Source organism: Holophaga foetida DSM 6591 (assembly GCF_000242615.2).
GTDB lineage: Bacteria > Acidobacteriota > Holophagae > Holophagales > Holophagaceae > Holophaga > Holophaga foetida.
This window is the reverse complement of sequence record NZ_KI912269.1, coordinates 172,392-224,266: the sequence shown is the minus strand read 5'-3', so window position 1 is coordinate 224,266 and position 51,875 is coordinate 172,392. Positions and strand designations below refer to the sequence as shown.

The following is a 51,875-nucleotide window of genomic DNA, read 5'->3' as shown; positions in this document are numbered from 1 at the left end:
CCATCACCTGCACCACGACCTCCACCACGGCGGGACGGCGAAGCCCTGCTATGACGCCAACTCGGTCCAAGCCCCTGCCGGGACTGTCGGGCTCAGCAGTCAGCAATCCCTGGGCGACAGGGGACCTGGCGTCCCCAAAAGTGGATCAGCAGGCGCGATTTCCCCATAGCCCTCGCCCAACTCCCCCGCCGCTCCGGGCTTGTTCAACACCGCATTTCATCGGTGGGGGCTCCGTCTACCTGAGGCAGCCTCGCCCACGCCCCACCGACGAAATGCTCACTGTTTTTTTCCAGGGGGTGATGGGCTCTGGAAGGCCCCTGGTAGCCGGTTACGCCCACCAATGCCCTTTGGCGGCATCATGGTCCTCGGTAACAATTTTCAATGCACAGCCAACCATCCAGCCCTGTTGGAGCAGGGTGAGGAGGATCGCCAGAAGGACGCAACCTGGCGCAATCTCCTTGCCTTCTTGGCTACTCTTGGGATCGATCCGGGAAGGTGCTTCTTTACTAACGCTCATATAGGGTTAGTAGAAGGTTCCGATGCCACACGCACTGTCCCGGCCATGTCCGACCCCGGCTACATTGGGCGGTGCCGGGCCTTTCTTCTCCACCAAATCGCGATCCTGCGTCCCCGCCTGATCCTAGCGATGGGGACCAAGGTCCCATCCTTCCTTGCTCCCCTCAGCCCCCAAACTGCCAGCTGGAACAAAACCAAGACCTGGGCCGAGATCGACGCTGAAGAAGGTTGCTTGGTTGAGGCGGCGGAGTTCCCTGGACTTCCAGGGGCCGTCACCATTGTCTGTATCCTCCACCCGAGTTTCCGAGGCCCAAATCTCCGGAGACGCAGCTTTGCCGGGCTCATCGGTTCAGCAGCGGAGGAGGCCCTCGTCAGGAAGGGGTTGCGATGCTCAGAGATCTCCGCACTACCAGACGGCCCCGCCCATGACTGAAGCCCAGGTCGCCTTCATGAAGGACATTGAGCACCGCTACCAAGAGGTCAGCGGCCTCCAGGACCGGTCGGCCTGCAAAATATTCTATGGGCCTGTGCGGCCAGCACCCGTGATGGTGTTGGGTATCAACCCTGGCGGTGACCCAGCGGAGGTAGTTGCCGATAGCCTCCACCGCAGAATGGGATGGACTCCGCAGCCTCTATTGGTTTCTACGAGCATGACGAGTGCGACCTGACGTCGCCTCATACGACGAGTTTCGGGCATCGGAGGACGATCTTCTTTCCCCGGAAGAGGTTGACGTTCACCGTGGTGAGGTTCGGGCAGTCGACGAGGGACGTCCCCCCGCACATGCGGGTCTTCGACGTCGGCCGTCCGATGACCCGGAGGCTCTCACAACGTCGCACCGTCAACGCTGGAGGTGGTAGGGCATCCCGGGGGAATACCGCGTCGATGCTTTCGAGGCCGGGGCAATCCTCGACCTCCAGACTCGCCGTGAGCTTGCCTTGGATCCTGGTGAGCTGCGGACACTGGGAGATCCGAATCGCCGTGGCCGCAGGCAGCTCGATCCTCTCAAGGCCACTGCAAGCCTGGATGGTCAAGGTCCGCCTGGGGCAGCTAAGTCCATCGAGGGGCCTCACCCCATCCACCCCACGGATGGAGACGTCACCCCAGACCTCAAGGTGCTTGGGGAGCAGGAGCCCAGGCCGGGGACCCTCTACCGTGAGGGAGCAGGCCAACCTGCAGGGTAGCCAGGTGAGGTCGACGAGAGCTGACCCAGGACCGATGTGGAGGCCCTCGGGACGGAGGATCTTCCGGAGGCTTTCAGGAATGCGTATGAGGTCTGCGTCATCCAGCCAGGCACTGGGGGGCCACCTCGTCAGGAGGTAGGCCACCATGTCCTCGGACCTCGTACCCAGATGCTCCAGGACCCGCCACCCATCCTTGAGAACGACCAAGGTCCATAGCCCCACCTGGGGGTTGTCCGGGGAGAGGTCCTTACGCTCCCTGATTCCGGCACCCAGCCTCAGGAAATACGGGAAGAGCATATGGAAGCCATCCATGACAGCATTTGCGAGGTCCTCGACGGGAAGCCCCTGAGCCTCCAGAGCCCGCAGGTCCGCCTCGACGGCCTCCTTCGAGGTCGCATTCGAAAATGGGAAGGTGAAGCCGAAGCCTCGCCCTTGGGCCGCAAAGCCAACCCTGAAGGTTGAGGCTGGGTGGATGAGACGGTCGACGCCCATGTGGGCTCCTTTGGAATGCGACAGAACGACGGGGGTGCCGTTTGTGAGGCGGCCTAGACTAGATGGCCTCGGAGACATATCCGCGACTGCGTCTACGGCTCTCCTGCCAGCTTCAGGGCCTTCAGAGCGGCGTGGATCTGCTTACGCCGGTAGTAGTTCCCCATCCCCACTCGCTCACCCCTGGCGTCCTCCTTGATTCGAGTCGCGTTGATGGAGAGCGTCGCGAGGTGGGGGATCGTCTTGTCGTTTCGAGGAACCTCGGCGGTGGTGAAGGGGTTCACCACGCTGGACTCCATCCCCTCGTCCTCGAAGGCTTCGTTGTCCTCGTTGGTGCTCCGCTCCGTGTTGTAGCTCTCGTCAAAGAAGGGGATGAGGAACGTGCGGCCTTTGACCTCGGAGTAGAAGTCACCCGAAGCCTCGTCGTTCATGTCGAGAACAACGATGTGCTCCGCCTGTGTCCCATCCATGTCCACGAGCTTGAACGTGGTCGTGGACATACCGCCTTCCCGGTGCTCAATCTCTCCGGTGATCACGCTCTCCTGGTCGTAGATCTCCATCAGCTTCAACATGTCCCTGGGGGGGATGTTCATGATGAAGAACGCCTGCTCCACCGTGCCGTAGTGACCCTTGTGCGTGACGTAGCCGAAGCCCATGTGGTCCAAGGATTTCTTCAGATTGACCCGGGCGATGTTGTTCTGCTCAGGGGAGACGGTCTTCCCCTGGGGGTTGTCCGGCGACATGATCCCGAAGGTGTGGATCTGGGGGACCATGCCCTTCATGATCATCATCAGCCTGGGGAGGTCAAAGCCCATTTGGGATGTTGAATTTGGGTAGACAAGACGATCAATGCCCATGCGGGCTCCTTAGAAGCCGATCGATCGGCGGGGGATGCCACCCTTGAGGCGACACTCTTCCGTGAGGCGCCCGACGAGGTCCGCGCCGGTCGTGATGGGATCGAACCTTCCCTGACGCAAGACCACTGCGAAGTCCCCAGGGGTCAGACGAGGCATGCGACTTACACTCTCAAGGTTCTTCGATGTGGGCGTGATGCCGAGGCCCTCACAGGCGTCCATGAACATCGCCACGCGCTGAGTCGGTTCCAGGAAGTCGAAGCGGATCTTCGCGTCAAAGCGTCGCAACGCCGCAGGGTCCTGGTTGTCCATGAGGTTGGTCGAGGCGACGAAGACACCCTTGTAGGTCTCAAGTTGGGTCAGCATCTCGTTGACTTGGGAGACCTCCCAGCCCTGGGAGGCCAGGGAGCGGTTCCGCAGGAAGCTGTCGGCCTCGTCCAGGAGGAGCACAGCCCCCTCGTTCTCGGCCTGACGGAACATCCGGGCCATGGCCGCTTCGGTCTGACCGACGTACGCGCCCAGCAAGTCGGAGGCCCGGTGTAGGTGCAGTGGACGGTCGGTCACTCTCGCGAGGTGATGCCCGAAGGCTGTCTTGCCCGTGCCGGGCGGCCCGAAGAGGCAGAGTCTTGCCGCCCCCGACTCCTTCACACCCCGGCAGATGACCTCCAGGTCACGGTCCGCGTTGAGAAGCTCCAGACGGTATTGAGTGGGGCTGTCGACGGAGGCTCGGGACCGGCGGGGGACTCCCATGGCTTCCAGGGTATTGCCTACGAGGCACTCCATGACTGCCTCGGCGTTGGGTCCCTCGGGCGTCTTCGTAACCACGTGGGCGACCTTGGCGGCTCGTTCGATGCCCGCTGGGGTGAGTGCTTGGTGATCTGACATTCGCCTGAGCCAAGCCGGGGACACTGCGAGATCAGCGGTGTGGTTCTGGAGGATAGTCTCCCGAACGCTCCGAGGAGGCACCCCGACCTCAATCACCATGTCGAAGCGTCGAAGGAAGGCGAGGTCTATGACGGAAAGGGAGTTCGTCACCCAGAAGGTTGGGGTCGGGTTCTCCTCCAGGAGCCGGTTGACCCAAGCCTTCTTACCGCCGCCATTGGCGTTTGATCCGCGACGGATATCGTCGTCCGCCGGGCGGAACACATCCTCGATTTCGTCAAAGAGCACCAGAGGCTTGGGGTCGCCCCCAAGAACCCCTTGGGCAAGCTGGTAGGCGCCAAAGCGAGCTTCAGGTCGGTGGGCCTCACCGTAGCGGTCCTCAGAGGCGACCTCGAAGAGGGAGGCCTTGAGTTCAGCAGCCACAGCCCGGGCGAGTTCGGTCTTCCCGGTCCCAGGCTGCCCGTGGAGCAGGATATTCACCCCTTTGCGGCCTGTACGAAGCACCTCCTCCATGTAGGGGATGAGGATCTGGAGGTTCTCCCGTAGGTGGGGATATGCGTTGATCTTCAGCTTGGCGGGGTGACTCCTGAGGAAGTTCGAAAGGAAGACTTCCGAGGGATCGTCATGGTGGAGGGTCAGCTGGTCAGGCAATCCTTGCAGGAGGCCGATCTTGGAATCAAACCCCCACTTGTTCCTCAGCTCGGACCAGACGAGCCCTGAGTGAATAAGCTTGGCGGTGTGGAGCAGGGCGGAGGTGATCTCTTCGACAGGACGCCTGGTGGCCGCAGCGATCAGGGCGTGAACCTCGTGCGTCCGCAGGGGGCCGAACTTATCCAGGAGCGTTCCGAGCAGGGTTGAGTGGTGAGCAAGGCCCAGGAAGATGAGGATGTCCCGCTCCACCGGGTTGAGGGCGAGGGTCTTCACCAACCACTCGAGGTTGCAGGTGAGGGGTTCTGCCCCAGGGAGCTTGGGGGCGAGGATGTTCAAGGTCTTGAGGCGACGGTTGAGAAAGCGAAGGAAGCCCGGTGACCGAGCTAAGGGAGGAGCCCCCTCGGTTTCCAGCCCCATGAGGCGAACAATCCACCGGTCAGGAAACCCCCGGGCGTCCACAGCGACTCGGATGCCGTCTAGGTCCACAAGCAGCCGGAGGAGCATCAGGGTGGTCACCTGGTCGAATCCAACGGGAAGACCCTGGAAGGGCCTTCTTGATACTCGTGCCATTGGCGCCTCCACCCTAGTACTAGGGCCGAAGATCTCCGATTTGCACTCCTTCGGGGGAGATGCCCCCAAACCCTCCCTAGTAATAGATGGGGATTACAGGAGCCACAGGCTGTCGGTCACGGGACCTCAGCACGGCTCTGGAGGGCCAATGAACGACGATCAGAGTGGGGCCGTGGTCATCACGGTGGACTACCAGTACGACATCCACAGCATTCGGCTATCGGGCCGGACCTATGCCCGGATCAAGGCCGGGAAGCCCGTGACCATTCGAGGGCAGGGATTCTTCAATGAAGAACGCTGGGAGGTAGATCGCTGGCGTTTCAATCACGGTGATCAGGGGACGGTGTGTGTATTCACCGACGAAGGTCGGGACATCTTCGAGGGGTATCTCGACGCTGGGGATGTGTGGGTCGACAGCCCCGAACTCTGATTCAAACCAGTGAGATTGCTTCAGTCCCTGGCTTGAACCCGAGTTCACTACTCGCCTATTTCGGCACCTTCACATTCGGGGTGGAGGCAACGCGGCAAGCTTCTTGGAAGGAACGCCTCTTCGAGACCCCTTTACCCATGCAAATCTTCGACAGGAGTCAGGCATCTTGCGATGATAAGTTGATCAAATAGGTATGCCATGACTCCAGAAGCTCAAGCACTTGTTCAGATTGACGCCCTCCTCGTGAAGGCTGGGCGAGTGATCCAGGAGGCCAGGATATGACCCATCCCGGTACCGATGCCTCGTGGCTTTCCCTGGACGAGACTAAAACCCTTGAATTCAAACGGATCAAGGGTGCAGAACTCAAAAAGATCCTCCAGACCCTGACAGCCTTCGCCAACACAGACGGAGGTTTCCTGGTCATCGGCATGGAGGATCTGAGCAAGGCTCAGGGCAAGGATCGTCTTTACGGGATCGAGGAAAACGAGCCCGCTGTGGACGACCTGCGGCGGGAGCTGAGGACCCGGGTGATTCCGAACATCGGCGGAGAACTGGGGCCAGAGCCCCTTTTTCAACGGATCCCATGCACTCTCCGAGATGGGACCCCAGGGCACCTGCTGGCCATCGAGGTTAGGCCCAGCAAGGATCTCCACTCCATCACGGGAGGCGGTACATGGGAGCGCTTGGACAAGGGCAACCGCCAGCTCTCTGCCCAGGAGGTCACGGATCGACGCTTCCGCCTGGGGGCCATTAGCGTGGTAGACCAGCCTGTTGATGTGCCTTTTGAACTTCTGGATACGCCCTTATGGCACGAGTACCGCACGACTCGGGGCAGTACGGCCCCCTTTCCAGAGGTATTGGGTCATATGGGGCTCTCCAAGCCCCTTCCCGGTGGGGCATGGAAGCCCACGCGCCTAGCCGTACTGCTCTTCGCCCACTACCCCAGCGAGGTCCTGGGGGAGAAGTGCGCCATCCGCCTCTTCCACTACCAAGGGGACGAGATCAAGCAAGCGGGCAACACCTACAATTTCCTGCGCCCCCCCAAAACCATTGGCGGCCCCCTACTGACCCAGATTCGGGAAGCCCTCAAGAGCGTGGTAGAAGCCATCTCAAAGGGGGTTCAAATGGGTCCCCTCGGTATGGAGATCGTGCAGAGCTACCCTCTGCGTGTACTCCAGGAGGCCATCACCAATGCTGTGCTACACCGGGATTACCGCCTGCCCACCGATATTCATATCCGGATCTTCGCCAACCGAGTTGAGGTGGAAAGCCCTGGCGTTCTACCCCACCGACTCCGGGTGGACGAACTGGGGAAGGTGGGAAGCAAGCCGAGGAACCCCAGCCTGACGGGACACCTCCGAGACTTCCAGGACGCACCCAACTTCGAGCTGGGCGAAGGCATCCGCATGATGAACACCCTCATGCGTGAAGCCGAACTCTTCCCACCGGTCTTCCAAAGCAGCCCGGATCGCGAATCTTTCACGGTCATCCTGCGGAACCAAGCCCGCCCATCCGTGTGGAACCAAGTCGAGAGCTACTTGGAGACCCATGCCACCATCGGCAATGCTGAAGTTCGCCAGTTGCTTCGCACGGATGATCCTATCAAGGCCAGTCGTCAGCTCCGGTCCTGGTTGGATGCGGGTCTACTCACCCTCGCCGACCCGACGGCATCCCGCAGTCAGCGACGCTACAAGCTTCCGGGAAGGGACACCCAAGTCGATCTTTTTGACTCAGCCTGGGGCTCTGTGGGCAAGGAGGAGACTGAATTGGAGTAGGCCTCCTCCCCCCTTTTTTCTTTTGCATTACCGTCCTGCAAATGAATTTCGACTTTTCATCAAGCCCAATCAAATCAGTCGGTTTTGGGAACCCCCTATTGCACAAGAGGCATACTAAAGGTATGTGGCTACTCATTATTCATTGTGTATGAGATAGGTCGAACTCAGGATCAAGCCTATTGCAAAGGCGAATAGAAAACGAACTGATGCTGGTGTCTAACCTAGATTGATATCAACAATAGCAATACCGTCCTATTGCGTTGCGACTTCCGGACGTCCACCCCTGTGACCCATGCTTCACGCTCCACCCTCCAAGGCTTTCTTGAGCATGAAGGGGCCTCACCAATCTCATATTCCCTGGTTGCAGATCCCCAAAATGGTCCACAATGACAGCACCACCATGAGCGAGCTGAAAATCCGTATAGAGCTGAATAAGGGGGGCGTGGGTATGCCCCTTGAGAAGCTTGTTGTTCGAGCAGATCACCTAGTTCGGTTTCTCAATGCGGTGGTCGCAGACCTTGGATTACAGAAGGGGCAGGCAGCCTGGCTCGCAGAGGATTTCGCTAACGGTTCCGTCGACTTCGATTGCCGTCTCTCTGGGGAAATAAGCCCTCAGGTCGTCGATGACACCCGCTCCCTACTCGACTCGTTTTTTGGAAACAAGCCTCCAGAACCACTACTGGCCCTTAAGGTCACACCCGGAACCAAGGGTCAGTTCAGGCGCCTCACCAGTAATCTGGATCCCAATGAGTTGATCCGCGTCTCCCTCTACCAACCAAGCAATGGAGAGCTTGGCCCCTGGCTGCTCGTTAGTGACTCCAGTTCGAGTTTGTTGGACGAGGAACCCCGCCTAGGCAGGACTTACTATGGTGAGGTCCAGGGAACTGTGGCAGCCCTGTTCAAGGAGGGGAAGTTACATCTATGGGTGCGCGATCTATCCACGGATCGTCGGGTCCGTTGTTCCTTTGCTCCCGATCTTTATCCGGAGGCAGTAAGGGCATTGAACGATCCAGGGGCGGTCGTTTTTATTGACGGCCAGGTCACAGAGGACCCGGACACAGGAGACACCGTTGAGATCCAAGCGGAGCATATACGGCCCGCGCCACAATTCTCCTTAGATCTGTTTAACAGCATGCTTGGGGCAATTCCGGACTACACCGACCCAATGACCACACTAGAACACACAGAGGTCTTCCGTGACCGCTAAACCTCGGATCTACATCGATTCCAACCCCATCATCGACTTGGTGAAGTATGAGGTCAGGGGCAACGTTCAGAACGAGATTACTGAACATGCGTGGCACACCCAGCAGCTGATTCGTGCCGCTCAAGATGGTCTCGTGGATTTGTACACCTGCACGCTCAGTATTGCGGAATGCACCCATGTGAGTGACCACAAGAAAGAGGAACTCGCGAGGCCCTTTTTCCTTGGTCTTCTGGCATCGGGTAGAGGTGGTTTCAAGCTCATCCAGCCAACCATGGTGATTATGGAGCTCGCAAGAAGTCTCCGCTGGGTACACAACTGTACATTTAAGGGCGTTGACTCAGTTCATGCCGCAGCAGCAGCGCACTTTCACTGTCAAGAGCTGCTTACCAATGATCAAAAAATGTTGAGCAACGCATCTCTTCTCCAGCAAACCCACAGGCTCCGAATCTGTCGTCCCTCTGGAACGAGGTTGCTACCCGATGACTATCGGAAACAGTCCCTATTTACTGATGAGGACACCGAAGCTACGGGGGCCTGACTCAATATTCGTGGTGGGGACCACCCATTCACGCCTGAGAGCGAAACGACAACATACACATCCTTGGTCGCCCGCACATGGCCAATGTCCGTTGTGATGGCCGACCAAAGTGACGCATGGTGACTACTCATGAACGTGAAGAATGACTTGTGTGTCAAATGCCTAGCCGGATCTCATCCGTGATTGTTGTTGAGTCTTCCGAATGAACTTCGCCCCTCCTATATGACGACCCGAATTTCTCGGGTTGCAAAAGGAGGTCGAAATGAAAACTCTCACCACCCACATGGGCACCATGGTCAACATGATCCCGGCCCCTGAGGCGGCTCGCCTCACCAGTCGCAGCCCCCAGACCCTGCGCCGCATGAGTAAGGCCGGTGACCTCCCGGTCTTCCGGGTCAAGCGTTGCCTCTACTATCGGCTCTCTGATCTGGAGGCCCTTTTTCAGGTTGTCGAGATCGAAGGGGGTGTGTAGTGAGCCGGGACCCCAAGCTGAATTCCAATCAATTCCCTGACGAGGTGTTGGCTTACTTCGGCGTTGTCGGAATTCCCAAGACTGAGGCGGGCAAGGAAGAGGTCGCTGCTCATTTCCGGGAGGGGGCCGCGGCGCTTCAGGCAATGAGCGATGCCTTCGAGAAGGGGGCTCAGTTTCTGGGAATGGACGCTCACGGTCTGGGGGACCAGGTCCAGGTGTTCATGGAGCGTGCCTTGAGCGGGAAGGCGAATTACCCTGGCGAGGGCATCTCCTTCAAGCGGACTGCTTGGGAGGTTAGCGGGATCAGTACGCTCATTCCGGATGTCGAAGGGGTTCAGTGCCTCCCCAGCACCGAGGGCCAGCTGCGGATCGAAGTCGGGGAGATGGAGTGCCGTCTGATTTTGGATGACCCATGTATGAAGCATGGGGGAACTGGCCTCAGGCTGAGCCCCAACACGCCTAGAGAGGCGTGGAAAATGGCGTCTCTATTCCAACGGCTGGCGAATTCGCTTCGGACCATAGGAGACCGGGCATCCTACCGGGCTCGAGTTCCGAAAGGTGCTCTCTGCCAGGCTTGTCAGGAAAACACCGTGATCCCGGCAAGCGGGCTGGATGAGTCTGCGATTGCCAATCATCGGAGTGAGCAGTTCTGCTGTTTGTGCGACCCCGTGATTCGGCAAGGGCGCGCCATGTATAAGTCTGCCGTAACCGTGTGGAACGGTCGCCAAATCCGCTTCGCCGGGGTGACAGAGGAGGTGCTTCAGGCTGTCATGGAAAGTCTTTAGCTGGGATGTTCTGGGGCCACCCTGAGTATTACTGCTTAGGTGGCCCCTGCCACCATCGCCTTGGGGCATGCAATGGTGGCAGGGGCACCTCGTCACAGGAGATTCCCAGAGCCGTCAGTCAGTCCACTGGCCGCAGGTAATGGTAGAGGGTCTCTCGACTGACACCGAACTCACGGGCTAGCTGGGCCTTCTTCTCCCCGGCGGCAGCACGCTGCCGCAACTCGGCCGCACGTTCAGGTGACAATGCCCTCTTTCGACCTCGGTAGGCTCCACGTTGCTTCGCTAACGCGATGCCTTCGCGCTGGCGCTCACGGATGAGGGCACGCTCGAACTCTGCGAATGCACCCATGACGGAGAGCATGAGGTTCGCCATCGGGGAGTCCATGCCTGTAAAGGTCAGGTGCTCCTTGACGAACTCGACGCACACGCCACGCTGGGTAAGTCCCTGCACCAAGCGGCGCAGGTCATCCAGATTGCGGGCCAGGCGGTCCATGCTATGCGCCACCACCGTGTCTCCCTCCCGCACAAAGGAGAGCAGAGCATCAAGCTGGGGACGCTGTGTGTCCTTGCCTGACGCCTTGTCGGTGAACACCTTGTCCACCTGAACGTTCTCGAGCTGGCGTTCAGGGTTCTGGTCCAGGCTGCTGACGCGGATATAGCCGATGCGATGTACTTGCAAGTTGCCTCCGGCTGGAAGTGTCAACTTGAAGTCTATAACCCTGACGGGGATGTGTCAATAAACGGTGATACCGACTCCATCCTGACACTCTGGGGAGGGGCTCCTGACGTCCATTTAGGGTATACCCCAAATGGGCAGCTTTGAAGTCGCAGTGCTCCCGTGCCACCTCAACGACGTCGGGTGTTCCCCATGGCGACGTAGATGATGCGCGTCGGAGCCGGTTCTGGCGGGATCACGGGCATCCTCATGACTGCAAGGCAGCATTCGCGGCATAGTTGAACAGTTCCCCAGGTTGTGTGTCGCACGCTCTCCAGCTGGTCCGAATAGCGTGAGCATTGATGGCAATTGCCTGTGCCACCTGGTGAGGAGGCACCCGTTCGAGTTGTGGGCCTCAGGAGGCACTCGTAGGAATGAGGTGCTGGAAGTGCTGAATGTTCGATGATTGGCTGCGGCCTTTGCTCGAGTGCTTTCTTTGTCAGCGGCTTGGGTCCCCTGCTTCGCATCGGTAGCACCCTGCGTTCCCAGTCTTCCGCATATGCCAAGCCTTCAGATAGGCAGTATCGTCCTCCACTCGTGCGACTTACTTCTCCGGCCCTTATCATTTCCTTCAAAAAGTGCTCGAGTAATCCCTGGGAGAAGGTAATCCTTTTTTTTGATAATGATTTCCTGATTTCTTCAAGCCTGCGAGGTGCTCCATTCGCAAGGAATGCTTTGATTGCGTAGCGGATTGCTTTTTCGCGATTAGGACTGATCATGCGAACGGCTCTGGCTTGGTGGTTGTAGATATTGGTATATGCGATTGTATCCAGTAGTGGTGTCAATCTGTGTGGCGTCATGCATCTGTGGCTCGCTGCTAATGGCGATTTATTGCTGATCTATTTGGCCCCTCCCGTTCTGGACATTGCGTGTGTAGCGGCATCGCGGGTAGTTGCTGCACCCGAAAAAAGGCCCAAAACGCCCATTCCGCTCCCGCAGGGCCCCCCCGCAGACCGGACAGCGTTCGGGTGCCTCCCCGTCGACCTCCTGGGGCTCTGGAGTCCTTTCCTGGGCTTTCGGCTCGGGAAAGATGGCCTGGTAGAAGCGCTTGATGGCGGGGTCACACTTCACGTCACCAAGTTGGATGGGGCGCACCAGGGTGATATCGGAGAGTGAGCGGCAGCGGCTCAAGGCCACGTAGACCTGGCCGGGGGCGAAGGCGCCGGTGCCCAGGTCCACCCTGACCCGTTCCAGGGTCTTGCCCTGGGCCTTGTGGATGGTGACGGCCCAGGCCAAGGTTAGCGGGAACTGAACGTAGAAGCCTGTCGACTGGGGGACGATTCGATCCTTGGTGTAGTCGTAGGTGTAGCGGAAGGACTCCCATCGCTCCTGGGTGACCTCGTGAATGGCGCCGGGGTGGTCGGTTAACAGTTCTACCTGGATGGACTTCTCCAGGATGGCGTGCACCCGACCGATGGTGCCATTGACCCACCGACGGCTGGAGTCGTTTTTGGTAAACATCACCTGGGCCCCAGGCTTCAGGGCAAGGTTCAGCGGGGCCGGGAGCCGCTCCTCCTCGACGGCGAACTTTCCTGAGACAACCCCCTCGAAGATGCTGGGTTCACCAGGGAGCGCATCGAGGGCCTCTCGGTTTTCCCGGTCCGCGGCGGCATTGGTGGTGGTCAGGGCCACTAGATGGCGCTCCTGCCCCTCGGTGTTGGCACACGCAGCGTTGATGGATGGGATCACCTCTTCCAGGGACTCCGCTTCCCGGACCTTGCTGAGCATCTCCATGAAAGCCGTATCCCGCTGCCGGAAGATGCGCCCCAGTTCGACGGGGAGCAGTTGCCCCTCCTGGAGGGCCTTGGCGCTGAAAAAGTAGGGGCTTTCGTAATGCCGCCCGAAGAGGACGGTCTCCTCGCCTCGGGTCACCACCGGGGGGAGCTGGAGGAGGTCGCCCACCAGCAGCAGCTGGACGCCCCCGAAGGGGCGGTCTCGATGCCGCCCGTTGATGCGCAGAAACAGGTCCATGGCATCGATGAGGTCAGCCCGCACCATGGAGACCTCGTCGACGATCAACAAGTCCAGCTTGGTGTAAAGGCGGCGGTCCTTGACCTCCTTGATGTCCTCCTCAACCACGATCCGGGGCGGTAGACGGAAAAAGGAGTGGATGGTGGCCCCACCCACGTTCAGGGCCGCCACGCCCGTCGGGGCCACCACCACAACCTGCTTCTTGAGCGAGTGCCGGATGTAGTGGATCAGGGTCGACTTGCCCGTGCCCGCCTTGCCACTGACGAAAACAATGGGGGCGCCCGCCTCGATGAGCTTCGCCACCTTGCGGTATTCCTCCGTGACCTCGATGCCTTCCAACGGATTGGGGGGCTGGGGTGTGGTCCGGCGCTGGACCGGGTCATGGGTGGCCACCCGGTTCAGCTCGGCGATGCTGACCGGCTTGATGCCCAGGATGGCTTTCAGTTCGCCCAGGAAGCTCATGGCGCGTCACCGGGCCCGGATGGGGCGAGGGTGGATGGCTGCCATCACCTTTGCCTCTTAATGGCTTCTGCCATGGCATCGTAGGCGAAAAGGATGGTCTCCTTGGTTTGAAAGGTGCCGTAGGCTGCTTCGTCCTTCCGCTTCACGATGGGGAAGGTGCCCATCACGTAGGCCACGTCCTCACGGGAGATGCCGTAGAGGTGGAAGAATGCGGCGTCCAACTCACAGCGAAGCAAGAATCGGCGTTCTTCATTCCAGCAAAAAGCAGGACCTGTCGAACCACATTCACAACCAAGCGCCTGCATATCTCTGGCTGTATAGGCGAGTTCGAGTGCCCTGGTGCTGATCCACTTTTCCAAGCTCTCCCCTGGGGACCAAGCACAAGGAGTCGCATAGGCATCAGGGGGCAGGACCGCCAACTGGAATAGGTAGCCGTAGGTGAGATGTGTCCCACCGATCTTCTGGCGGGCCAAGTAGTCCAACACAAAAGCCGTCAGGTTGGCCTGGAAGCATAGCCGCAGTGTGGCTCCAAGCCTGGAGCGGAAGAGGGGGCTCGTGTGTCCCACCCCTGCCCTCGGCAGTGCACTCGCAATGACCGTGCGTTCATTGGTAGCGTTGGTGATATCGCGCCAGCCCATGAACCATCGGGGGGTGCGGTGTTCTAGGAAGGTCTCGGCCACCCGCTCGGGGGGCTGTACGACGCTGAGGACCGCTTCGTCCTGGGGGGTCCAGCCACAGGTGGTCGCTGCCTCCAGGGCCCTGTCCAGGGCCAGGTTGCTCAGGTTCACGTGATCAAGGCAGGGCGTCTGGGCCCTGCGGGTGCGCCATAGGTCCTGCGCGGCCACCGCCAGCTGGGGCCCTTCGCCCACGCTTGCCTCTACGAGATCAGCCCCCAGGGCCCACTCGCCCAGGGCGTTGGCCATCGCATTGCTGTCCCCGGCCGTCAGCGCCCGGCGCAGACCCTTTGGGATGTCCGCAGCGCGGAGTTTGACCTCGCGCTCGGGCACCCAGTAGCGGGGCATGACCTGGGTAGAATGATCCGCCTTTTCCGATGCCTCGAAGTCCCGCGTGTCGGTGTCGTTGGCGTAGGTCGCAAAGCGGTGGTCGAAGTGGTGGAGCATCTTCGCTTCGTAGAGGGGCAGGTAAGCATCCTGGTCCTTGCGAAAGCTGTTGCCATCCAGGGTCCAGCCATCGCTGGACAGATCCCCCCGGGTCTTGAAGAGTCCGGAGTCGCTGGCCATGTTGAAAAGCCCCTGGCTGAAGCTAAGCCGCCATGGGTTCACCTCGGGCATGGGCGGGTCGGCCTCCTCGTCCGCCTCCTGGATCAGCACGGGCACCCGACGATAGATGGCCTTGGTCAGCTCGGCATCAGTCTTGGAGCGGAAGGTGGCGCAGGTCCCGGTGTTGGGGCTCAGTAGCGCCAGATCTTCGGCCGTTAGGGTGAAGTGCTTGTCCGGGTCCTCCAGGTCCTCCACCTGGAGCAGGAAGAACGCGAAGTCCGTGCCCTGGCTTGCCCTGCATTCCGCCCCACCCATTGTGACTAGGGAGAATTTGATTCGGCTGTCAACAGCAGGAAAGATCTTCTCCCGGTTTTCGAAGTCGTAGAGGCGCTGCAGGGCTCCGCTCTGCATCAGGTCCTGGAAGAAGAACTTGGTGGTGTCGTCCGTGGCGATGCCTGAGGGCACGACGATGCCTGCCTGTCCCCGGGGGAGGAGGAGGTTGCGCATTGTTTCTGCGAAGATGCTGTATGTATTGATCTTGCCTACCGCGCAGAGCGGGAATTGCCCCGATTCTCGGATGAGCTGTCGGGTGCCCTGCGCGATGCGCAGATCTGTTTTGAACGCGGCCAGGAGTCCAGGGTTGTTTTCTGCAAGAGCCGCGATGCGCCTTGTCCGCTCGGCCGCAGTCGGGGCAGAGGCCACATGCTCGTCCCTTGCCGCGAACCATTCCTCCTCCTTCATCTCCAGGGTCTCCCAGGGCGGGTTCCCCAGGACAACATCGAATCCCCCCACCCATCCCAGGGACCCGTTTCCCGGCTGGAAGACCTGGGGGAAGGCCAGATGCCAGTGGTGGAAGGCATAGGTCTCCGCCAAGGATCGGATCCTTTCGACGGCCCTTGCGGGCAGGCGATCCGGGGAGAGCAGCAGCTGCTCGAAGCCCCCCTGGGTCAGGGGGGCGGCCCCTCCCACATCACCTGCGGTCTGGGTGGTCTTCTCCCAGACGAAGGCGGCACACCAGGCATCAGCCTGGAGCTTGGCCTCGGCCCATTCGGCGGAGTCCCTAAGGGCGCGGAAACGGGCCTCCTTGGCGTGGATTCCCTGGATATCACTATCCCCCGTCCCCTCCAGCTCGGTCATCCCCGAATGGAGGGCCGCCAAGGTCCCTCCCCGGGAGCGCCCCAAGGTGCTGAAGAGTTCGGTGTGGCTATCGTGCCCCTTGCCGCGACGGGCGTGGGTCCTGCGCTCATCCCTGTTGCGACGCTTCAGAGCCGTCACCACTGTCCGCTCATCCCCCTCCAGGGGGGAGAAGGCTTCATCGGGGATTCCCTGCGCCATGAGAGCAGGCGTCGTGCCCAGCAGGCTGTTGCCGCACTGGATATGGGCATCGAGGAAGGAGAGCGGCTTGCCGGGTTCCAGGGCCTCCAGCCAGAGGTTGACCTTGCACAGCTCCACGGCCATGGGATTGAGGTCCACCCCGTAGAGGCAGCGGCCGATGACATCCCGCAGGGCGTGCCGGATGCTTTCGGGGCTGGGGGCTTCCTCGCCGGTGCGGACCGAGGCCAGCTTCCGGGCGATTCGGTGGGCGGCGGCGATGAGGAAGTGGCCACTGCCGCAGGCTGGCTCGCAGACCTTGAGGGCCATGATGGCCTGCTCGGGGTCGGGCTTGTCGCCAGCTTCGGCCAGCACCGGATCCAGGGCAGACTCGAGCAGGCACTGGATCAGGCTCTCGGGGGTGTAGTAGCTCCCGGTGGTCCTGCGTTCATTGCCACCAACAACCTGGAGGGTGAAGACCCCCGCCTCCAATTCCATGGTGGGGCTCAGCTCCAACAGGCTCTCGTAGATGCTGCCCAGTTCCTCGCTGCCGAGGTTACGGTAGTCGACCAGGCGCCACCCGCTGTTGTCCTTCACCAAGCCCAGGTGACGGATCGCCTGGAGGAAGTGGTCGTTGCCCAGCTCTGCGGCATCCAGATCCGCGAGAGCCTGGGCATCGAAGAGGAAGCCCCCCAGGGCCGGGAGGCCCAGCTCGGGGCAGCCGTGATCATCTCCCAGCTTGGCGAAGACGAGCCGGAGTCCCACCCATAGGTCGCTATGGCGCCCTCCGCGGCTGCGCTCGGCCAAGCGGCGGAGGTGCTGACCGCTGTAGAAGCGGGCATAGCGTGAGCGGGCTTCTTCGGTGGCACCGGGTCCGTGGAGCAGGTTCCGGTCCTCGGCCACGAAGAGGAAGATCAGGCGATAGACCAGGCGCAGGAGCTGACGATAGAACTCCTCCTTGCGCAGCTCACCGGCCTGGAGGCGCTGACGGAGATCCTGGTTGGCGGGATGGGCGATGAATCCGGTTCCCAGGGACTCCAGGGCGAGCTGCACACCGTCCCGGAGCTGGTCCAGGGCACGGCGGCCTTCGTTCTGGGCCTGGCGGGACCAGACCTCCAGCCAGCAGGTCTCGGGACGATCGGCGGCGCTGCCCTCCAGCCGGGACTGGTGGCAGAGCATCCAGAGGAGGCGGAGTAAGCGTTCAGCCCCCGCAGGGGGATGGACGCTTACAAATTCAGTCCATATGAGCCATTAGGTTGTACTTTTCGTTCAGGGTGGCCATGCTCATGGAATGAGCGAGAACGAGCGTCAGCTGATCTCTGAAAACCAGGCCCTAAAGGCAATGGTGGAACAGCTTTTGGGGCGCGTGGCGGATCTGGAGGCGCGCATCACCCAGAACTCCGGCAACAGCTCCAAGCCCCCCAGTTCGGACATGGGTAGGAAGCGCAAGCCACCGGTAGATCCGAGTGGACGGAAGCGCGGCGGTCAGCCGGGTCACGCCGGAAAGACCCGGGAGCAGGTTCCGCCCGAGGAGGTGGATGAGGTGAAGGACGCCGATCCCGAGGCCTGCGAGCGTTGCGGGGAATCCCTGGAGCAGGCCCCCCGGCGGGATGCCATCATCCGGCAGTTCTGCGAGTCGCCAGCGTTCCGGGCCTTCATCACGGAGCTGAGGCAGTGGTCCAAAGCTTGCCCCCGGTGCGGGCATGTCACCCGCGCGGCTGCGCCGGTGGGGACCCCAAAGGGTGCTTTCGGCCCCCGTCTCCAGGCGCTCACCGGGGTGCTCTCGGGGCGCTTCCGGCTGACCAAGCGGGAGATCATGGTGATGCACCGATCCGTCTTTGGCGTGCGGATGTCCCTGGGTTCCGTGGCGGCCTGCTGCAAGTCGGTGAGCGAGGCTGTGGCCCCGACTGCCAGAGCGATCCACGAAGAGGTGAAGGCCTCCCCAGTGGTGCACGCCGATGAAACGGGGTTCGGTCGCTGCGGAGAGGATCGGATGTGGCTCTGGGTCGCCGCAACGGCGGAGGCCGAAGCCTTCCGACTTCTGCCAGGACGGGGCCAAGCGCAGGCCAAGGACATCCTCGGCGAGGACTACCCGGGCATCATCCAGCGCGACCGATGGAAGCCCTACGAGAAGTTCCTCAAGGCCAAGCACCAGCTCTGCCACAGCCACATTCGACGTGACGTGCAGGGGATGTTGGAGAGCAAGGGTGAGACGGGAACCCAGGGCTGCATGCTGAAGCTGGCCAGCGACAAGGCTTTCCATCTGTGGCACCAGTGTGAGCAAGAGGAAATCAGTCGGGAGGAACTGGCCAAGGGGACACAGTCGATCCAGGCGGAGATGCGGGAGCGGTTCGAGATCCTGGCGAAGCACCCCGATACCACCAAGAAAGCACGGGGGACAGCCAACGATCTGCTCCGGCAATGGGATCGACTCTGGACCTACCTGACCCATGAAGGGGTGGTGCCGACCAACAATGAAGCCGAGAGGGCGATCCGCAAGGCGGTGCTGTGGCGGAAGGTGAGCCTGGGGGTGGAGAGCGAGCATGGCGCCCGCTTTGTGGAGCGCATGCTGACCCTGGCAGGCACGGCCCGGAAGCGCGGCGTGGACCTGCTGGAGTGGCTGACTCAGGCCATGAAGGCCAGCCTCGTCGGAATCGCCGCACCGGATTTCACAGCCTGATGCGGTCCCCGTGGAATCAGAAACCCCCTCCATGCGGAGGGGGCTGAACGGCTACAAGGCGACAAAGTCTTCCGGCATCTCGAAGGTCGGGGTCTGGACGCGGGCTTTCAAGGCTGCCTGGACCGCAGGGTCCGCTAGGTCGACGGGCGTGGTGATGCGCCGAAGGCTCTCGCCGATGACATGTTCGGGCTTGACGGGGGCGCCGAACAGGCGGGAAGCCACGTCGGCGACATCCTCCCTGATCTCGGCGATGGTGGCCCCGCTTCCCATGGTGGCGGATGTCCCTACGCAGATGACGTCCTTCGCCTTCAGGGTCTCCCGCAAGCGCCGCACCAGCATGGACACGTCCGCGCCCTGCCTGCCGCGGTAGGTGTGAAGCTCGTCCAGGACGAGGAATTTCAACCCCTCCGCCGCCTTGACTAGATGGTTGCGCTCCTTGGGGCGGGTAAGGATGAGTTCCAGCATCACGTAGTTGGTCAGCAGGACATCCGGCGGGTTATTCAGGATCTCGTCACGCTCCTGGTCCTGTCCGGTGTAGCGGGCGAAACGAACAGGGGGCTGGTCCGCTGGGAATCCGTGCCCCAGGAACTTCTGCATCTCGCCGAGCTGGCTGTTGGCCAGGGCGTTCATGGGATACACCACGATGGCCTGGATACCCTTGCCACTGCCGGTCTTGAGGACATGGTCGACGATGGGGAGGATATAGGTCAGGCTCTTGCCGGATCCGGTCCCGGTGGTCAGGACGTAGTTGACCCCCTCCTCAGCGCAGCGGAGGGCTGCCTCCTGGTGGCAGTGCAAGGTGAGGGTCTGTCCGGTGGGACTTTCGACCGTCTTGCCCCGCTGGAAGATCTGGGCGCAGACCGGGTCGAGTCGTCCATCCTTGACGAGCTGCTCGATCGTGGGGCCGGGGAGGAAGGCGGGATTCAACTGGACCAGGGGATCCGGCCAGAGGAAGCCCCCGTCTAGTCGCGTGTTGATGAACTTCTCTACGTCGGCGTCCTGGACCTCAAGGAAACCCTTGACGTACGAGGCATAGTCGCCGAGCAGGTTGTCGCGGTATTGGAAGATGTCCATGGGCGTCCCGAGGTCGATTTTTCATGAGTATGGCACCCATGCTAATGGGTGAAAAGTTGATTTATGACAGCGATTGCACACTTGTGATGGCTGTCGCCTGGCCCATCATTTCCCGCGAGACTGAGTGATAGCCCTCAAGAAATGCTCAAGATCCATGGTTCCTGATGCCTCGTTGGCAAGGGGGTTCGTATGGGGGCATCTTCCCGTTCCGGTCGGCGAGCAACCGTGTGATGTCGCAGGTTGCGGAGCATCTGTCCTGGTCTGTTGGAGGGCGGTCATTCTGTCAGTAGCTCTACGAGAAGAGTGGCCTCATCTGCCTGCTGTTGTGATTTGTTTGGAGCTGCTGAACAAGTTTGATCTCCGCTGGGTATCATCCATGGGTAAGGCGCACATGACGTGTTTTTGAGACAACTCGTAAATTCGAGTCGCTAGACGTGCGTCTGTGTTTCGGATGGTCTATGCCATCCAATTGATGACAACGATTGGTGCATCTACTAGAAGAGTGGCCTCATCCACCTGTTGTTGTGATTTGTTTGGAGCTGCTGAACAAGTTTGATCTCCGCTGGGTATCATCCATGGGTAAGGCGCACATGACGTGTTTTTGAGACAACTCGTAAATTCGAGTCGCTAGACGTGCGTCTGTGTTTCGGATGGTCTATGCCAGCCAATTGATGACAAGGAGTAGGGCATCTATGAGAAGACGCAACAACATGACAGTCACAGGAGAATCCAGTTCTGGGTGGACGAAAGTTCCCAACAAGGACATGGACGACATGATCCGGAGGATGGCGTCCGGGAGGGGGCTCCAGTTCGGGGGTGTGAAGCTGCTCCTCCTCAGGCACATGGGCACTCACGACAGCGTTACACATCGCAACGGATGGGCGTGTCATGAAGACCTTACGACCGAGTCCATCGCCCGGAGATTGGGATGTGGGGCGGGATCGGCCAGCACGACCCGGCGGCGCGTAGCCCAGGCAATGGGCCTCGATGTGATCGCAGACGGACTGTTGTGTGTTGCCGACGCGAAGGTCCCTGTGAAGATTCCGGAGGTGTGGGGGAAGGTCGTTGCCGGGGGCTTGCCGATGCTCTGTCGACGACTTGCCGAAAAGAATCCCCATACAGGGATAGGGGATGCAGAAGGGGCTGCTGACGACTTGCCAACGACTTGTCGACGAGTTGCTGGCGAGAGTGATGATAACGCAATTGGTAACAGTTGTTTAACGCTTGTCCAATCCTATCCACCCTTTCAACCCTCAGAAATGATGGATGGAGTGGATGGAGGCGACCCTGACGGGTATACCTCCACCTTCGCTAACGCTCAGGCTTATGGGGCTGCGCCCCAAACCCCCGTCAGGGACTTCGTCCCCGACACCCCTACAGGGGACTTCGTCCCCGACGGGACTACAGTCACAGCTGACGCTGTGCCCCGTCCCGTCTCCCCTGTGTGTGGGAGGGGCCTAGTCAACGGGAATGACCCTACTGACGTAGAGCCATTCCCGTCTGCCCAGGCCCCTCAGGGCCAGAACCCCTCCCAACCCTGCGGGCCCGCCACCGACCCCGACGGCCTTAGGCGCCAGGCTATCATCAGGTCAATCGTTACCCCATACATCCACCTCCTCGATCAGTGGCCCGACCTTCGTAAGCAGGAGGAGGATGTCGTTAGCTCGGAGGAGAACTGGATACGCCTTGCCATGTCGCGGGACTCTCCAGCCCTCAGGAACGTCGTTGCGATTCTGGGTCATATGTCAGGTGACCACAAGCATGGGGCTTTCCTCCGGGGAGGGGGACGCCGTGGGGAGGCCTACACCCTTTCCCGCCTGCTGGATCCCAGGCGGACTGGTGATGACGTTCTGCACAACCTAGCCCACCCAGCGTCGGGGTTGCTCCGCTCGGCTACCGCCAAACCCACGCCCAAGACATCCCGCAAATCCACTACCCGAAATAGCACCGCCAACACGTCCGGCGACTTGTGCCGCACCTACGACGTCGATAGAGCTGCCGACGCCAACACGGCCCGTATCGCAAAACTCATGGGCTCCAGGCCCACCACTGAACCTAAGGAGACAAAGTGAACCCATACAGCTGCCCTAACTGTCGGATCGACATCCGCCAGAGCGTTGCCAAGTCCGACATCGCTCGCGTCAAGTCTATGACCGACGATACCAATCCCTCGTTGCGCCAGGTGTCCCCGGAGCCCTGCGCCCTCTGTGCATGCCTCATCGGTCAGGTGTGCAAGTCGCACGGTCTCACCCCGGACTCTCCCAGGGTCGCGGATCTGATATGCACGCGCGTAGAGCATTATCGTAAGGCCATCAACGCGGAAAGCGGGGGACTCAGTAGCATCCCGCCCCGCCTTCTGGCGGCGAACCTGGATGGCATTCCGGAGCCGATCCGCAACATCCTGGACAAGATGGACTTTGTGAAGCGGCTCCGTAGGGAATTCGGGATCCCTGCATTGGGACTGGGCCTCAGCGCCAAGGCCCGGAGTGGCAAGTCCTCCGCACTGGCGGCACTGGCAGTCTACCGGTGTAGGTCTGCGGCCATGCATCATGCAGTCAGGAATACCGTAGGTGACGATAGGACTCGTATCGTTTGGCTGGACTGGCCTGGTGTAGCCCTCAAGGTCAATGCTGATCGGACGTGTGGTGAGGTGGAGCACTTGCTGGAGTGGGCGGGTAAAGCCCAACTCTTGATCTTGGATGACATTGGACTTGAGGGCGGGGTGAACTGGCCGAATGGTGACCCCAAGACGTCTACACTCCTCTTGCAGTCCCTCATCCGTCTGAGGCACGACCATGGGGCTCCGACGTGGTGGACGACCAACGGAACCGCTAAGGAGATCATCGCCCGGTATGGCGACGCTGTCGCAGATCGCCTCATGGCTCTCGCACCGTTACACAAGCTGGACCTGCCTCCCCACCCGGGCAACGAGATCTGAGCGTCGCTCTCAACCTTCTCCATGGAACTGTGTCTCACATGACGAATGAACTGCACCTGACTCCTGAGGAACTTTCCGCTCGCTGGAAGGGTGCGATCACTCCCGGCACCCTCAAGAACTGGCGGTACAGGAGGGAGGGGCCTCTGTTTATAAAGCTTGGTCGCAGGGTGATTTACCCGCTCTCCGCGGTCATGGATTATGAGGCGGCTCAACTCCGCAGTGCACCAAACATTGCCGCCCGGACCGGTTCTGTATGAGTGACATCACACGCCCCCGCCTGGGGGCGTTTCTTTTGCTTCCATTGTGCTACCAGTTGGCCCTGGCCGCCTTTGATGGTGTCAGGCATGCTTACCCGACACTCTTCCCCTGGGGGGTGTGGGTAATCGTCTACGGGTATGTATCGGTGCGCCCCTTGCCGACAGGGATGTGCATGTCAGGTGTGGCGATTCCTGTATCCCGGCTGCTACCAATATGCTACCAGTGCCTTTTTGAGTCATCGGATGTATGCCGTAAAATAACAAGCCCCATCCTTGTGGGATGGGGCGATCTTCTGGAGCCAACTACAGGACTTGAACCTGCGACCTGCTGATTACGAATCAGCTGCTCTACCAACTGAGCTAAGTTGGCCCGCTCTCTTGGAATCTAGCAGGGATGAGGGCTTTGGGCAAGCTGAGAGAGTCCGTGGACATCTCCTGCGCTGAGTTTGAGGGTTCCTCCGGGGACCCGGACCTCCAGGCGGCCGTCTTCCAGCCATTGGGTGCAGCGGCCCTGGCCCTCTTCCCAGGTGATGGTGTCTCCGGGGCTAGGCCAGAGGAAGGCGGGGTGGGGGGAGCGGTTCCATCGGCTCCATGCCTTCATGATCTTTTGGGCCAGTGCGAGGGGGAGAGGGGCTTCCAGGCCGAGACCGGCAAGGCTGGCCGGGGGGATGGGGCGGTTTGGGATCCGGGGGGCTGAGAGGAGGTTCACGCCCAGTCCCAGGATCATCCGATCCCCCTGCAGTTCGCCCAGGATGCCGCCGAGCTTGACCAGTCGCCCTTCGTGCCAGGCCACTAGGTCGTTAGGCCACTTGAGTCCCAGAGGCCGTTCCTTGGTCTGGAGGAGCTCCGCTACGGCTCCCATGGCCCGCTGGAGCACTAGGCCGGGGGGCAGGGCAGGGGGGGGGAGGGCCACGGAGAGCCAGAGTCCTGCTCCGACAGCGCTTTCCCATGTGTTCTCGCCCCGGCCGCGGCCTGCAGTCTGGGTGTCAGCCAGTACGCCGCAGGTGCCAAGTTCGGGATGCCGCTGGAGGAATGCCTGGGTGGAATCCAGTTCCCGGAAGTGCACTAGTGGGATTGCGCTCATTTCCGATTCTTCATCCAGAGGAGCCTCAGGCCCTCCAGGGTGAGGTCAGAGTCGCAGGTGTGGATGTGCTTGCTGGCGGCGGCAATGGTCTTGGCCAAGCCTCCAGTGGCCACGACCTTGGCGTTGGGATACTCGGCGAGGAGCCGTTCCAGGATGCCGTCTACCTGTCCCACGTAGCCATAGAAGAGGCCAGACTGCATGGCCTGGACGGTATTGCGCCCCACCAGGCGTTCCGGTTCGGCGATCTCCACCCTCGGCAGCCGGGAGGCCCTCTGGAAGAGGGCCTCGGCACCGATCTTCAGGCCCGGGAGGATGAGGCCGCCCAGATACTCACGCCTGGCGTTCACCACATCGAAGGTGGTGGCGGTGCCGAAATCAATGACGACGAGAGGGACGCCGAATCGTTCGATGCCTGCGACGCAGTTCACAATGCGGTCCGCGCCCAGTTCCGATGGGTTCTCCAGCATCACCTTGAGGCCGGTCTTGACGCCCGGGCCGATCCAGATTGGGTCCACGTTGAAATAGGACTGGATCCAGGCATCCAGGACCGGGTGCAGGGGAGGCACCACGCTGGAGATGATCACATCGGTGATCTGGGATGGTTCGATCCCGCGGTGGCTCAGAAGGGCCAGGCTGGCGAGTCCGTATTCGTCAGGTGTCCGTTCCCGGCTGGTGGAAATCCGCCAGGACTGGACGACGGGTTCTTCCCTGCTCTGCGAGAGATCGAAGAGCCCCAGGACGATATTCGTGTTGCCTACATCAATGGCGAGAAGGAGGCCCATCCGCTTTTCTCCAGAAGCCCGAAGAACCAATGTGGCAGCCCCGGGCCGCTTTTCAAAGCCCCATGGGTAATGCTGTGCGCTTGGGGGGAGCAGCTGGGTTAGAGTGGAGGGGTCGGCCAGGGAACACGTATGATGAAGGACGAGTTTGCAAAAAACAGGGTTGACTGGACCGAAAGCGTGACTGAATCCGATCTCATCATCACCCAGGAGCGGGGACAGTTGGTGCGGCATCTCCGGGCCATTGTGGAGCGGACCAGGGGGCCGGAGGGGTGGGCCAAGCTGTTGGCATCGGTTTCCGAACCCTGCCGTCTGGCCTTTGATGGGAGCATCGGCGTCTTTGAATGGGTGGATGCGCGGTTGGCGACCGAATTGAGCATGGCCTTCAATGAGGGCTCCGGGGAGGCCCTCACTGCTGACCGTGGGCGGGAAGCGGCCCGGGAGCAGCTCACGACCGTCAATCGCTGGATGCTACGCTTTCTCAGCCCGAGCTTTTTGCTGTCGAATTTCTCCCAGTTCTTCCGCTTCTACTTCATGGGCGGTCGGATCCAGGTGGAGCACGAGGGGGGGGATACGGCCCTGATCCACATCTGGGCCATCGGGCTCTATCCTGATTTCTGGGCGTCCGGTGCGCCGGGCTGGCTGGAGGAGGCCCTGAGGATGACCGGGTGCCAGGAGGTTGAGGTCCGCTATGAAGCCCCCTCGGGGCGGGGCCCAGAGGCTTGCCACCACCGCTATCACCTGATCTGGCGGTAAAATCATCGGGATGCGCCGTCTCATTGCCCCATGCACCTTCCGATTCCGGGAAAAGGCCTCCGTGTTCCTCACGGAGCTTCACCCGGCCTGCACGGCGGAGGAGCGCGCAGCCATCCTGGGCCGGATCCGCAAGCGGGATTTCGATGCGACCCACCACTGCAGTGCTTGGCGGAGCGGCTGCCCCGTCCAGGGCTTCGGGTCGGATGATGATGGCGAGCCCTCGGGAACCGCAGGCCCCCCCATGCTGAGGGTGCTGGAGGGAGAGGATTTGACGGATCTCCTGGTCGTTTCCATCCGATGGTTCGGGGGGACGAAGCTCGGGACCGGCGGGCTGGTGCGGGCCTATACCGAGGGGGTCCAGGGTGCGATCCGGGAGGCCGAGACCCAGGGACTCCTGGAGGAGGTGCGCGTCCTGGTGCGGGGTGCCATCGAGGTTCCAGCCGAAGCGGCCCACCTACCGTACGCGGTCTTGGGGGCCTTTCCCGAGGTGGAGATCCAGGGGCAGGACTTCAGCGGATCCAGCGCCACCATCCACTTCGCCATGCCCCCGGGCCGGGAGCAGGCCCTGGAGGCGGCGTGGCGGGAGCGCAGTCGGGGTGGTGAGATTTTCTGGCTGGTTAAGTTGTGATTTTATAAAAAAATTATAACAGTGCCGCAGGCTGGATGTGTGCATTTGTTGCAATACAAAATGCTTAATATGTTGTATTTGCCCGCCGAGATGCCGTTTTTTGGGGTTGTATGTCCATGTGTGGGTCAACCATTGCTTGTGTTATCGCCCTTTTGCTGGATTGTATTTTTAATATTTATTAACCAATCCTTCGTGGTAGCCTGCGGGTTGATTTCTGGCGTCCCATCTGATCCATGAATGGACAGTGGCATGCCGGGGTCACTGTCGTCCCGTGGAGTAAGGCGTGTCCCGATCAAACCTGCGTCACCAGCTCAGGCTCACAGTCCTCGTGAGCCTTGTCATGGTCTTCACATGTCTATCTGCACCTGCACGTGCGGCAGCGGCCCTGCGTTCCGGAGCACTGGCCACCTGGGAGATGCAGCTTGTCGGCCTGTCGATGCAGCTTCCTTCTACGCCGATCCAGCTTCCCCAGGGGAGCCCCTTCCGCATCCCCGTGACCTTCCAGCTGGGAGGGCGCAGCGCCACCTCGGCTGAACTGCAGAACATGCTGCCCGCCGAGGCGGAACTGATCGGCACCTTTTCCGGGCCGGGGCTTCCAGCCACGACCGTCAAAGGGTCCATCGCTACCGGACTTTCCATGCCTGCCATGCCTCAGGAGGGCAGCTATACCGTCTCCAGTGTGCGTCTGATGGCGGGTGATAGGATCCTCCTGGAGGCCAAGCCTCTGGTCATGACCATCTCCAGTCTGGGTGAGATTCTGATCAGCAGCGTCACCTCGACACCCATGACCGGCGAGGAGATTCGGGATGCGGGCCTCCAACTGGGAGCGGGGAGCTACGAGGCTCGGCGTTTCACCATGGCCCTCAGCATCGGCAGCCGCCAGATCAACCTGAGCCTTCCCGTGGCGACCCCCCTCTATAACGGTGTGGAAGACCCCAGGGGCGGGGGCATCCTCGGTCGGCTCGAAATCCAGGGCGCCGGGGCAAGCGGAGATATTCCGGATCTCAGCGTGGTGGCCGCCGAAATCATGCCTGAGAAGGATCCCTTCCTGCTCAGCCGCCCCGCCGTGTCCCACGCCATGCGCCACAGCTTCAGGGCCCTACTGGTGATTCCGGGAAGCATCGGCTACCTCCACCAGCACTACCGCGTGAGTGTGGTGGTATTGAACACCCTCCAGGCGGGGTCTCCCTTCAAGGTCACCCATCTGACCGCTACCTATTCGCCACCCACGGCCGGGGATGGGGTCGGCGCCCTGAAGCTTGTGCCCAAGCAGGGCGAAGGGATCGACGATACCGCGCGCAAGGCCGTGCTCGGAAATGACGCCGAGGGCAATCCCGGCAAGGGCGAGGATAGTCTGGCGGCTGGCGAGAGCGGCATGGCCAACTTCTACGTAGAGGGCCTCAAGGAGGGCAGCCATCCGGCCAACTTCCTCATCCAGGGCCAGTTCGAGGGGCCCGGATTGGATGAAGCTGTGCCCCTGCGCGGGACCGCCTCCGGCAGGCTCCTGGTCAAGAATCCCACCTTCAATCTCCTGCTGGTCCACCCCGATGTGGTGCGCAAGGGGGAGGTCTACACCCTGGAGGCCCGCCTCACGAACACCTCCGGCACCTTTGCCACGGGCATCTCCCTGTCCATCGACCAGGCCCGCCTGGGCAATGCCAAGCTGGTGAGCGCTCCGGTCCTCAAGCTGGAGGAGGTGGCCACCAACGAGAACGGCTCTCCCAAGCACACCCTCAATCCCGGGGAGACCGCCTCCTTCAAGTTCCAACTCCGGGCCATGAAGACCGGCGAGGTCCAGAGCTCATACCTCTACATTGAGGACGGCACCGTGGGCTTCCAACTCTCCAGCGGCATCGGGGAGCGCAACATCCGCCTGAATCCCGATACGCTCTGCATCCCCCAGACCCTGGAGGGCCGGGACGGGCTGCCAGAGCGCCTCCGGGAGGCCATGCTCCGGGTGCTCGGCCAAGCCTACTCCGTGGCCACCACCAAGGGGGCCCTGCCGGTGGGGGTGCTTCCCATCGCCCGGGGGACCGTGACGGACAGGATGGCCCAGACCCTCAGTGAGCAGGGCGTCTTCCTCAAGATGGGCACGGATCGCGCCCGGATCTGGTGGGAACTCTGGAGCGCCTTCACCCGGAACACCGACGAGGGTTTCGACCAGCTGGTGCGCACCACCGAGGCCGGGGCCGAGCTGCGCGCCGCCTTCCTGGCGGCCTGGAGGACCTGGGCTGACAGCTCCCGGACCCCGGCCGAGCGCCTCAAGGAGATGGCCAGCTATGGCTATGGCGTCTCCGGCACCGCAGTGGTGGCCCTTAAGGGGGCCGAGGAGGGGCTCTCCATCGGGATGACCGATGGCACCGGACAAGTGCTCCAGAATGTTTCGCCCCTCCCCGCGCTCGGGGCCAAGGGAGCCGCCTGGGGCGGCGAGGGCGGGAACCACCTGCTCCAGTTCCCCTTCCCGGCAGGGACCACCGGCACCCTGAGCCTAGCCAACCAGGGAAGCGACCACATGGATCTCGATCTGGCGCTCCTGGTCCCCACCACCGGGGAGACCCAGCCCATCCACAGCCGCCTGGCCTTCCGTCTGGGAACGGGTCAGACGGCCTCTGTCTCCCTGGGGGCCCAGCGCGAGCTCCAGGTCAAGGTCACCGATTCCACCGGGACCCTGACCCACCAGGGGACCGCCGAGTCGGTGGAGGCCCTCGCGCCGGAGCCCTTCCAGGTCCTGGCGGTCCATCGCTACGATCTGGACCTCTTCCCGGACGCCACCCCCTACGGCACCCATGTGATGGTGCTCTTCAACCGGCCCAACACGCCCCTGAGCATCGGAACGGGCGACGAAGGCTTCCAGCAGGCCCAGGCCCTGGTCCAGGTGGAGGGCAACGCCTTCTGGCGGAAGGTCATGGGCAACGCCACCAAGCCTGACGGGACCCTGGAGCTGGACGGGAACGGGCAGCCCAAGAAGATGCCCTCGCCTCCGGCGCTGCTCCAGGCCTATCCGCGCGTGATCTCCCTCTACCTCGAAAAGCCCGTGGGGCCATACATCCAGCGCCAGATCACCCTGGCGGATTCTTGGACGGACGCCCAGGGCAACCCCCTTTCGAACACCAGGACCTGGCCCATCCAGAGCGGTCTGGTGCCCGGCGGGGCCGTCGTCAAGGGCCATGCCCGCAAGCTGGACGGCACGGGGCTCCAGGCCACCCTGACCTATTGGTACTACACCAAGGTCCACAGCAATGAACTGGATCTGGCCACCGGTGAGCTTTTCGTGAAGGAGGACATCCAGGAATACTACGCCCTGGTCACCAACAACGTAGCCACCGAACCCGACGGCTCCTACCAGCTCGACTATGTGCCGGAGCCGGTCTCCTACGCCATCGGCCCCTTCCTCCTCCAGGGGGACATGCCCGGGGGCCGGGCCTTCGCCCAGGCCAGCGTCCTTGGCAACGGGCAGGTCATCCAGATGGACCTCGTGCTGGAAGGGAAGGGGAGCCTCGAAGGCTACACCCTGGACGCCCAGGGCAACCCTGTGCCCGGAGTCCAGGTCCAGGCCGTCCAGGAGCAACCCACCTATGGGCTCAATGTGGGGACCGGCGGCGGGAGCTTCGCCGTGAGCGGCAGTTCGGACGCCAACGGGTACTACCGCCTGGATGGCCTCAAGACCGGTGTCTTCTCTATCCGGGCCCTCAAGGGCCTCTTCGGCGTCGCCGGGAGCGGCGAGATCGCCCGGGATGGTGAGGTGGTCCGCAAGGATCTGGTCCTCAAGGGCAAGGTGGGCCAGATCAAGGTGCGCCTGCTCGATCTCCTGGGCCAGCCCCAGATGAAGGAATGGATCCGCATGGGCTTCCCGGCGGGGATCCTTCGCAGCGGTTCCGGCACGGTCACCTATGTCTATCCCGAGCAGGCCACCGCAGAGGCCGATGGATGGGTGCGCTTCAAGGATGTGCCCTCCGGGGACATCCACCTCCTCGCCCCCTTCCTGGCCAAAGGCAGCGTCACGGAATTCCATGGCTTCCTGGAACCGGGCGCGGAACTTGTGGCGGAGCTGCGCCAGCTTCCCCCCCAGGAGCGGGCCCATGCCCGGGTACTGGTGGCGGACAGCGCCGGTAACCCTGTGGCCAACGCCTACGTGGGCTATGCGAACGACTCCGCGTACAACCTGAGCACCGATGGAGAGGGCCTCACGCCCTCCTTCGAACTGGCCCCCGGCCAGACCATCACGGTCCGGGCCTACCACCCGGCCTGGGTGGGGGTCACCCAGGGGGATTCCCTCACGCCCGAGGCGGGAGAGAGCTACACCCTGCGCGTGGTCATGCCCGCCAAGGCGGGCCTGAAGGGCACCGTGAAGCGGCCCGACGGCAGCCCGGTGAAGGGCGCCTACGTGGCCATCCCGCCCGTCTGCGACGATATGAAGAAGAACCGCCTGGCCATCACGGACGCCAGTGGAGCCTTCCAGATCCCCGATGTGCCCGTGGGCGGCCAGTTCCGCCTGGCGGCGGTGGGGCCCGAGCTCCGCACCGCCATCACGCCCCTCTTCATCCAGCTCTCCGATGGCGAGACCCGTGAACTGAGCCTCGTCCTCCCCGCCGTCGGCAACAACACCCTCCAGGGCACGGTTTACCAGCCCCAGGAGGGGGCCCAGAAGATCCCCGCCATGGCCCAGGTATGGGTGAAGGCCTTCCTGCCCAGCATCCAGACATCTGAACAGGGCAACCCCAACTGGGGCCTGCTGGTCGAAGAAGAGGTGGCCGCCGCGCGTACCCCCGCCACCGGGATATACACGTTCACGGGCCTGCCCTCCGGTGCCTTCACCCTAAACGGCAACAGCGAGCTCTTCCCCGTCATCGCCACCCAGGCCGGGAGCTTCGGCGACGAGGTGAACGTCTCCAGGACCATGGATCTCACCCTGATCGCCTCCTTCGCGGGCGAGCTCAAGGGCCGGGTGGTGGGCCGGGATGGCGCCACGCCGGTGCCCAAGGGCGCCCGGGTGAGCCTCATCGGAGGCAGCATCGGCGATCTCACGGTCCTCACCCAGGAGGACGGCATCTACAAGTTCGCCAAGGTCATCCCCGCAGGAAAATACAAGCTCCGGGCCGAGGACCCCGTCACCGGGGATTTCTTCGTGACTGCGTTCGAGATGAAGGTGGAGGAGTCCCAGGCACGGAACATCCGCCTATGGGGCCGGGGGAATCTCCAGATCCATGTCCAGGACCACCAGGGCAAGCCGCTTCCCGAGGCGGAGGTGGAGGTCATCCACAGCAAGAACAACGGCCTGCTCGGGGCCTACGACCTGCCGGAGCTGAAGCAGAAGCTTCTGCCCGCCAACGGAGGCGAGCTGCTCTTCGAGGATCTGCTCGAAGGCCCCGTCACCGTCCTCATCAAGAACCCCACGGGGCTCCGGGGCACCGCCTCGGCCGAGCTGCCCGTGGGCGGCGGCAACACCGAGGTGAGCGTCCGGCTCCAGCCCGTCGGCGGCATCCGCGGCATCCTCAAGCGTTCCGACGGGACGCCCGTGCCCTCCGGCCGGGTGGATGCCTACGGGCAGCGGGGTGACAGCGGCAACGCCTGGCTGGGGGTTTCCCCCACCTATCAGGAGGGCGTCGAAGGCCGCTTCCTCTTCTATCCCCTGCCCGCAGGGGTCGTCCGACTGGAGGCCTGGGATCCCGATACGCGGCAGATCGGCCGGATCACGGTCAATGTGGCGGAATGCACCCAGGACGGCCCCTTCACCGAGGTGGAGATCACCTGCCAGGACAAGGGTCCCGTCGTGCTCAAGGTCGTGGATGAAAGTCAGGCCCCTGTGCTGCGGGCCAGCCTTTCGGTGCGCTACACCGGCGGTCCGGCCCTGACCTTCACCACCGAGGCCACCACCGACGCCGAGGGCAAGGCCAGCTTCACGCTGCCCCCCGGGGACTACTTCGTGGAGGCCACGGATCCCGTGAGCCTCGCCAGCGGAAGTCTGGCCTTCAGTCGCGCCGCCAACCAGGGAGAGTTCGCCCAGACCCTCACTCTCAAGGGGGTCCGCTCCGTCTTCGGGACGGTTCTGCCGCCCCCCGGTGCGCCCGACTTGCCCCTGGATGGATGGCAGCTCCGCATCCACGGGCTGAACCGCACGGCCACGCTGGATTCCCTGGGACAGTGCACCCTCCCGGACGTGCCCATCGGCTCCTACACCCTCAACCTCACCGATCTCAAGGGCCGTCCTCGCGGGACCTGGAACCTGTCCGTGCTCAAGGACGGACCCGCCATCCAGGACTTCTCCGCCCAGGCCCGGGCCATCGGCAGCGTGACCGCCACCGTGAAGGATTCCGATGGGGCGGTGGTATCCGGGGCATCCGTCTGCCTGTCCGCCAATGTCTGGAGCGGCGCTGTGCCCAAGACCGATCTGGAGGGCGTCGCCCGTTTCCTGAACGTCGGCCAGGGGCTGGGCACCGCCACCCTCAGCGGGGGCAGCTCCGCCTCCTTCGTTCTGGAAACCGAGGGCCAGGACGTCCCCGTGAGCCTCACCACGGCCCCCACCGGCCAGATCCATGGCCTGCTGACGGATCCGGTTAGCCAGCCGGTGCCCTATGCCGCCATCACCGCCAGCTACACCGGGGGAGGCGCCTCCAGCGCCACGGATGCCAGCGGGCATTTCACGATCAAGGAGCTACCCGTCGGGAAGCCCATCACCCTCCGTGCCCTCACCGGCGCCGGGCGCCAGGGGCAGTCCGCCCCGGCAAGCCTCTCCGCCAACAACGAGGACCTGGAGGTGAACTTCGCCCTTTCGGCCCAGGGTTCCCTGACCGGACGCTTCACCGATGCCCTGCGGCCCCAGTTGCCGCCCCTCCAGCTCCAGGTGAGCAGCGGGGGGAGCGTCATCGCCAGGTCGACCACCGATGCCGAAGGACGGTTCCAGATCGGTGCGCTCCCCGCCGGGCAGGCCCTTACCCTGACGGTCCTCTGGGATGACGGTTCCACCCAGGCCTTCCAGGAGAGCTTCACGATCGGAGGCGAAGGCGATACGGTTGACCTCACCCGGGCCCTTCCGGCCTTCGTGAACCTCAAGGGCTGGACCAAGGACAGCGACGGCAACAAGATCCCCATGACCGTCCTCCTCCGGGATGCCCAGGGCAGGGAACTGAACCGTGCCGTGACGACCGGGGATCTCTTCGATCCCGACCACCCCACCTTCTTCTTCCGCTACCTGAGGGCCGGGCAGGCCTACCGCCTGGATGGCTGCCGCGAAATGACCACCACGGTCATCGCGACCCTGAACCTCTCCCTCACCGGGGACCGGGAAGTGGAGGAACTTACCCTCCAGCAGCCCGTGCCCCGCAGCCTGCGCCTGTCCCTGGTCTACCCGGACGGCTCCTCCGCACCGGGGCCCGGTCACTTCGTGCTCACTCCCACCGGCGTCTACGGCGGCCAGTGGCAAGGGGATCTGGATGCCGCAGGCACCGCGAGCCTCGCTGGGCTTCCCGATGGACCCTACCGGGTCCAGGTGAGCGGGGTTCCCAACCAGCCCGCCCTGGAGGCCCAGTTCGAGCTGACGGCACCTACGGGCCAGATACAGGTGGTCCAGATTCCAGCCCTGGGTGTGGGGTCGGCGCTCATCACCGTCCAGACCGCCTCCGGGCGTACCCTCACGGGCAGCGCCATCACCGTGTCCGGCGTCGGCACGCCGACCTGGACGGCCCAGCCCCAGGGGGACGGCACCTGGGTGGCCACCGGCCTCTGGATCGGACGCCCCCTGAGCATCCAGGCCACGGGCTTCGGGCTCCTGGGCGCCCAGCCCGGCTTCACCCTCGGCCAGCACGGCCAGAGCCTGCCCGTGGTCTATCCGGCTCCTGACCAGGGCGCCCTCGCGGGCACCGTGAAGGACAGCCGAGGCAACGCGGTGGCGGGCGCTCTGGTGACGCTTGTGGGCCGCCCCCTCGCGGTCACGACCGATGCCACCGGAGCCTTCCGCATCGAACCCCTGGCGATCGGCAGCTACACCCTTTCCGTGACCCTCCCGGGCCGTCCCAACCGGGCCCTGGAGAGCGTGGCCCTCGGCAGCGATGGCGAGGTCCACCTCCAGGACCTGGCCCTCAAGGGCACCGGTAGCGTCCAGGTGAACGTCCTCCGGGAGGATGGCAGCCCCAACCCGGGCCAGACGGTCTCCCTGGATAACACAAGCCCCTGGTCGAGTGGGACTTCCCTCACGGCCACCAGCGATGCCAGCGGCGTGGCCCGTTTCACGGACGTGCTGGAGGGCGGCATCGCCATTTCCGCCACCCTGGACGGCAAGCTGCGCACCGCCTCCGGGAATCTCACGGATGGCGGAACACTCACCCTCGAACTCCGCTCCCGCGACATCAGCCGGATCTCCGGCAAGGTCCGCCGCGCCTCGGACCTGAACACCTGGTCCACGGGCGCCATCGCCACCATCCAGGGCTTCATTTACGGCCTTCAGGCGGACGGCACCCTGGTGCCTCCCTCGCCCGAGCCCGCCCTCGGCTACACCACCGCCAGCGTACCGGTGCAGGTGAGCCTGCCCAGCGGCGCCACCTTCTCCGTCGGCTCCGTGAGCCTTGTGAAGAACGGCGTGACGGTCGTGGATCTGCGGGCCCCCGCCTTCGGAATGGTCCAGGGCATCGTCAAGGACGCCAAGGGGAGCCTTGTGGCCAACGCCGTCGTGAGCTCCGGCAGCCTGTCCGCCACCACGGACGCCCAGGGGGCCTACCGCCTCGAGGGCCTTGGCACCGGCGGCTCCAGCGTGCTCGCCACCGTCCAGGGCCGCCCCAACCGGGCCCTCGATAGCGCCAGCATCGGCGGGGACGGCAGCACCTACACCCTGAACCTGACCCTCAAGGGCACCGGCACCGTGACCGTCAAGACCCTGGCCACGGATGGAACCATCCTTGGGGACCAGGCTGTGACCCTACGGAACAACAGCGCCTGGTCCGCAGGCACTCCGCTCCAGGCCACCAGCGATGCCCAGGGCGTGGCCACCTTCACGGATGTGCTGGAGGGCTCCATCGCCGCCAGCGCCACCCTGGATAGCCTCTCCTGCACCAGCAGCGGCACCCTGGCCGCGGACCAGACCCTGGTTCTGACCCTCCAGCCACGGCCCTACAGCACCATCTCCGGCCAGATCAAGCGGGCCGACAACACCCTGACCTGGCCCCAGGGCACCCGCTTGCTGGTGTCGTACTACAGTTCGCAGTATTACAACCTGGCGGAAGACGGGACGATACAGGTTCCCGACCCCAATCCCCACCTGGACTACAACAACGGGTACGCCAACGCCTACGTGGTTCTCCCCGGTGGGCGCCAGCTCTCCCTGGGCAACGTCACCTTGGTGAAGAACGGCGACACGGTCCTGGCCCTCACGGCCCCGGGCTTCGGCTCCCTCAGTGGCACTGTCAAGGACGCCAGCGGCAACCCCGTCAGCGGCGTGAACGTCAATATCGACGGCTCCTCCATCGGAACCACCAACGCCACCGGGGCCTGGTCCAAAACCGAAATCCCCATCGGCAGCCGCCACATCACCGCCAGCACTTCAACCTCCGTCGCCGCCGGGGATGTGACCCTGGCGGAGGATGGCGGGAGTGCGACGCTGGATCTGACGTTGCTGTCGAATTCGGTGTCGCTGGGGGTATACATGCCCCTTGGTCGTCTGGGTTACTCCGGTTATGTGGCCTCCAGTTATTTCTCCCCAACCTGGAATTGGAACTCAGTCACGCCCTATGTGAAGGTGGATGGCGGTTCCGAAGTCATTCCTTCCGCCCCTGGCGGAATCGCCCAATGGCTGGAGAAGGATCACCAGATCACTTACAGCACCACGATTGGCGTGATCGAAGTGACCCTAACGCGGACGGTTGCGCCCCAGACCTGTGTTGTCCGAGACGAAATCCGGATGCGGAATACGGATGCCACTCCCCACGCGGTTTCGCTCCGCCATGCGGTTTCCCTGTACACGTACCAGGGCATTCCTTCCGGTCAGGGCCAGCCGATCCTGGCTGGCGACAATCGTGATGCAGGTGTTCTTAGCTACTACGGCACGATCTTGTGGGGGAATGGAGCAGACACTCCCCTTTCCCTCAATTCCAACGGGTTCCAATGGCCCGAATGGACCTTGGCGCCAGGGGAGCAGAAGACACTGGCCCTGGCCCATGCTCCTTACCGTCATTCCTCGGCAAGTAGCGACTATCGACCCGAGGGTGCTACCCGTGTCCTGGATCGGATCCTTCATGGGGCACCCGAATGGACCTACGGCGGAGATCCCTCCGCCTGGTCCAACTGGCTCCCCGCCCAGGCGCCTGCGGCGGATCCTCTCCCAGCCTGGAACGCTTCCGTCACGATGACCATCAAGGACTTCCTAGGGCGCGTGCCGGTCAATGCTTCCTTCCACCTGAACTTTGAGCCTCGGGAGAACCTCGCCCGGAAGAGTTCTTTCTATGCGAGTTCTCCTCTGACCGGCCAGCCCGCCGATGGCGGCGTTGTGAAGATAACGGTTCCCGGCAATTATCCCCAGCTTGCACTGAGCCGGACACTCGAGACGACTCAGAACACGGACTTGGTCTTGGATGAAGCCGCCCCCATTTCGGTGACCGTGCAGGATTCCCATGGGGCTGTGGTGTCGGGCGCTTCGGTCTATGTATACAACACTTACTCCACCAATGCCCAAGGTGTTGTGGGGCCCTGGCTCCTGACACCCGGCAGCTACACGGCTACGGCCACCTTGCCCAATTCGGGCAACACGGTTCAGATCTCGGGCACGATCCAGGCCCAGGCGGGAACGGACAACTCCCTCACCCTGGCCTTCCCGGCGGTGGGGTCCGTGAAGCTCAACCTCCTCGGGGCCGATGGGTTGCCATACCCCTCGTCATTCAATGGCTACCTGATCAATGATGTGGCTAGCAGATACATGTATGGGCAGACGAGTCTCACATGGACCGGCGTCCTTCCGGGCACCTGGAAGGTTCGGGTGCTGGATCCAAGGACCGGGGGCTACCTCCCTGATCAGACCATCAGTGTCTCGGCGGATGCCGAGACGGAAGTGACCTTCCACCTCCCGAGCCTCGGCCAGGTCCGCATGCAGATCCTGACCCCGGCGGGGACGCCTGTGGCGAGGAACCAGTACGTCCGCCTGACTGGGGCCGATGGCGGCACCAAGTCCCAGTACACCGACGACGCTGGCCTGGTGACCTTCTCCAACGTGGCTCCCGGCAACGCGACGATCACGGTTACGAACGCCACCAATGGCTATTCCGCTTCCACTGGGGTGGCGGTGACCGAGGGGGTTCTGGCACAGGGGACCCTAGCTCTTCCGGGTTCCGGCAAGGTGGTGGTGAACGTCATCACGGCCGATGGACGGGCGGCCTCCGACCGCAATCTCCGGATCCTGGATGCCGGGCAGTCGATCAGAAACGGAGGCCTCTACCAAGGCACATGCACTCTGAACCCCGTGCCCGCTGGTCGCAGTCTGGTGCTTCAGGAATACTATTCCAGCTGCAATCTATGGTTCCCTTGCATACCTGACCAGACCTTCACCCTGACCCAGGACGGCGAAAGCAAGACTCTGAATCTGGTTCTCCCCCTCGGCGGCCTCACGGTCAAGGTTCAGGACGCATCGGGCAATCCCATTCCCAACGCCGCCGTGAGCGCCGGGGGGGGCCAGCGGACCGGCATGACGGCCCAGGACGGGACCCTGTTACTCTCGGTTCCCCTGGATACCCCCTTTGCCGTCAACGCCAGCGCCAGCGGCTACCTGGACGCCAGCAATGACTCTGTCACCGTGAGCACCGCGCAGCCTGCGGGAAGCATCACCCTGACCCTGGCCAAGACCATCGACGTCAACTTCCAGGTCAAGCGAGCCAACGGGAGCCTTGCGCCCTATAGCATCTACTACGCGCGCTGGACACTGAGCACCACCCCGGCCACCACGACCAGGACGCTCAGCAACCCGAACGGCATCTGGAAGATCGGTCAGTCCGGGGCCTATACCTTCGAGGCGGCCACCACGATCGGCACCAACCAATCCGGCTCCTGGTCGAACCAGGGCGCCAACCTTTGGCCATGGAAGGCGACGGTCACTGCGACACTTGACACCAGCAACCCGACCCCCACAGTCACGGCCACCTTGCCAGCCCTGGCGGCTTTCACCCTCCATCTCCAGGCCGCCGATGGCAGTCCCCTGGCCGTGGACCGGAACCTCAAGCTGGTCCTCAAGAACAGCACGGCCACCGGCTTCCTGCCCAACCTTCCGGCCGTGGACTTCAATCCCCGCTGGATCAACGGCAACCTGGTCATGGACGAGCACTTCCCCGAGGGCACCCACAGCTTCGCCCTCCAGGACCGCACCGGACTCACCTTGAGCACCTTCGATCTGGTGGTGCGCCCAGAGGATGACGCCACCCGGATCGAAAAGATCCTCCCGGTGACTCTGCCCGCCATGGCATCCCTGACCCTGCACTATCAGGATGCCCAGGGCCGTCCCCTGGCCCAGGACCACAGCCTGCAGTTGCAACTCGTGCAGAGCACCGTTGCGGGCTATGCACCTTCTCTGAGCGCCTACGGCAACGATCCGGCCTTCGGCCAGGACTTCCCCGAAGGCACCCACACCTTCGCGGTGGTGGACCCCGCCTTCGGCGAGATGGGCCGCTTTGATCTCACCGTGGCCCCCGGGGACGATGGCAAGACCCTGGAGCGCACCCTGCGGCTACCCTACGTTCGCAGCACCTGGACCCTCCAGGCCCTGGCCGGTGATGGCATCACCCCCGCCGTGGGCGCCGAGTTAGATGTGTATGCGACCGATTACGACTACGGGTTCACCGTGATCCCCGGGGAGCTCTCCATCATGGAAGTGCCCGATGGAACCGTGCTGCGGGGATATGCGTCCTACCGGCCCTACGGCAAGGGTGATTACGTGGAAGCCGAGACCGGGGACCAGGTCATCTCCGAAGGCACGGACATCAACCAGATCCTCACCCTGGATCTGACCGTGCTGCGGGTCCGCCTCCTGGAGACCGATGGCGCCGATAGCGTGGACGGTCCCGGCTGCGACCTACCGGACATCACAGACCAGGACGCCTCGCGGCAGGCCTACGAGTGGTGGGACGACGATAACGGCGATTGGGCCATGCTGATCCTGGGCCAGGATCCCGGCGCCACCCTGAAGGTGCAGGTGTTCGACGGTGACTCGGGCCTCGGCAAAGTCGAGTCCCTCACGGTGCCTGCCCTGGGTTCCTCGCTGACACAGGAGATCCGGCTCCCGGAGCACGGATGGCTGGAGACTGTCGAATTCCGGACTTCCGATGGCAGCACTCCAGAGCAGCTCGCCGTGGCCATCTCGGCGGACGCCCCTGGCCTGGTCCGGCCGGATCTGGCGATCTGGGAAGGCAACCGCGATCCCTCGGGCGGCTTCACCTTCCACAGCCCGTCCTTCAGCAGCGCCTGGCTCTCGGATGGCTGGAGCAGTCTGGAATACCGATGGGACTACAACGCCAACACCTCTCCCACCCGCGTGCGCGTGCCCCTGGGTGCCACCCTCTGGATGGGATCCCTCCGGAACGGTGAGGGCGGGTACTACCTCGGCGCCTGGGGCTCCCAGCCCTACACCGTCGCTGCGGGGGAGACCTTGCTCCAGCCGGTGGCCCAGACCGTCTGGCAGGAAGTCCCCTTCCAGGTGGTGGACAGCGCGAACCAGCCGATCCGTTCTCAGGACTTGGCATTCCGTCCATTACACGCCCCGGATGGATGGACCCTTGATGCCTGGTCGTACCGCAATGAATCCTCGACCTATTTGAACGGCAACCTTCCCATGGGCATGCCCCTGCGCCTGGAACTCCAGCCTCCGGGCTGCGGCCCCAACTGGAAGGGCTCCTGGGATTACACCTTCGATGGCAGCACCCCGGCCCCCGGCCCCGTCTTCAAGGCCACGGAGTGGGAGGAGGGGGAAGAATGTCCGCAGTCCTGAATCAAGAACTGAATGAACGAGTGAGCTTATGCGTCCTGCACCCCTGATCTTCCTCCTTGCCCTCCCCCTCCTTTCCCAGGACCTCCAGCTCGGCCTGGAGCGGCTGCAGCCCCGCGATATGACTATCGCCAGGCCCACCGGGTCGCTGCACCTTGAATCCAAGGCCTCCCAGGCCCTGGCCCTCCGCTACGGCCACGACATCTGGAAGCCACGCCCGGGACAGGCCCTGGAGGCCACGGCGGGCCTCCGCCTTCCGAGTGAGCGTCCGTTGACGTATTCCAATACCGATGGCGCGTCCGGGGATGTCCAGGCCCGCCTGCGGCTGGGCACCCAGTTCGCCCTGGGGGCGCTTTATCGCTTCGAACGGCCCTTCCGTTGGCCCCTGGAGGCCGGGCTCGGGTTGGAATATCGCCGGGAGAGTCTGGTGATGAAAGATGGGGGCTTGGAGAGCCAAGGCACCCTGAACCGCCCCTGGGCGCGGGCCGTGCTGCGCCATCGATTCTCCAAGGATGGCCGGGGATTCTTCGCCGCTCTGGAATACGCCCGCGCACTGCGCTCGGCGCCCACCCCCTCGGGCGTGGACTACATGCTGGACATGGACAATCTGGGCAACTCCCCGAACCCCGGAACCTGCGCCAAGGCCCACGCCCCCGTCCAAAGCGTGACCCTGGCCGCGGGGTACCGCTTCGGCCGGAAGCCTGGGCGGGTCGCCGCAGCGCCTGAACCACCGGCACCAATGATGGCACCGACGCCTGCGCCACTTCCTCCCACGCCTGCCCCCCAGCCGGTCGTGGTCACGGTTCCTCCTCCGGTGGCCGAGGCCCAGGCACCCCAGCCCGAGATTCCCAGGGTCATCGCCCTGGACGAAGCCGCCCTCCACTTCGCCCTGAACCGTAGCGAGATCCCCACCGAAGGACTCGCGGTCCTGAATGCCTGGGCCCAGCGCCTCAAGACCCTGCCCGAGGCCCCCCGGCTGCGGGTGCTCGGGCACACGGATGGCACTGGACGCCGCAGCTTCAACCTGCGGCTGTCCGAGCGTCGCGCCAGGGCCGTCGCCCAAGCTCTGGAGGCCGAGGGCCTGAAGGTTGAGGGCTTCGAAGGCCAGGGCTCCGATCAGCCCCTCGCCCCCAACGACACCCCCGAGGGCCGGGCCCTCAACCGCCGCGTGGAGATCCACCTGGAGGCGGCCCATATCCAGATCTCCGGGCGCTCGTCCAGCGGTTTGGTGCTGGAGAGCGCTTCTGTGGATTCCGGGAAGGGGAAGCCATGAGCCGACCGCATCACCCTGAGCCCCCCTGGGCCCTGCCCATGGCTTCAACTACCTCAAGATCACCGGCCTGAAGACCTGCCTGCCGCTCAACTTCGGCCCCCCCGGCCCTGGAAGTCCGGCGCCTGGTACGCCCCCCTACCGGTCCACCTCCGAATCCCTGTAGCGAGCTGTTCATGTCCCTGCGTTCCTGCCTCCTTTCCATTCTGGCCCTCCTCGCCCTCGCCTGCGGCGGGGGAGGGAAGACCACCTACCCGGGGCCGGAGGCCCTGGTCCTGACGGTGGCAACCCCGATCGAAGGGGCCGTGGTGAACCAGACCTCCATCACCCTCTACGGCAAGATCTCCGCCGCCAACGCGGTCGTGGCGGTCAATGATCAGATCGTGACCGTCAATGGCGACGGGATCTTCCATGCGGATCTACAGCTCGCGGCGGGGGAGAACCGGGCCACGGTCCAGGCCTGGAGTGCCGAGGAAGCCAAGAAGGGCAGGGGCTCCAGCCTCCTTCCCCTTGCGGCTGCCAGCGCCAAGCTCGTCCGGCGGGTGGTCTACCAGGAACCCACCCTGACCCTCACCGTGAATTCCCCGGCCGAGGGGGCCCGGTTCACCGCGCCCAGCATCGCCGTGTCAGGCTTGGCTTCGGATGCCTCCGCTGCGGTGACCCTGGACGCCAGCCCCCTCGCGGTCGCAGGGACCGGCCAGTTCTCCGGCACGGCCACGCTCCAGCCCGGCATCAACGCCCTGGTCTTCCTGGCCACGGCCTCCGGCGATCGGAGGGCCACCCTGACCCGCACGGTCATCTATGATCCCCCCAGCCCGCCCACGCCGGGTGCCTTGGGTGTCTCCATCCAGAGCCCCGCCGAAGGTCTGCTGACCAACGCCGCGACGGTGACTGCGAGCGGAACCCTCACCGAGGCTTCGGCCACCCTCACGGTCAACGGCCAGAGCGTCGCTCCCGATGCCGGTGGCGCCTGGGCCCTGACCCTCAGTCCCTCCGAAGGCTCGCTCACCATCAGCGCCCAGGCCACCCTGGGCACCGCCACGGCCCAGGACAGCCGCCATATCACCGTGGACCGAACCCCTCCGGCGATCACCCTCAGCCAGGCCGTCCCCGCCCTCACCAACCTCAGCACCTACAACCTCACGGGCAGCGTGGATGACCCCGCGGCCATCCTCACCCTCCAGGGGAAGGTGATCCCGCTGGACGCCCAGGGGCGTTTCAGCACCCCCTGCACCCTTCTGGAAGGCGCCAATACCCTCGGGCTTCAGGCCACGGATTGGGCGGGCAATGCCGGGCGCCTGGAGGCGAGGACCACCCTGGACAGCATCGCCCCGGTGCTGAGCCTGGAGAGCCCAGCCGAAGGCCTCCAGACCGCCGCCCGCGAAACCCTGGTGAAGGGAAGGGTGGATGACTCCACGGCCCGCCTGTTGATCTCCGGGCAGACCGTTCCCCTGGATGCCAGCGGCGCCTTCGAGTGGAGCTGGAAGCCCGGCAAGGAAGGCTCCCAGCTCCTCGTCGCCCTCGCCACGGATGCTGCCGGGAATACCGGGCACGCCACCCGGACCGCCACCTTCGACTGGACGCCTCCGGCCCTGGCCTGGATCGACCCCACCCCCGCCGAAGGGGCCAAGGTCGGAAGTCCTCGGCTCTCCGTGGCCGCCAGCGCGAGCGAGATCTGCACTGCCGATCTGGACGGGAATGCCCTGGCGGTGGAGGCGGTCCCCCTGGGAAGCAGGGTCGCGGCCCCCTATCAGATCCTGGCGGAACCCGCCGTTTCCGAAGGGCAGGTCACCCTCACCCTTTCCGCCAAGGATGGGGTCGGGAACACCAGCGCCATCCAGCGCCGCCTGGAAGTGGGCCTCACCAGCCCCTCCATCCAGGTGGAGCAGCCGACCCTCAAGAGCGATGGCAGCTTTACCACCTCGGCTTCCGCCCTCAATCTGGCTGGCCAGATCACCGCACCGCCCTTCGTGGCCCCCCTGAGCCTCACGGCCAACGGGTCTGCGCTCGCCCTGGAGAGCGCCAACCGCTTTACGCTCGCCCTCACGTTGGCGGAGGGGGACAACCCCATCCGCCTTGTGGCCACCAATCGCTTCGGCCAGAGCAGCACCCGGACGGTCACGATCCATCGCTACCAGACCTCCTTCGGGGTTGAGATCCAGTGGCCCCTCGACGGCATGAGCCTTCCAGACAAGAGCGTGAGGGTCCGGGGGCGCGTCCTGCGCCCCGTATCGGCCTTGACGCTGAACGGCAGCCCGGTCGCCGTGGACACCAGCCTGGCCTTCACCGGGGTGGTCCCCCTGGCTGGCGGTGAGAACCTGATCCAGGCCCTGGGTACCGATGAGGTCGGCAATACCGGCAGTGCCCAGGTCAAGGTTTTCTCCGCGCCCCCCTCCAGCGCCACCTTCCGATGGGATCTTCCCGCCAACGGCGCCCGTTCCGCCCGCCGCAGCAGCTCCATCTCCGGCCAGGCGGACCTGCCGGGGATCGCCTCCCTGGAAATCAATGGCGTCCCCATGGCCTTGAGTGGGCAGGGGGCTTCCGGCCGCTTTCAGGGAGAGCTGAGCCTGGGGGGCAAGGGGATCAACCTCCTCAGCCTCGTGGCCCGCACGGTGGCGGGGGAGACCCTGATGGAGCAGCGGGAGGTGATCTATGAGCCCACCCTTCCCCGCATGCGGCTGGTGTCGCCCGATTCCGCCCGGCCCGGCCAGCGGATCCCTGTCCAGATCCAGCCCGAAGCCGGAACCAGCCTGGCCTCGGCGGAGATCCAGTTCGGCGGCGCCCTTCTGGGCCGCGTGACCTCGCCCTTCCCGGCCCTGGAGGCCCAGGTGCTTCAGGATGCCCCCATCGGCAGCCGCATCCCGGTGGATGCGGTGGGCACCGATGACCAGGGGGAGACCGTCACCCTGCGGGCCTACGTCCAGGTATACGCCGGGGGAGCTCTGCTCCAGCGGGTGGCCGACGACCGCACGGGCCTTGCCCTGGAGGGCGCTACCGTGGCCATTGAAGATGGCGAGAGCGGCATCAGCGACGCCAGCGGCCGCGTGGCGCTCCAGACCGCCATCCCCGACAACTGGATCAAGGTCTCCAGGAGCGGCTACACCTCAGTATGGCGCAGTGCCGGACTCAAACAGGCCGGGGTCGAGGCCACCCTCAGCGCCCGCCTGACCCGCAAGGCCGATCCCCAGCCCTCCCTGAGCTTCGCCGGGGGCGCCCTGGTGCTGAACGCCCAAGGAAGCTGGTCCGCCACCCCCCTCTCCAGCCACGGCCTTCCCGCCGCCCTCCCCCTGGGCTGGAGCCCGGTGTCGGCCTGGTGGGTCGAGGGCGAAGCCTTCCCCATCACCGCCAAGCTCAAGGCCCCCGCCGAACTGCCTCAGGATGCCAGGGGCGTCTGGGCCCAGTGGGACGAGGCCGAGCACGAGTGGGTGGCCCTCACCCCCCCCCTGGCCCTGGGTGGCCTGAGCGCCCTTCCGGTGCCCGCCAGCGGCGGCTACGCCCTGCTCCTGGCGGACCCCCAGCCCACCGCGCCCCCTGAGGCGGTGGCCGGAGAGTTCCTGAGCGGCTTCCCCGAGGAGAACTGGCGGACGGATCTGGGCTGCACCACCACCGCTGCACCCCAGATCCTGTCCACGGTGGAGGCCATTCGCGGAGCCCGCATGGAGCCCCGCATGATCCTCTCCTTCAAGGGCGGTGCGGCTGTGCCAAGCGGCACGCCCCTCCAGGCCGATGTGGTGGAATCCTATACCCTGCTGGACAAGCGGACCATTGAGCCCGAGAGCTTCAGCCAGGACCTCTGGGCCCACCGCTGGAGCCTTCTGGTCCGGGACGGCCTGCCGGTGCTGGAAAGCGTGCCGGACGCCCTCCTGGTGCGGCTGCCCCTGCGCATGAGCCGGACCTTCGCCGAGGATGAGCTGGTGGAGGGTCGCCTCTGGGTGGGCTTCTACCACGACCAGCTCCGCCTGGCCGAAACCGGATCCGGTCTCCTGGGTTCCGATGGGGGCGAGGTCAGCAATGGCGGGGTTACCGTCAAGGTGCCCGCGGGCGCCCTCAGCGGCACCGCCCTGCTCACCGTGACCCCCGACAGCGGCGACCTGACCGCCCTCTGGGGCAGCCTGGGAGTCCCCGGCACCCTCAAGGCCTCCTTCCAGGTGGACGTGGTGGGGACCCTGGCCCAGGGAGTCCAGATCAGCCTGGATGCCCTTGACGTGCCCGAGGGCGCAAGCCCTCTGCTGATCCAGCGGCGGGCGGTCCACGGCGAGCGGGTCAGCCTTGTGGTGGGTTCCCTCCAGAAGGACGGAACCCGCTGGAAGGTCCTTGCCACCCAGCCCATCCTGGAAGGCGGCACCTTCGCGGTCTTCCTGCCGGAGCAGCCCTGGCAGTGGGTCAGCGGCTCCACCACCGACGGAAAGAGTCAGCCCCTGGCAGACGTGCAGGTGCGCGGCGATCTACTCCCCGCCCTCAGTGGCTCCTCGGGGGCCTTTGCCGTCCCCATGGCCGCCGCCGGGAGCCTCCGGGGCGAGCGGGCGGATCTCGGTCTGGCAGGGAGCCTGGAGGTCACGCTCCCTGCCAGCTGGATCGTCCTGCCCCTGGCCAGCGTCCCCTTCCGCATCCTTCAGGTGCTCCCCGCCGAATCCGCGGAGGTGGGCACCGGCGAGGTGGCCCAGGTGAGCACCAGCAGCCCCATGGCTGCCGAGACCATCACCACCGCCCGGCTCTTCCGGGCCACGGATTCCCTGGAGATCCCCCTCCGGCGTACCCTCAGCCAGGATGCCCGGGCCCTCCTCCTGGTGCCCGAGAGCCCTCTGGAATACGGCCAGTCCTATCGTCTGGCCCTCGAGGGCCTGCGCTCGGTGCAGGGTGAGACGGCGCCCCTCTTTGAGCGGCGCTTCACCACCACCGCCCAGGCCAAGGGGGATGTGGATCTCACCCGCTTCCGGGTCAATTACCCCGATGAGCAGCTCAATGTCACCGTCACGGTTCCCGAGGGGGCCGTGCCCGCCTGGGCCATCGTCTCCATCGAGGCCACGGACCTGGGCGCCTATGGCCAGGGGGTCATGCCCCCCGGCGGCGCCTTGAGCTTCCCCATGAAGGCGAACCTGGGCGAACGGCTGAAGGTCATCGTGCAGACCCGGGATGGCCGTAGCGTCAGCGGCACCATCGGCCGCTACGTCGCCGCCGATGGGCGCACCACCCTGGGCGCCGACGGTGGCCGGGTGGAAGGGCCCGAGGGCCTGGCCGTGGTGCTGCCTGCAGACGCCCTGGATAGCGCCGCCGAGTTCCAGATCATGCCCATGACGGCGATGCCCGAGCTTGCCGCCGATGTCCTGGCGGAGGGCGAGAAGGTCCTCCCGGGCCTCAGCCTCCGGGTCAAGGGGGCCGCCACCCTGAAGAAGCAGCCGGTGCTCGAGATCGCCGCCAGCCGGGTGGGCAGCGTGCCCGCCGTCCCCCTGGACCGGGATCTGATGGGGAACGGGCCCTTGTGCCTCTTCCGCACCGAGACCAGCACCCTGCCTGACGGGACGGTGGACGAGTACCACATCCTCACGGACACCCTTCAGCTCAGCAAGGATGGCACCACCTACGTTGGCCTGGGCGGGCTGCGCCTGCCCGATGCCACCCTGGGCACCGTGGTCCAGGGCCAGAGCCTCAAGGTCCAGCCCCGCACCGTCTCGGCGGCCCAGAAGAACGTGGCCCGGACGGGTTCCGCCATCACCAAGGACGCCATGTTCGCCCTGGACTTCGACGGCGGCGCCAGCGTCATCAACGAGATCAATTTCTCCATCCTGCAGAGCACCTACTACTACCATTCCGGCACCGTCTACCGGAACTGGAACGGCAGCGGTGGTTGTGGTGGCGGCGCTTCGGCCACCTGCTACGGTCCCCTGGCCGGGGCCGAGGTCCACCGCTACAGCGGCACCGCCGGTCTCGATGCCGCCCGCAAGGGCCGTCTGGCCCGGGGCCGCCTCCTGGCCGTGGCCGACGAGCAGGGCCGGTACCTGAATGTGGGTGGCCCCGAAAGCGGCGCCGTCGGCGGCCAGACCTGGATCGGCCTCTTCGCCGTGGACCCCCGCACCGGGGAGACCAGCGTCGACCCGGACTCCCCCGGCGCCCTGACCCTGGGCCTGCCCTGGATCAGGCGGAACCACTCCCTGGCCATCACCAGCAAGGGCGGGAATCCCTTCGATCCCACGCTGACCGCGCCGAGGATCAAGGCCTCCCTGGTGGATGCCAAGGGCTCCGCCCGCAATATGTTCACCGTGGGGGAGACCTTCACCCTGAAGATCGAGACCGAGACGGGCAGCCAGCCCGTGGTGCGGGGCCGGATCACCGGCTCGCTGGAACAGGACTTCGGTGCCCTGCCCGTGGAGGTCCCCCTGACCTTCACCTCCGATGGCACTTGGGGCGTGGATGTCCTGGGCTGGACCGCCAAGCCGGTCCAGGGCGCAGCCAAGGTTTCGGCCATTGTGACCCTGCCGAGCCAGTTGGGGGAAAGCCTTCCCGGCAGGCCCACCATCGTCTCCATGGACCCCGCCGATGGCGACAAGGACATGGACCCTTCGGCCATGGTCCGGATCACCTTTTCGGAACCCGTGCATGGGGCCAACTCCAGTTCCTTCACGGTCACGGTGAATGGGGCTTCCGTTCCTTTCCGGGTGGTCTCCAACGCCCTGGAAGTGACGGATAGCTCAACCGAGGTGCAGGAAGTCCTGCTGATCCCCGATCAGCGCCTGCTTCTCGGTGCCACCGTCGTCGTGAGCGTGTCGGGCATAGTGGACCGGAACTTGGAGTTGATAGCCTTCGCTCGGTGGTCCTTCACGGTGCGTGGTGCCTCAGAGGTGGGCTCCCTGGCGGGAATCGGCACCCTTACCCAGATGGTGTCCCATAACGGCAAGCTATACGCCTTCGAGACGGTGGGAACCTCCGTGGGCAGCGAGTTCGATGTGGGCGGTGTGCCCATTCAGGCCCTCCGCATCCTTGATGTGGGCGACCCCAGCCAGCCCGTGCGGAAAAATTCCTTTGGCGCCCATGGGAGCTGGGATCCCAAGGGTCCCTTGAATGCTGAGGGCTGGTCCAATGGCGAGCCCTTCCACCGGCATGAACTGAACGGGATGCGGGTGGCCAGTGGGGTATCGGTTGCCGGGCAGGCCCGCGACCTGCTCCTGGTGACCTCCCGGCCCCGCCAGGCCACGGAGATGTACGTGTGGAGCAGTGACGGCGACAACTGGTACCGATCTCGCCACAACACGATCTGGGTATATGACATCACCGGCGATGCCGCCAGTTTTGGCGAAAACAATACCCCCAAGCTCCTGATGGTCAGCTCCCTGGGCACCCTGTCCGATGCCTGGGGCAAGGGCCTGGGCAGCGCGGGCGGCGTGCTTGGTTGCATCAAGCTCCGAGGCGGTCTCTCGCTCTGGGATGCCAACGCCTGGCACGAGGGATTCCTGGGTGACGCCCAGGCCCTGGAAGCCGATGGAACCGCCTTCAATGGTCTGCAGGTCCTGGCCCGTCGGGCCCGGATGACCGCGGGGTATTTCCCTGATCCCAGCACCCTGGTGGCTAGCAATGGCTTCTATGCCTCCTCCGCCATCGACCGCCCCAGTGTCATGAGCGGTGTGATCACCGAGGATTCCAATGGCCTGCCCATCGCCTATGCCGCCATGGGCTACTCCGATGGCCTGCTGGCCCTCATCGATGGCAAGGTCGGCCAGCCTGAATCCATGGCCACCTTCATGGGTGGCGGTCCCAAGGGCATGGATGGACGCATTCACGACCTGTCCTTTGCGGTGGAGCGCGAGCATGCCGATTTGGTGGAAGTGATGAAGGGGACCTGGCAGGGGCCCACTGGCACCGAGCAGGGCAACCTATTACTGGTGGGGACCACCCCCGCCAGCGGCGGGAAGTTCTGGGTCCTGAAGCCCAATGTCATCAACCTGAACGACCCCGGAGTGGTCCAGTACGCCTGCGGAACCCTTCCCGGCATCATCCGGCGGATCATCCCCGATCCCGCCAAGATGCTCGTGGGCGTGGAATCCAATGGTCAGGTGTACGTCTTCGACCTGAAGACCCTCATGCCGAATGGGACAACCCCCCAGGCCCTCACGCCGATATACAGCTTCACCGCAACCGCTGGGTGGACCTTGGCGGACGGCCTTCTCTACACCGATGAGAAGCTGCAGAATGCCGACAAACTGAAGATCCGCGCCATTGATGCTGTGGAAATGGAAGGCTGGGTCGGCGCCCCTGTCGAGGTGGACTGGAACCAAAACTTCGCCGGGGCTTTCTACGAATACAACGCCAAGGCCCTGGGGTCTTCCACACCACCCACTTCGGAGGCCATGCCACCGCAGGTCGGCTACGCCCTGGCCAAGTTCTCGGGCGAAAACGGCAGGCCCTTCCTGCGCCACTACTACCCGGATCTGGGCGAGATGCAGATGAGCATGGTCGTGAAACAGAGCGATCCCGCCCTCTTCCTCGACATGACCAGGAACGGCAGCAGCTACTTTATGGAGGCCGAAGCCAGGCTTTACAAGGGGAGCCAGGAGATTCCCAAGGCCATGAGCCTGGAGGCCATCCAGGTCGTGAACGGCCAGGTGGTGGGCACGGGCAGCACCCGCAGCCCCATCCGGGGGGATGGGGATCCCGCCAAGCTCGAACTGAGTGCCGGAGCCTGGGGAATGGTCACCTCCCCGAAGTGGAAGGACAAGTTCGCCTATGGCGCCTACCGCTTCTCCATCAAGGCTGACACCTTGGTGAGCCTGGACGAGGCCATTCGCAAGGATGACGGCGGTGCCTTCCGGGTGGAGGTGAGTTACCGGTTGTTCAAGGACCAGAACCAGTTCCAGCAATGGAAGGGCGGTAATGCCCACAGCCGGGAAGACGAACGGACCTACAAGTTCACCGTCAAGACCAACAGCACCACCACCCTCTTCGATGTGGCCCGGGGCGGCGTCTGGCACTACGACCCCGTGGTGAGCGCCACGGACCCCGGCGATACGGGCAACAACCCCTTCACGGCCCAGTTCATCGATGGGATCTCGGCCCAGCTCAAGGCGGACCCCGAGGCCCCCCTCAAGGCCGACAACGCCTACACCCGGCGCCTTTCCATCACCCGGAGCGAAGCCTACGCCGGGGATGTGGCCCAGCTCTATGGCCTGGCCCCCGCCGAAGTCCAGCAGGTGCCCCTGGAGCAGGTCAAGCTTGATGTGATCCAAGCCATGCTGGATCGGGTGCTGGTGCCCCTGAGGATGAAGGTCGGCACGGGTTCGGATGGCCAACCCTGGTACGAGCCCCTGCCCTCGGCGGAGCGCCCCACCTTCCTGACCAGCCTGCCTACCAGCGGGCAGCTCCAGGATGGCCTCGCCGGGGATCTCCGGGGCGCCTTCGGCTACCGCACCGTCCACGTGGTCAACGCCCTCCAGAAGTTCGAGAAGGAGGAGGGGGGCGGAGATTACGGCAGGCTCCAAGATAAACCCTTTAGCTGGGGCAAGGACCCCGCCCTCCGGAAGGATGATGTGGAGAAGCTGGCCGATGGCACGGAGCGCCCCATCGACGGGCGCATCCAGCCCATGATCCGGCAGCACTTCAAGGAGAATGGCCAGTTCAATCCGGAGGCCACCCTGGTGCGCTACATGGTGGGCTATCCGAAGCTGAGGAACCTACCGAAGGCCGCAACCGACAGCGGCCTTTTCCCCATGAACCTGCTCCTGACCCGGGAACTGGTCTTCGGGCCCAGCTCCGGGGTGGTCTATCCCTCGGATAAGGCCAGTGATCAGGGCTATCGCCAGAAGATCGACGCCCTCCTGGGCAAGGTCGACACCCTGCCCGAAGCCTGGGACCTGGCCTCCGCCCCCGAGGGGCTTCGCAGCCCCGAGGCCTACCAGGCCCGGGTCCACGGGATGTTCGGCAGCGGTTACCAGGAAGGCGGCGTCGACTACGCCGGTTTCGGCAACCTCTTCCACTGGCAGAACGTGGTGGTGGGGGAGCGGGCCATGGTTGTTGGCAGCCAGTGGTTCAACCCCGGCATCGGAATCCTGAGCATGTACCTGAGCCCCAACTGGCAGCGCACCGCGGGCTTCACCAACCCGGATATCCCCAGCAGCGGGGTGAACCCCCATGTCCTGTACGTGGCTGAGCCCCCGGCCAGCCTGGCCTATGACGTGGACGCGCGCTTCAACAGCAACTACCGCAAGCGGGTATTCGATTTCCTGCTGGATCATGTGAGATCCCGGCGCCTGGATCTCTTCAGCAACGGCATGCAGAACCCCTTCCCGATGGTCTGCACCGCCGTGAGCCGTTTCCAGCAGACCCTTCGGGGCCTTGCCGGGGCCCCCACCCCGGTCATTCTGGTTTTCAATCGCACCGGTGTGAAACAGTGAGCATTTCGTCGGTGGGGCGTGGGCGAGGCTGCCTCAGGTAGACGGAGCCCCCACC

23 protein-coding genes and 1 tRNA gene are annotated in these 51,875 nt (G+C 63.9%); 14 read left to right on the top strand and 10 right to left on the bottom strand.

The window, feature by feature from the left end:
* The first annotated feature begins 340 nt into the window (after nucleotides 1-340).
* Nucleotides 341-949, top strand: a complete 609-nt coding sequence (locus tag HOLFODRAFT_RS25850; RefSeq protein WP_026939414.1) for a uracil-DNA glycosylase family protein — start codon at nucleotides 341-343, stop codon at nucleotides 947-949.
* 242 nt (nucleotides 950-1,191) lie between these two features.
* On the opposite strand, the gene HOLFODRAFT_RS0216375 is transcribed toward HOLFODRAFT_RS25850, so the two are convergent.
* From HOLFODRAFT_RS0216375 to HOLFODRAFT_RS21900, 3 genes are all read right to left on the bottom strand, one after another.
* Nucleotides 1,192-2,190, bottom strand: a complete 999-nt coding sequence (locus HOLFODRAFT_RS0216375; protein WP_005031714.1) for a hypothetical protein — start codon at nucleotides 2,188-2,190, stop codon at nucleotides 1,192-1,194.
* A 92-nt stretch (nucleotides 2,191-2,282) separates the two neighbouring features.
* On the bottom strand, nucleotides 2,283-3,044 hold the full coding sequence (locus tag HOLFODRAFT_RS0216370) for a DUF3293 domain-containing protein (RefSeq protein WP_005031713.1): 762 nt from the start codon (nucleotides 3,042-3,044) through the stop codon (nucleotides 2,283-2,285).
* Between the two features lie 9 nt (nucleotides 3,045-3,053).
* Nucleotides 3,054-5,144 carry an AAA family ATPase gene (locus HOLFODRAFT_RS21900; protein WP_005031712.1) on the bottom strand — a complete coding sequence of 697 codons (2,091 nt, stop codon included), beginning with the start codon at nucleotides 5,142-5,144 and terminating at the stop codon, nucleotides 3,054-3,056.
* A gap of 148 nt (nucleotides 5,145-5,292) precedes the next feature.
* On the opposite strand from HOLFODRAFT_RS21900, the gene HOLFODRAFT_RS0216360 reads away from it, so the two are divergent.
* The 6 genes from HOLFODRAFT_RS0216360 to HOLFODRAFT_RS0216335 all read left to right on the top strand — a co-directional run bounded on the left by HOLFODRAFT_RS0216360 (nucleotide 5,293) and on the right by HOLFODRAFT_RS0216335 (nucleotide 10,351).
* Nucleotides 5,293-5,574, top strand: a complete 282-nt coding sequence (locus HOLFODRAFT_RS0216360; RefSeq protein ID WP_005031710.1) for a hypothetical protein — start codon at nucleotides 5,293-5,295, stop codon at nucleotides 5,572-5,574.
* A gap of 278 nt (nucleotides 5,575-5,852) precedes the next feature.
* Nucleotides 5,853-7,349 carry an ATP-binding protein gene (locus tag HOLFODRAFT_RS21895; protein WP_005031708.1) on the top strand — a complete coding sequence of 499 codons (1,497 nt, stop codon included), beginning with the start codon at nucleotides 5,853-5,855 and terminating at the stop codon, nucleotides 7,347-7,349.
* Nucleotides 7,350-7,749: 400 nt separating this feature from the next.
* Complete coding sequence (locus HOLFODRAFT_RS0216350; RefSeq protein WP_148300518.1) at nucleotides 7,750-8,556, top strand: hypothetical protein; 807 nt, start codon at nucleotides 7,750-7,752, stop codon at nucleotides 8,554-8,556.
* Complete coding sequence (locus HOLFODRAFT_RS0216345; protein WP_005031704.1) at nucleotides 8,546-9,094, top strand: type II toxin-antitoxin system VapC family toxin; 549 nt, start codon at nucleotides 8,546-8,548, stop codon at nucleotides 9,092-9,094. Before HOLFODRAFT_RS0216350 ends, HOLFODRAFT_RS0216345 begins: the two co-directional genes overlap by 11 nt.
* Nucleotides 9,095-9,356: 262 nt before the next feature.
* The gene (locus HOLFODRAFT_RS0216340; RefSeq protein ID WP_005031702.1) at nucleotides 9,357-9,566 is read left to right on the top strand and encodes a helix-turn-helix domain-containing protein; all 210 of its coding nucleotides are present in this window, start codon (nucleotides 9,357-9,359) and stop codon (nucleotides 9,564-9,566) included.
* Nucleotides 9,566-10,351, top strand: coding sequence for a hypothetical protein (locus tag HOLFODRAFT_RS0216335; RefSeq protein ID WP_005031700.1), 786 nt, complete (start codon nucleotides 9,566-9,568; stop codon nucleotides 10,349-10,351). Before HOLFODRAFT_RS0216340 ends, HOLFODRAFT_RS0216335 begins: the two co-directional genes overlap by 1 nt.
* 118 nt (nucleotides 10,352-10,469) lie before the next feature.
* Here HOLFODRAFT_RS0216335 and HOLFODRAFT_RS0216330 read toward each other — a convergent pair whose 3' ends face one another.
* The 3 genes from HOLFODRAFT_RS0216330 to HOLFODRAFT_RS21885 form a co-directional block, all read right to left on the bottom strand.
* Nucleotides 10,470-11,030 (bottom strand): recombinase family protein, encoded by a 561-nt coding sequence (locus HOLFODRAFT_RS0216330; RefSeq protein WP_005031698.1) that lies wholly within the window; start codon nucleotides 11,028-11,030, stop codon nucleotides 10,470-10,472.
* A gap of 864 nt (nucleotides 11,031-11,894) precedes the next feature.
* Entirely contained in the window at nucleotides 11,895-13,499 is a 1,605-nt protein-coding gene (locus tag HOLFODRAFT_RS21890; RefSeq protein ID WP_005031682.1) for an AAA family ATPase, read from the bottom strand.
* 44 nt (nucleotides 13,500-13,543) lie between these two features.
* Nucleotides 13,544-17,209, bottom strand: a complete 3,666-nt coding sequence (locus HOLFODRAFT_RS21885; protein WP_005031680.1) for an Eco57I restriction-modification methylase domain-containing protein — start codon at nucleotides 17,207-17,209, stop codon at nucleotides 13,544-13,546.
* Between the two features lie 112 nt (nucleotides 17,210-17,321).
* Here HOLFODRAFT_RS21885 and tnpC point away from each other — a divergent pair, with 112 nt between their 5' ends.
* Nucleotides 17,322-18,710, top strand: a complete 1,389-nt coding sequence (gene tnpC / locus HOLFODRAFT_RS0216315) for an IS66 family transposase (RefSeq protein ID WP_005031572.1) — start codon at nucleotides 17,322-17,324, stop codon at nucleotides 18,708-18,710.
* Between the two features lie 51 nt (nucleotides 18,711-18,761).
* Here the strand turns inward: tnpC and HOLFODRAFT_RS0216310 are convergent, their stop codons facing one another.
* The gene (locus HOLFODRAFT_RS0216310) at nucleotides 18,762-19,784 is read right to left on the bottom strand and encodes a DEAD/DEAH box helicase (RefSeq protein ID WP_005031678.1); all 1,023 of its coding nucleotides are present in this window, start codon (nucleotides 19,782-19,784) and stop codon (nucleotides 18,762-18,764) included.
* Nucleotides 19,785-21,852: 2,068 nt separating this feature from the next.
* Here HOLFODRAFT_RS0216310 and HOLFODRAFT_RS0216295 point away from each other — a divergent pair.
* Complete coding sequence (locus tag HOLFODRAFT_RS0216295; protein WP_005031673.1) at nucleotides 21,853-22,722, top strand: hypothetical protein; 870 nt, start codon at nucleotides 21,853-21,855, stop codon at nucleotides 22,720-22,722.
* Between the two features lie 551 nt (nucleotides 22,723-23,273).
* Here the strand turns inward: HOLFODRAFT_RS0216295 and HOLFODRAFT_RS0216285 are convergent.
* The 3 genes from HOLFODRAFT_RS0216285 to HOLFODRAFT_RS0216275 form a co-directional block, all read right to left on the bottom strand.
* Nucleotides 23,274-23,349: transfer RNA gene (locus HOLFODRAFT_RS0216285), tRNA-Thr, on the bottom strand.
* 15 nt (nucleotides 23,350-23,364) lie between these two features.
* Nucleotides 23,365-24,063 (bottom strand): biotin--[acetyl-CoA-carboxylase] ligase, encoded by a 699-nt coding sequence (locus tag HOLFODRAFT_RS23520; protein WP_005031662.1) that lies wholly within the window; start codon nucleotides 24,061-24,063, stop codon nucleotides 23,365-23,367.
* Nucleotides 24,060-24,845: a type III pantothenate kinase gene (locus tag HOLFODRAFT_RS0216275; protein WP_005031659.1), complete on the bottom strand. Its 786-nt coding sequence runs from the start codon at nucleotides 24,843-24,845 to the stop codon at nucleotides 24,060-24,062. The genes HOLFODRAFT_RS23520 and HOLFODRAFT_RS0216275 overlap by 4 nt, the downstream gene beginning before the upstream one ends.
* A 177-nt stretch (nucleotides 24,846-25,022) precedes the next feature.
* On the opposite strand from HOLFODRAFT_RS0216275, the gene HOLFODRAFT_RS0216270 reads away from it, so the two are divergent.
* The 5 genes from HOLFODRAFT_RS0216270 (at nucleotide 25,023) to HOLFODRAFT_RS0216250 (ending at nucleotide 51,820) form a co-directional block, all read left to right on the top strand.
* A complete protein-coding gene (locus HOLFODRAFT_RS0216270) occupies nucleotides 25,023-25,598 on the top strand; it encodes a hypothetical protein (RefSeq protein WP_148300517.1) in 576 nt (191 codons plus the stop codon).
* A gap of 10 nt (nucleotides 25,599-25,608) precedes the next feature.
* A complete protein-coding gene (locus tag HOLFODRAFT_RS23515) occupies nucleotides 25,609-26,226 on the top strand; it encodes an IMPACT family protein (protein ID WP_005031655.1) in 618 nt (205 codons plus the stop codon).
* Nucleotides 26,227-26,509: 283 nt separating this feature from the next.
* Nucleotides 26,510-40,174, top strand: a complete 13,665-nt coding sequence (locus HOLFODRAFT_RS0216260) for a carboxypeptidase regulatory-like domain-containing protein (protein ID WP_005031652.1) — start codon at nucleotides 26,510-26,512, stop codon at nucleotides 40,172-40,174.
* Between the two features lie 28 nt (nucleotides 40,175-40,202).
* Nucleotides 40,203-41,444: an OmpA family protein gene (locus HOLFODRAFT_RS23510; protein WP_005031650.1), complete on the top strand. Its 1,242-nt coding sequence runs from the start codon at nucleotides 40,203-40,205 to the stop codon at nucleotides 41,442-41,444.
* 173 nt (nucleotides 41,445-41,617) lie between these two features.
* Nucleotides 41,618-51,820 (top strand): Ig-like domain-containing protein, encoded by a 10,203-nt coding sequence (locus tag HOLFODRAFT_RS0216250; protein WP_005031648.1) that lies wholly within the window; start codon nucleotides 41,618-41,620, stop codon nucleotides 51,818-51,820.
* Nucleotides 51,821-51,875: the final 55 nt, after the last annotated feature.

Bases quoted from the DNA above. Each gene is read 5' to 3' on its own strand.
- HOLFODRAFT_RS25850 (WP_026939414.1), top strand. From the start codon at position 341: ATGCCCTTTGGCGGCATCATGGTCCTCGGTAACAATTTTCAATGCACA.
- HOLFODRAFT_RS0216375 (WP_005031714.1), bottom strand. From the start codon at position 2,190: ATGGGCGTCGACCGTCTCATCCACCCAGCCTCAACCTTCAGGGTTGGC.
- HOLFODRAFT_RS0216370 (WP_005031713.1), bottom strand. From the start codon at position 3,044: ATGGGCATTGATCGTCTTGTCTACCCAAATTCAACATCCCAAATGGGC.
- HOLFODRAFT_RS21900 (WP_005031712.1), bottom strand. From the start codon at position 5,144: ATGGCACGAGTATCAAGAAGGCCCTTCCAGGGTCTTCCCGTTGGATTC.
- HOLFODRAFT_RS0216360 (WP_005031710.1), top strand. From the start codon at position 5,293: ATGAACGACGATCAGAGTGGGGCCGTGGTCATCACGGTGGACTACCAG.
- HOLFODRAFT_RS21895 (WP_005031708.1), top strand. From the start codon at position 5,853: ATGACCCATCCCGGTACCGATGCCTCGTGGCTTTCCCTGGACGAGACT.
- HOLFODRAFT_RS0216350 (WP_148300518.1), top strand. From the start codon at position 7,750: ATGAGCGAGCTGAAAATCCGTATAGAGCTGAATAAGGGGGGCGTGGGT.
- HOLFODRAFT_RS0216340 (WP_005031702.1), top strand. From the start codon at position 9,357: ATGAAAACTCTCACCACCCACATGGGCACCATGGTCAACATGATCCCG.
- HOLFODRAFT_RS21890 (WP_005031682.1), bottom strand. From the start codon at position 13,499: ATGAGCTTCCTGGGCGAACTGAAAGCCATCCTGGGCATCAAGCCGGTC.
- HOLFODRAFT_RS21885 (WP_005031680.1), bottom strand. From the start codon at position 17,209: ATGCTCTGCCACCAGTCCCGGCTGGAGGGCAGCGCCGCCGATCGTCCC.
- tnpC (WP_005031572.1), top strand. From the start codon at position 17,322: ATGAGCGAGAACGAGCGTCAGCTGATCTCTGAAAACCAGGCCCTAAAG.
- HOLFODRAFT_RS0216310 (WP_005031678.1), bottom strand. From the start codon at position 19,784: ATGGACATCTTCCAATACCGCGACAACCTGCTCGGCGACTATGCCTCG.
- HOLFODRAFT_RS23520 (WP_005031662.1), bottom strand. From the start codon at position 24,063: ATGAGCGCAATCCCACTAGTGCACTTCCGGGAACTGGATTCCACCCAG.
- HOLFODRAFT_RS0216275 (WP_005031659.1), bottom strand. From the start codon at position 24,845: ATGGGCCTCCTTCTCGCCATTGATGTAGGCAACACGAATATCGTCCTG.
- HOLFODRAFT_RS23515 (WP_005031655.1), top strand. From the start codon at position 25,609: ATGCGCCGTCTCATTGCCCCATGCACCTTCCGATTCCGGGAAAAGGCC.
- HOLFODRAFT_RS23510 (WP_005031650.1), top strand. From the start codon at position 40,203: ATGCGTCCTGCACCCCTGATCTTCCTCCTTGCCCTCCCCCTCCTTTCC.
- HOLFODRAFT_RS0216250 (WP_005031648.1), top strand. From the start codon at position 41,618: ATGTCCCTGCGTTCCTGCCTCCTTTCCATTCTGGCCCTCCTCGCCCTC.